Annotated in this window: 52 protein-coding genes and 1 riboswitch (1 of these 53 only partly in view); of the genes, 42 read left to right on the top strand and 10 right to left on the bottom strand. The window is 68.8% G+C overall.

All coding sequences use genetic code 11. From position 1 onward, the window contains the following. The 5 genes in view from ASC55_RS16945 to ASC55_RS16965 are tightly spaced (at most 53 nt apart) and all read left to right on the top strand, a layout consistent with a single transcriptional unit that may run on beyond the window. On the top strand, positions 1-276 hold the end of the coding sequence (locus tag ASC55_RS16945) for a type II secretion system F family protein (RefSeq protein WP_055877755.1). It extends 663 nt beyond the left edge of the window; 276 of the gene's 939 nt are visible here — the last part of the coding sequence; the start codon falls outside the window, past its left edge; the stop codon is at positions 274-276. Between the two features lie 21 nt (positions 277-297). Continuing rightward, a complete protein-coding gene (locus tag ASC55_RS16950) occupies positions 298-510 on the top strand; it encodes a hypothetical protein (RefSeq protein WP_055870983.1) in 213 nt (70 codons plus the stop codon). 1 nt (position 511) lies between these two features. Then, complete coding sequence (locus ASC55_RS16955; RefSeq protein ID WP_055877758.1) at positions 512-913, top strand: TadE/TadG family type IV pilus assembly protein; 402 nt, start codon at positions 512-514, stop codon at positions 911-913. Beyond that, positions 882-1,337 carry a hypothetical protein gene (locus tag ASC55_RS16960; protein ID WP_055877761.1) on the top strand — a complete coding sequence of 152 codons (456 nt, stop codon included), beginning with the start codon at positions 882-884 and terminating at the stop codon, positions 1,335-1,337. The genes ASC55_RS16955 and ASC55_RS16960 overlap by 32 nt, the downstream gene beginning before the upstream one ends. A 53-nt stretch (positions 1,338-1,390) precedes the next feature. Further along, positions 1,391-1,774, top strand: a complete 384-nt coding sequence (locus tag ASC55_RS16965; protein ID WP_235563400.1) for a hypothetical protein — start codon at positions 1,391-1,393, stop codon at positions 1,772-1,774. A 13-nt stretch (positions 1,775-1,787) separates the two neighbouring features. Here the strand turns inward: ASC55_RS16965 and ASC55_RS16970 are convergent, their stop codons facing one another. Both ASC55_RS16970 and ASC55_RS16975 read right to left on the bottom strand, forming a co-directional pair. Beyond that, positions 1,788-2,348, bottom strand: a complete 561-nt coding sequence (locus ASC55_RS16970) for an NUDIX hydrolase (RefSeq protein WP_055877764.1) — start codon at positions 2,346-2,348, stop codon at positions 1,788-1,790. Further along, on the bottom strand, positions 2,345-3,604 hold the full coding sequence (locus ASC55_RS16975) for an MFS transporter (protein WP_055877768.1): 1,260 nt from the start codon (positions 3,602-3,604) through the stop codon (positions 2,345-2,347). Before ASC55_RS16975 ends, ASC55_RS16970 begins: the two co-directional genes overlap by 4 nt. A 121-nt stretch (positions 3,605-3,725) precedes the next feature. Here ASC55_RS16975 and prfB point away from each other — a divergent pair, with 121 nt between their 5' ends. Further along, a complete protein-coding gene (gene prfB, locus ASC55_RS16980) occupies positions 3,726-4,835 on the top strand; it encodes a peptide chain release factor 2 (protein ID WP_017828547.1) in 1,110 nt (369 codons plus the stop codon). A gap of 54 nt (positions 4,836-4,889) precedes the next feature. Here prfB and ASC55_RS17540 read toward each other — a convergent pair whose 3' ends face one another. Both ASC55_RS17540 and ASC55_RS16990 read right to left on the bottom strand, forming a co-directional pair. Continuing rightward, the gene (locus tag ASC55_RS17540) at positions 4,890-5,960 is read right to left on the bottom strand and encodes a DUF2510 domain-containing protein (RefSeq protein WP_162243064.1); all 1,071 of its coding nucleotides are present in this window, start codon (positions 5,958-5,960) and stop codon (positions 4,890-4,892) included. A 198-nt stretch (positions 5,961-6,158) separates the two neighbouring features. Next, positions 6,159-7,220, bottom strand: coding sequence for a DUF2510 domain-containing protein (locus ASC55_RS16990; protein WP_055871004.1), 1,062 nt, complete (start codon positions 7,218-7,220; stop codon positions 6,159-6,161). A gap of 183 nt (positions 7,221-7,403) precedes the next feature. Here ASC55_RS16990 and ftsE point away from each other — a divergent pair, with 183 nt between their 5' ends. From ftsE to smpB, 3 genes are all read left to right on the top strand, one after another. Next, positions 7,404-8,507 carry a cell division ATP-binding protein FtsE gene (gene ftsE, locus ASC55_RS16995; protein WP_055877773.1) on the top strand — a complete coding sequence of 368 codons (1,104 nt, stop codon included), beginning with the start codon at positions 7,404-7,406 and terminating at the stop codon, positions 8,505-8,507. Continuing rightward, positions 8,504-9,418 (top strand): permease-like cell division protein FtsX, encoded by a 915-nt coding sequence (gene ftsX, locus ASC55_RS17000; RefSeq protein WP_017828551.1) that lies wholly within the window; start codon positions 8,504-8,506, stop codon positions 9,416-9,418. The genes ftsE and ftsX overlap by 4 nt, the downstream gene beginning before the upstream one ends. Positions 9,419-9,481: 63 nt before the next feature. After that, the gene (smpB, locus tag ASC55_RS17005; RefSeq protein ID WP_017828552.1) at positions 9,482-9,958 is read left to right on the top strand and encodes an SsrA-binding protein SmpB; all 477 of its coding nucleotides are present in this window, start codon (positions 9,482-9,484) and stop codon (positions 9,956-9,958) included. A gap of 10 nt (positions 9,959-9,968) precedes the next feature. On the opposite strand, the gene ASC55_RS17010 is transcribed toward smpB, so the two are convergent. Together ASC55_RS17010 and lexA are read right to left on the bottom strand one after the other, a co-directional pair. Beyond that, the gene (locus tag ASC55_RS17010; protein ID WP_055877777.1) at positions 9,969-11,849 is read right to left on the bottom strand and encodes a S9 family peptidase; all 1,881 of its coding nucleotides are present in this window, start codon (positions 11,847-11,849) and stop codon (positions 9,969-9,971) included. 128 nt (positions 11,850-11,977) lie between these two features. Beyond that, positions 11,978-12,664 (bottom strand): transcriptional repressor LexA, encoded by a 687-nt coding sequence (lexA, locus tag ASC55_RS17015; protein WP_017828554.1) that lies wholly within the window; start codon positions 12,662-12,664, stop codon positions 11,978-11,980. A 289-nt stretch (positions 12,665-12,953) separates the two neighbouring features. Here lexA and ASC55_RS17020 point away from each other — a divergent pair, with 289 nt between their 5' ends. From ASC55_RS17020 to ASC55_RS17050, 7 genes are all read left to right on the top strand, one after another. Further along, a complete protein-coding gene (locus ASC55_RS17020) occupies positions 12,954-13,322 on the top strand; it encodes a LysM peptidoglycan-binding domain-containing protein (RefSeq protein WP_055877780.1) in 369 nt (122 codons plus the stop codon). Between the two features lie 66 nt (positions 13,323-13,388). After that, positions 13,389-14,474 (top strand): histidinol-phosphate transaminase, encoded by a 1,086-nt coding sequence (locus ASC55_RS17025; protein WP_055871018.1) that lies wholly within the window; start codon positions 13,389-13,391, stop codon positions 14,472-14,474. After that, a complete protein-coding gene (gene hisB / locus ASC55_RS17030) occupies positions 14,471-15,088 on the top strand; it encodes an imidazoleglycerol-phosphate dehydratase HisB (RefSeq protein ID WP_055877783.1) in 618 nt (205 codons plus the stop codon). Before ASC55_RS17025 ends, hisB begins: the two co-directional genes overlap by 4 nt. After that, positions 15,085-15,720, top strand: coding sequence for an imidazole glycerol phosphate synthase subunit HisH (hisH, locus tag ASC55_RS17035; RefSeq protein WP_055877785.1), 636 nt, complete (start codon positions 15,085-15,087; stop codon positions 15,718-15,720). The genes hisB and hisH overlap by 4 nt, the downstream gene beginning before the upstream one ends. 103 nt (positions 15,721-15,823) lie before the next feature. After that, positions 15,824-16,570: a bifunctional 1-(5-phosphoribosyl)-5-((5-phosphoribosylamino)methylideneamino)imidazole-4-carboxamide isomerase/phosphoribosylanthranilate isomerase PriA gene (gene priA, locus ASC55_RS17040; protein ID WP_017828559.1), complete on the top strand. Its 747-nt coding sequence runs from the start codon at positions 15,824-15,826 to the stop codon at positions 16,568-16,570. Then, entirely contained in the window at positions 16,554-17,351 is a 798-nt protein-coding gene (locus ASC55_RS17045) for an SseB family protein (RefSeq protein WP_055871027.1), read from the top strand. Before priA ends, ASC55_RS17045 begins: the two co-directional genes overlap by 17 nt. Positions 17,352-17,373: 22 nt before the next feature. Next, entirely contained in the window at positions 17,374-17,787 is a 414-nt protein-coding gene (locus ASC55_RS17050) for a hypothetical protein (protein ID WP_055871030.1), read from the top strand. Here ASC55_RS17050 and ASC55_RS17055 read toward each other — a convergent pair whose 3' ends face one another. Further along, positions 17,788-18,186 carry a DUF1844 domain-containing protein gene (locus ASC55_RS17055; protein WP_017828562.1) on the bottom strand — a complete coding sequence of 133 codons (399 nt, stop codon included), beginning with the start codon at positions 18,184-18,186 and terminating at the stop codon, positions 17,788-17,790. A gap of 255 nt (positions 18,187-18,441) precedes the next feature. Here ASC55_RS17055 and infC point away from each other — a divergent pair, with 255 nt between their 5' ends. From infC to rplT, 3 genes are all read left to right on the top strand, one after another. Beyond that, entirely contained in the window at positions 18,442-19,071 is a 630-nt protein-coding gene (infC, locus tag ASC55_RS17060) for a translation initiation factor IF-3 (protein ID WP_157559480.1), read from the top strand. 73 nt (positions 19,072-19,144) lie between these two features. Further along, positions 19,145-19,339 carry a 50S ribosomal protein L35 gene (gene rpmI, locus ASC55_RS17065; RefSeq protein WP_017828564.1) on the top strand — a complete coding sequence of 65 codons (195 nt, stop codon included), beginning with the start codon at positions 19,145-19,147 and terminating at the stop codon, positions 19,337-19,339. Positions 19,340-19,373: 34 nt separating this feature from the next. After that, on the top strand, positions 19,374-19,760 hold the full coding sequence (gene rplT / locus ASC55_RS17070; protein WP_017202428.1) for a 50S ribosomal protein L20: 387 nt from the start codon (positions 19,374-19,376) through the stop codon (positions 19,758-19,760). An 8-nt stretch (positions 19,761-19,768) separates the two neighbouring features. On the opposite strand, the gene ASC55_RS17075 is transcribed toward rplT, so the two are convergent. Beyond that, complete coding sequence (locus ASC55_RS17075) at positions 19,769-20,221, bottom strand: ribosomal maturation YjgA family protein (RefSeq protein ID WP_082524396.1); 453 nt, start codon at positions 20,219-20,221, stop codon at positions 19,769-19,771. Between the two features lie 57 nt (positions 20,222-20,278). Between ASC55_RS17075 and ASC55_RS17080 the strand changes: the two genes are divergently transcribed. From ASC55_RS17080 to argH, 19 genes are all read left to right on the top strand, one after another. After that, positions 20,279-21,091, top strand: a complete 813-nt coding sequence (locus tag ASC55_RS17080) for a TrmH family RNA methyltransferase (protein WP_055877958.1) — start codon at positions 20,279-20,281, stop codon at positions 21,089-21,091. 35 nt (positions 21,092-21,126) lie between these two features. Next, entirely contained in the window at positions 21,127-21,798 is a 672-nt protein-coding gene (locus tag ASC55_RS17085; RefSeq protein WP_055877792.1) for a response regulator transcription factor, read from the top strand. A 3-nt stretch (positions 21,799-21,801) separates the two neighbouring features. Beyond that, positions 21,802-23,178, top strand: coding sequence for a sensor histidine kinase (locus ASC55_RS17090; RefSeq protein ID WP_055877794.1), 1,377 nt, complete (start codon positions 21,802-21,804; stop codon positions 23,176-23,178). Further along, a complete protein-coding gene (locus tag ASC55_RS17095; RefSeq protein ID WP_055877796.1) occupies positions 23,175-24,137 on the top strand; it encodes a TAXI family TRAP transporter solute-binding subunit in 963 nt (320 codons plus the stop codon). The genes ASC55_RS17090 and ASC55_RS17095 overlap by 4 nt, the downstream gene beginning before the upstream one ends. 251 nt (positions 24,138-24,388) lie before the next feature. Further along, positions 24,389-25,138, top strand: coding sequence for an amino acid ABC transporter ATP-binding protein (locus ASC55_RS17100; RefSeq protein ID WP_017828570.1), 750 nt, complete (start codon positions 24,389-24,391; stop codon positions 25,136-25,138). 55 nt (positions 25,139-25,193) lie between these two features. Further along, on the top strand, positions 25,194-26,111 hold the full coding sequence (locus ASC55_RS17105; RefSeq protein WP_055871044.1) for a glutamate ABC transporter substrate-binding protein: 918 nt from the start codon (positions 25,194-25,196) through the stop codon (positions 26,109-26,111). A gap of 80 nt (positions 26,112-26,191) precedes the next feature. Beyond that, positions 26,192-26,839 (top strand): amino acid ABC transporter permease, encoded by a 648-nt coding sequence (locus tag ASC55_RS17110; RefSeq protein WP_055871047.1) that lies wholly within the window; start codon positions 26,192-26,194, stop codon positions 26,837-26,839. Then, positions 26,836-27,738, top strand: coding sequence for an amino acid ABC transporter permease (locus ASC55_RS17115; protein WP_055877961.1), 903 nt, complete (start codon positions 26,836-26,838; stop codon positions 27,736-27,738). Before ASC55_RS17110 ends, ASC55_RS17115 begins: the two co-directional genes overlap by 4 nt. 42 nt (positions 27,739-27,780) lie before the next feature. Then, the gene (pheS, locus tag ASC55_RS17120) at positions 27,781-28,821 is read left to right on the top strand and encodes a phenylalanine--tRNA ligase subunit alpha (protein WP_055877798.1); all 1,041 of its coding nucleotides are present in this window, start codon (positions 27,781-27,783) and stop codon (positions 28,819-28,821) included. Next, positions 28,821-31,331 carry a phenylalanine--tRNA ligase subunit beta gene (pheT, locus tag ASC55_RS17125; protein ID WP_055877801.1) on the top strand — a complete coding sequence of 837 codons (2,511 nt, stop codon included), beginning with the start codon at positions 28,821-28,823 and terminating at the stop codon, positions 31,329-31,331. Before pheS ends, pheT begins: the two co-directional genes overlap by 1 nt. A gap of 82 nt (positions 31,332-31,413) precedes the next feature. After that, positions 31,414-32,376, top strand: coding sequence for an NAD-dependent epimerase/dehydratase family protein (locus ASC55_RS17130; protein ID WP_055877803.1), 963 nt, complete (start codon positions 31,414-31,416; stop codon positions 32,374-32,376). A 6-nt stretch (positions 32,377-32,382) separates the two neighbouring features. Then, positions 32,383-32,477: riboswitch (TPP riboswitch) on the top strand. After that, positions 32,468-33,316, top strand: a complete 849-nt coding sequence (thiM, locus tag ASC55_RS17135; RefSeq protein WP_055877806.1) for a hydroxyethylthiazole kinase — start codon at positions 32,468-32,470, stop codon at positions 33,314-33,316. Its footprint overlaps the riboswitch before it by 10 nt. Further along, positions 33,313-35,463, top strand: a complete 2,151-nt coding sequence (locus ASC55_RS17140) for a bifunctional hydroxymethylpyrimidine kinase/phosphomethylpyrimidine kinase (RefSeq protein WP_055877809.1) — start codon at positions 33,313-33,315, stop codon at positions 35,461-35,463. The genes thiM and ASC55_RS17140 overlap by 4 nt, the downstream gene beginning before the upstream one ends. A 239-nt stretch (positions 35,464-35,702) precedes the next feature. Further along, a complete protein-coding gene (argC, locus tag ASC55_RS17145) occupies positions 35,703-36,755 on the top strand; it encodes an N-acetyl-gamma-glutamyl-phosphate reductase (protein WP_055877814.1) in 1,053 nt (350 codons plus the stop codon). Further along, positions 36,752-37,909 carry a bifunctional glutamate N-acetyltransferase/amino-acid acetyltransferase ArgJ gene (gene argJ / locus ASC55_RS17150; RefSeq protein ID WP_055877816.1) on the top strand — a complete coding sequence of 386 codons (1,158 nt, stop codon included), beginning with the start codon at positions 36,752-36,754 and terminating at the stop codon, positions 37,907-37,909. Before argC ends, argJ begins: the two co-directional genes overlap by 4 nt. Beyond that, a complete protein-coding gene (argB, locus tag ASC55_RS17155) occupies positions 37,906-38,823 on the top strand; it encodes an acetylglutamate kinase (protein WP_017828581.1) in 918 nt (305 codons plus the stop codon). Before argJ ends, argB begins: the two co-directional genes overlap by 4 nt. Beyond that, on the top strand, positions 38,820-40,025 hold the full coding sequence (locus ASC55_RS17160) for an acetylornithine transaminase (protein ID WP_055877819.1): 1,206 nt from the start codon (positions 38,820-38,822) through the stop codon (positions 40,023-40,025). Before argB ends, ASC55_RS17160 begins: the two co-directional genes overlap by 4 nt. Next, entirely contained in the window at positions 40,022-40,951 is a 930-nt protein-coding gene (gene argF / locus ASC55_RS17165; RefSeq protein WP_017828583.1) for an ornithine carbamoyltransferase, read from the top strand. Before ASC55_RS17160 ends, argF begins: the two co-directional genes overlap by 4 nt. Then, the gene (argH, locus tag ASC55_RS17170) at positions 40,951-42,381 is read left to right on the top strand and encodes an argininosuccinate lyase (RefSeq protein ID WP_055877822.1); all 1,431 of its coding nucleotides are present in this window, start codon (positions 40,951-40,953) and stop codon (positions 42,379-42,381) included. Before argF ends, argH begins: the two co-directional genes overlap by 1 nt. Positions 42,382-42,408: 27 nt before the next feature. Here the strand turns inward: argH and ASC55_RS17175 are convergent, their stop codons facing one another. Next, positions 42,409-43,005 (bottom strand): DUF1349 domain-containing protein, encoded by a 597-nt coding sequence (locus ASC55_RS17175; RefSeq protein WP_055877825.1) that lies wholly within the window; start codon positions 43,003-43,005, stop codon positions 42,409-42,411. Positions 43,006-43,065: 60 nt separating this feature from the next. On the opposite strand from ASC55_RS17175, the gene ASC55_RS17180 reads away from it, so the two are divergent. From ASC55_RS17180 to ASC55_RS17195, 4 genes are read left to right on the top strand one after another with little or no spacing between them, the layout of a single operon-like run. Then, positions 43,066-43,710 carry a SatD family protein gene (locus tag ASC55_RS17180; protein ID WP_055877828.1) on the top strand — a complete coding sequence of 215 codons (645 nt, stop codon included), beginning with the start codon at positions 43,066-43,068 and terminating at the stop codon, positions 43,708-43,710. Beyond that, positions 43,707-44,558 carry a hypothetical protein gene (locus ASC55_RS17185; protein WP_055877831.1) on the top strand — a complete coding sequence of 284 codons (852 nt, stop codon included), beginning with the start codon at positions 43,707-43,709 and terminating at the stop codon, positions 44,556-44,558. Before ASC55_RS17180 ends, ASC55_RS17185 begins: the two co-directional genes overlap by 4 nt. Before the next feature lie 28 nt (positions 44,559-44,586). Then, positions 44,587-45,888, top strand: coding sequence for a tyrosine--tRNA ligase (tyrS, locus tag ASC55_RS17190; RefSeq protein ID WP_157559481.1), 1,302 nt, complete (start codon positions 44,587-44,589; stop codon positions 45,886-45,888). Between the two features lie 28 nt (positions 45,889-45,916). After that, a complete protein-coding gene (locus tag ASC55_RS17195) occupies positions 45,917-46,711 on the top strand; it encodes a DUF4184 family protein (protein ID WP_055877837.1) in 795 nt (264 codons plus the stop codon). Here ASC55_RS17195 and ASC55_RS17200 read toward each other — a convergent pair. After that, positions 46,696-48,087 carry a CoA transferase gene (locus ASC55_RS17200; protein WP_055877839.1) on the bottom strand — a complete coding sequence of 464 codons (1,392 nt, stop codon included), beginning with the start codon at positions 48,085-48,087 and terminating at the stop codon, positions 46,696-46,698. The two genes, ASC55_RS17195 and ASC55_RS17200, sit on opposite strands and share 16 nt — an antisense overlap. Positions 48,088-48,669: the final 582 nt, after the last annotated feature.

Here is a 48,669-nt window from a genome sequence, read left to right on the forward strand (position 1 = left end):
GATGCGCTGAACGAGATGGCGCGACGGCTGCAGCTTCCCGGACTGTCTCGCGTCGTCGACCAGGTGATCGCTGCGCTCGAGCACGGTGCCCCGCTCGCCGCCGTCCTGCATGCACAGGCGGGCGATGCACGCGAAGATGCGAAGCGCGTACTGATCGAGCAGGCGGGACGCAAAGAGATCCTGATGCTCCTCCCGCTCGTCTTCCTGATCCTTCCGCTCTCGGTGCTCTTCGCCGTGTATCCGGGACTCTTCATCCTCCGGCTCGGCATCGGCTGACCGCCCGACGAAAGGACCACCATGACCGCACGAACACAGGAGCACCGGCGACGCCGGTGGCATGACGTCAAGACCCGGTTCCGCGCCTTCATCGACGACGAAGCGGGTGACGTTCCCGGATGGGTGCTCGTCACGTTGATGACCGCGGGCTTGGTGGTGCTCATCTGGGCCGTCGCCGGTCCCGCTCTGACCTCGCTGTTCGAGCAGGCGATCCAGAGGGTCTCGGGGCTCTGACATGGACGACCGGAGTGGTTGCGCGGATGATCGCGGCTCCAGCCCGGTGGAGTTCGTGCTCGTCGGAACGCTCCTCACCGCCCTCACGCTCGCTGTGCTGCAGCTCGCGTTCGCGATGTACGTGCGCAACGTGGTGCACGACGCCGCCGTCGAAGGCGCTTACCACGCGGCTCTCGCCGATACGACCCCGGAGGAGGGCATCGAACGCACCAGGGACGTCATCTCCCGCGCGGTCGGCGCGGACTACGCCGAGGACATCCGAATCGGCGTCTCCGGCGCCCCGCCCTACGAGACGGTCGACGTCCGGGTCCGCACGACGTTTCCGCTGCTCGGGCTGATCGGCCTTCCCCTCGCGATGGAGGTGGAGGCTCATGCACCTGCCGAGACCTTCGGGGAAGAATGACGAGGGATCGGCCGCCCTGGAGTTCATCGCGGTGGGGGTGATCCTTCTGGTGCCGCTGATCTATCTCGTCATCGCGCTCGGAGCGATCCAGGAGCAGACCTTCGGGGCGGAAGCGGCAGCACGGCACATCGCCCGCGTGATCGCGCGAGCGCCAGACGCTGCGACCGCGGCGGACCGCAGCGACGCGGTTCTCGCAGGGATCGTGGACGAGTACGGCCTCGATGAGGACGCGGTCGATGTGATGCTCTCCTGCGCGCCGCCCGCAGCGGAGTGCCCGTCGGCCGGCACGACGATCGTCGTCACCGTCACCACGCGGGTGCGGCTGCCGCTGGTGCCGGAGGTGCTCGGACTCGACCGTTCGACGGCCGTCCCTGTGCAGGCCGAAGCGGTGCAGAAGGTGTCACGGCTGTGGGGGACGGGATGAGGGGGCAGGCCCGAACAGCTCACGCCGCGGTCGGCGACCAGGAGGAGGGGAGCGTGCTGCTGCTCACTCTCGGCTACGTACTGCTCGCTCTGGCCGTGATCTTCGTGTGCGTCTGCGCCACCGATCTCTACATCGCCCAGAAGCGGTTGGACGCACTCGCCGACTCCGCCGCGCTCGCCGGAGCGGACGGTTTCACCCTGGCGGTGTACGACGACAGCGTGCGGGCCGAGCTGACCGATGCCGGCGTCGAGGAACAGGCCGACGCTCTCATGAGCACGCTGCCGGGCGAGGCGTCGCTCACCGCCGCGGGCACGCCCGACGGCGTCACCGCCCGGGTGACCGTCGCCGCGGAATGGCATCCTCCGCTGGTGTCCGTGTTCGTGCCCGACGGCGTCCCGTTGGAATCGACCGCCACCAGCCGCACGGCCCTGCGGTGACAGATGCCTCGGCTCAGCGAGGGTTGCGCAGCTGCGTGAGCAGTCCGTCGAGCCGGGGAACGAGTTGCGGCGGCACCTCGGCGGGCAGGGCGTCGACCGGCCACCAGCGCACGTCCTCCGACTCCTCGCTCACGGTCAGCGCGGACTCACGGTCGACGACGACCGCGATGCCGATGTCGAGGTGCGAGGCGCAGGCGCCGAAGCGCGAGGAAAGCCCATGGTGGTCGAGGTCGTAGGCGAGAGGGGCGGGCGTCGGCTCCACCACGATGCCCGTCTCCTCGCGCAGTTCGCGTAGAGCTCCCGCCACGACCGAATCATCGCCGTGCTCGACGTGGCCTCCCGGCTGCACCCAGAACTGCCCCTTGCGATGGAAGACGAGCAGCGTGTGCTGCAGTGATGCGTCGAACACCACGCACGACGCGGTGAGGTGATCGGGTCCTGCCTCCCGATGCACCGGGCCACCCTCTGCCGCGAAGAACGACGCGAAGTCGGCCTGCGCTGCACGGTCTCGTTCCGATCGGGGCACGAAGGTCGAGACCAGTCGGTGGGCATCCGCCTCCAGAGCCTGGGTCATTCCTGTTCCCCCTCGGAGGAGTCGTCGCCGGATTCCGGGCGCTCCCGCGGGACGAACTGCGGGATCCACCGCAGGAAGCCCAGAGCGCCGACGAGGCCGACCACGCCCATCGCGGCCGCCGCGAACGGCAGGGCGGCGACAGCCGTGATGGCCGAGACGAGCAGCGGAGCGATCGCCCCGCCCGCATCGGTGAGCGTGCGCCAGGATCCGAGGAACGCCGCGGGTTCCCGCTTCGGGGCGACGTCGGCGCCCAGGGTCAGCAGGATGCCGCTCGAGAGGCCGTTGCCGACACCGAGGACGGCGGCGAACATGCCGAACCACAGAACCGCCGCATCCACGTCGTGCGTGAACGACAGGGCGAGGAACCCGGCGCCCATGAGAACCATCGCCGGCATCGCCGCCCACAGTCTGCCGAAGCGGTCCATCACCTGGCCGCTCGCATAGAAGAGCGCGAAGTCGATGGCGCCGGAGACGCCGACCACGAGGGCGATGGTCGAGGCATCCAATCCCAGCGACAGTCCCCACAGCGGCAGCACCACCTGTCGCGCCGAGCGGACCGCCGAGAGCGACGCGGCGGCGAGCCCGAGCCGGCCGAGCACCGCGCGCTGACGCCACATGGTCTGGAATATGCCCAGGCGCTCGATCGTCGGGATCGATCCGCTCACCGCCTCGCCGGAGTCCTCCAGATAGCGCTCGTGAGTGGTCGACGGTACCGGCGGGACCATCTTCTCGGGGTCGGGCCCGAAGAGCACCAGCACGACCATGACCACCAGGCAGCCCAGGAAGAACCAGATCGCCGCACTCTCGCTCCCGAACAGCTGCAGGAGCCCCGCGGCCACGAAGGGGCCGATGAAGATGCCGAGTCGGAAGCTGCCGCCGAGCAGCGAGAGCGAACGCGCACGGAAGGCGACCGGCACGCGAGTGGTCATGAACGCGTGGCGGGCGAGACCGAAGGCCGCCGCGCAGATCCCGAGGAGGAAGACCGAGGCCGCCAACACGCCGAGCGAGGGCGCGAACACCATTCCGAGTCCGGCGACGATGGCGATCACGCCGGCGATGACCATCGTGTACCTCTCGCCGATCTTGCCCACGGCCCAGCCGGCAGGAAGGTTGCCGCACAACTGACCGATAACGAGGGCGGAGGCCACGAGGGCGGCGAACGCCACGTCGGCGCCCATGGATGCGGCGAGCACCGGGATGAGCGGAATCACGGCGCCTTCGCCGAGGGCGAAGAGGATCGTCGGCAGATACACCATGGGCCCGAACTGTCGAAGGACCGTCGAAGCACTGCTCACAGCTTCACGCTACTCCCGTTGCGGAAAGGTCTCCGACGACGGGGTCCCCGCGCGGGCAGGCGGCACGTTAGGCTGAGGTGTCATGCTCGAACTAGATCTCTCCGCCGAAATCCAGGCGCTCAGGCACACCTTCGGCGACATCAGCGAGGTCGTCGATGTCTCCCGTCTCCGCGACGACATCGCGCGTCTCAGCGAGGAGGCCGGTGCCCCCGACCTCTGGGACGACACCGAGAACGCGCAGAAGGTGACCAGCGCACTCAGCCACCGCCAGTCCGAGCTCGCCCGCATCACCGGCATCGCTCAGCGTCTCGATGACCTCGAGGTCCTGATCGGGCTCGCCAACGAGATGGGCGATGAGGACTCCGCGCAGGAAGCCCGCGCCGAGCTCGCCGCTCTCACCGACCTCATCAACCAGCTCGAGGTGCAGACGCTCCTCGATGGCGAGTACGACGAGCGCGCCGCGATCATCACGATCCGCTCCGGCGCCGGCGGCGACGACGCCACCGACTTCGCCGAGATGCTGATGCGCATGTACCTGCGCTGGGCCGAGCGTCACAAGTACCCCGTCAAGGTCATGGACACGTCCTACGCGGAGGGCGCGGGCATCAAGTCGGCCACTTTCGAGATCGATGCGCCCTACGCCTTCGGAACCATCTCGGTCGAGGCCGGAACCCACCGCCTCGCCCGCATCAGCCCGTTCGGCTCCGCCGACAAGCGCCAGACGTCGTTCGCCGCTGTCGAGGTCATCCCGCTGATGGAAGAGGCCACCGAGGTCGACATCCCGGAGAACGACATCCGCGTCGACGTCTTCCGCTCCTCCGGCCCCGGTGGGCAGTCGGTCAACACGACCGACTCGGCCGTGCGCCTCACCCACCTCCCGACCGGCATCGTCGTGTCGATGCAGAACGAGAAGTCGCAGATCCAGAACCGCGCCGCCGCGATGCGCGTGCTGCAGACGCGACTCCTGCTCCTGCAGAAGGAGCAGGAAGCGGCGAAGAAGAAGGAGCTCGCGGGCAACATCACCGCGAGCTGGGGCGACCAGATGCGCTCGTACTTCCTCTACGGCCAGCAGCTGGTCAAAGACCTCCGCACCGGACAGGAGTCCGGCAACCCGGCGGCGGTGTTCGACGGCGACCTCGACGACTTCATCTCGGCGGGCATCCGCTGGCGCAAGCGCAAGATCGAGGACTGAGTCAACGAAGAAGGCCCCGGAGAGATCCGGGGCCTTCTTCGTGTGCGTCGTCGGTCAGTAGTTCGCGCCCTTGAGGGTTCCGGTCACTTCCTCGTAGCTGAAGAGGATGCACTGCACGGTGCGATCCGATGCGTGGTTCCAGGATGACTTCGTCGGCTGGTAGTAGTAGTAATCGAGCTCGGAGACGTCGTAGGAGACGCCGACGTACGACTCGAACGCCGCGAGGCAGCCGTCCGACGCCGTGACGCCCAGGGCGTCGTCGCCGGGGAACTCGCCGTCTTCGACGTCGAAGATGAGGTAGATCTCGTCGGTGTGGGGCTGCTCGCACGGCACGACGGGTAGATCGAAGATCACGTCGTCGTCGGTGTATTCGACCAGCGGGAGGCAGTCGCCGACCTCGAGCTCCTCGAAGGGGACCATCTCCGCACCCTCGATGGTGGAGGGATCCTCGCGTCCGGTGGAGGAATCGCCCTCGGACGACGGGCGATCGCCGGGAGCGGCGAACGGACTGTCGCCGTTCTCCGCGATCGACGACGTCGCCAGCACGAGGAAGGAGACCGCGGCGGCGAGCACCGCGCCGACGACGGCTACGACCAGTCCGGTGATGCCAGGCCACTTCCGTCCGCGCAGGAAGAGCGAGATCAGCGACATCACGAAGCCCACGGCGAGCAGCGCCCAACCGGCGATCGCGATCACCGGGAAGCAGGCGCAGACGACGCCGATGACCACGGCGACAAGTCCGATGATCCCCACCACCGGCACTCCGGTCGCAGGCTGCGGAGACGGTGCGACCGGCCACGACGCCGCCGGGTATCCGCCGTATGCCGGATACGTCATACCGGCAGGGGACGTGGTCGCAGCGGGCGCGGGCATCTGGCCCGCGAGCGTGTACGGCGGGACGAAGGGTGCCGGTTCGGCGTCGGCGGGCGGGGTGATGGGTACGGCCGGCACAGGAGCCTCCGGCGCCGGTTCGGAAGCCGTCGGCTCCTGCACTGTCGGTTCAGACGCTGTCGACTCGCCGCCAGGCGCCGGCCTCCCCGTGACGACATGCTCGGTCCACTGCAGACCGTCCCACCACCGTCGGTTCCCGGAGCCGTCGTCGTACCAGCCGGCAGGTGTTGTCATCAGGCTTCCCCGTGTGTCTTTCTCGGTCGGCGAATGCGTGGTGAGGTCATTCTCGCTACGCCGGCCGATCCTCAGCGGTGTGGCCGTCATGACGACGGTAGCGGCGCTGGGCGCCCTGTGTCGAATGACAGGACGACCGCGCGAAGAAGGCCTCAGGAGCGCGACGCTCCTGAGGCCTTCGACGTCACTCTGCGGTGGTCAGGGCGTGAAGCACGCGGCGACCGCGTCCGTGTCCCCGAGCACCTCGGCGAAGCCGTAGAGGGCATCGGTGTCGGTCAGCGCGCCATCGCTCTCGGCGATCGTGCGCAGCGTCGCGTTGTCGAGGTCGGAGGCGACGAACAGGTCCGCGAGGCAGGAGATCTGAGGCTCGGTGTATCCCTCGGCTCCGGTGGAAGCGAGGATCGCCGTGAGTCCCTGAGCCACTTCAGGAGCGGTCGGGCGAACGCCGGCATCGGTTCCCTCGGTGCCGTCGGTTCCTTCGGTCTCGCTCGGCGCGGTCGCCTCGATCGACGGAGAAGAGGTGGGCATCCTGTCGATCTCTTCGCTCACTCCCTGCGCGAAGGCGAAGAGGTAGACGAACGACATCACGATGCCGATGATCGTCCCGACGACCGCGAGGATGAGCCCCGTGATGCCCGGCCACTTCTTGCCCTTGAGGAAGACCGAGACGAGGGAGACGATGAACCCGGCGGCGAGCAGGAAGAAGCCGATGAAGCCGATCACCGGGATGAAGACCAGGATCGTGCCGAGCGCCGCGAGCCCGAGTCCGACGAGTCCGAGGACCGACACCTTCTTCGGCTCCTCGGGACCGGGCTGCCCATACCCGGCGGCGGCGGGGTAGCCCGTCGTGCTGCCGGGGTAGGCCGGCGCGGCGCCCGGGTAGGAATCCGACGACGGCGCGGCTGCGCCGACCGGGTAGGCGGGAGCCGCCGGGGCGGAGTATGCGCCGAGGTCGTCGCTGAGCGGGGTCGTCGCCGCCGTCGCCCCGGGAGCATCATTCACATCCTGAGCGGTGAGACCTGCGGAAGCCGTCTGCGACGGATCCGACGACTCGGGGGAGATCGGCGTCTCGTCGGACGGACGGACGACGGTGTCATCGATCGATGGGGTCTCGGCGACCTGCTCCTCGACGACGAGCTGCTCCTCGGAGACGGCCGGGGCATCGGTGGTCTCCGGGGCGAAGTGCTCGGTCCACTGCTGGCCGTCCCACCAGCGCTGTCGACCGGATCCGTCGTCGTACCATCCTGCGGGCGTAGTCATGGGTCCCCCTTGAAAGAATTCGGCGGCCACTTCCTGCAGCCGACATCTTCATGTATAGCAGTGGCAGGCGACGTGGAAGTGGGTCGTGGATGGGGAGCAATCCCCATCCGGTCGGAGGACGGAAGCGTCGTGCGGGGTGTCGCTCGCGGCCAGGGGAGAGCCCGCGCTTAGGCTCGTAGCGCCATGATTCGGTTCGAGAACGTCACGAAACGCTACCGCGGGACGTCGAAGCCCGCCCTCTCCGGTGTCGACTTCGAAGTGCAGCGCGGGGAGTTCGTCTTCCTCGTCGGCGCCTCGGGCTCCGGCAAATCCTCCTGTCTGCGCCTGATCCTGCGCGAAGACGTCCCGACGACGGGGCGGGTCGCGGTGCTGGGCAGGGACCTGCGGGCGCTTGCCAACCGCAAGGTGCCGTACTTCCGCCGCCACATCGGATCGGTCTTCCAGGACTTCCGACTTCTGCCTTCGAAGACCGTCTACCAGAACGTCGCCTTCACGCTTCAGGTGACGGGTTCGTCGCGCGGCTTCATCCAGCAGGCTGTTCCGGAGGCCCTGGCACTCGTGGGTCTCGACGGCAAGCAGAAGCGGATGCCGCACGAGCTCTCCGGCGGTGAGCAGCAGCGCGTCGCGATCGCGCGCGCTCTGGTCAATCGTCCTCAGGTGCTGCTCGCCGACGAGCCGACCGGAAACCTCGACCCCGCCACCTCGGTCGACATCATGCAGCTGCTCGCCCGCATCAATGCCGGCGGCACCACCGTGCTGATGGCCACCCACGAAGCCGGATTCGTCGACCAGATGCAGCGCCGCGTGATCGAGCTGCGCGACGGCGAGATGGTTCGCGATGAGGTGCACGGCGGGTACGGCGACACCTCCAACATCCCGCGCCTCGTTCCGGAGGAGGTGCGTGGGGCCGCGGCAGCGGCCGCGCTCACCGCCGTGCAGGAAGTACAGCGTCAGACCGCAGACCTGTCCATGGTGCGTGCCGCCCTGGCGGAGGAACTCAGCACGCAGCGCAAGGCCGCGGCCGCGGTCGACCGGGACGGGGAGACCGTGGTTCCCCCGGCCCCGCGCACGGTCGAGCCCCCGGAGCCCCCAGAGCCCGCACGTTCGCAGGCCGCTGATTCTGCCGTGAACGTCGTGGAGCCTCCCGCCGCCGTCGAACCTCCGGCGGTCATCCGCCCGCGAACACACCCCATCACGCTGCCGACGGTCGACGTCGCCGAGCTCGGAGTCGCCGATCGCCTCGGCCTCTCCGATGAAGACGACGAGGAAGTGGGCCCGACCTCATGAGAATCGGACTCATCCTGACCGAAGCCCTGGGCGGGCTCCGGCGGAACATCTCGATGGTGATCTCCGTCGTGCTCGTCACCTTCGTCTCCCTGACGTTCGTGGGTGCGGCGATCCTGATGCAGGGACAGATCGGCGTCATGCGCGGCTACTGGGCCGAGCGCGCCCAGGTCGCGGTGTACATGTGCTCCGCGGTCTCGGAATCCGAGACCTGCCTCGACGGTGCGGCGAGCGAGGAGCAGGTCGCCGCCGTCCGTGCACAGCTCGAGGGCGATGCGCTCAAGCCGCTCATCAGCTCGATGACGTTCGACACCAAGGAAGAGACCTACGCCAAGCTCGTCGATCAGCTCGGCGCCGACCAGGCGAGCGTGCTCACGCCCGACCAGGCCTTCGAGGTGTTCTTCGTCACCATGAAAGACCCGGGCCAGTCGCAGGTGCTCGCCGAGGCGTTCAGCGGACAGGCCGGTGTGGAGCAGGTCAAGGATCAGCTCCAATACCTCGAGCCGTTGTTCTCCGCGTTGACCGTCGCGACATACATCGCGGTGGGCATCGCGGTGCTCATGCTCATCGCCGCCACCCTGCTGATCGGAACCACCATCCGGCTGTCGGCGTATGCCCGACGCAAGGAGATCGGCATCATGCGCCTGGTCGGAGCGTCCAACCGCTTCATCCAGACGCCGTTCGTCCTCGAGGGCGTGTTCGCCGCCTTCCTCGGCTCCGCCCTGGCCAGCGCCGCCGTCGTGGCCGGCGTGCACTTCGGAGTCAACGGCTACCTTCGGGGCCGGGTTCCGTTCATCACGACATGGGTGACGATGCAGGATGCCGCGCTCGTGGTTCCCGTGCTGATCGGCATCGGCGTCATCCTCGCCGCGCTCTCGGCCGGCTTCGCGATCCGACGCTGGCTGCGTACCTGATAGCCTGAAAGGCTGCTCGGTCGGATCGATCGATCGAGCTCATCACGGCAACAGGAGAGCATCATGCCCAGGGAACGCGGAGAGAAGGTCATCGCGACCAATCGTCGCGCACGTCACGACTACACCATCGAGAAGTCGTACGAAGCGGGGATGGTGCTCACCGGCACCGAGGTCAAGTCACTGCGTCAGGGACGCGCCAACCTCAGCGACGGCTACGCGTTCGTCAAGGGGAACGAGGTCTTCCTCGACTCCGTGCACATCCCCGAGTACTCGCAGGGGCACTGGACCAACCACTCGGCCAAGCGCATCCGCAAGCTCCTGCTGCACCGCGAGGAGATCGCCAAGATCGCGCACGCGGTGTCAGCAGGCGGATACACCCTGATCCCGTTGAAGCTCTACTTCTCGGACGGTCGCGCCAAGGTCGAGATCGCTCTCGCGAAGGGCAAGCGCGAATACGACAAGCGTCAGACCCTGCGCGAGCGTCAGGACACCCGCGAGGCCGACCGCGCCATGCGGCTGCGCAACCGCGTAGGGGAGTAGTCCCCGGCCCTCACAGGCGCGGCTCGAACCCGAAGACGCGGCCGAGGAACCTCAGCTCCCGTTCGAGGGCGTCGACGATCGTCTCCGCGCTGCGGAAGCCGTGCCCCTCGGCGGGGTACAGGACGTACTCGTGGTCGATGCCGCGGGTTGTGAGCGCGTCGCGGATCGCCTCGGACTGCGACGGCGGAACCACGCGGTCCTCCCCACCCTGCAGGAGCAGCACGGGCACATCGATGCGATCGGTGTGGGTGAGCGGCGAACGCTCGATGTACAGATGCTCGTACTCGGGGAGCGGTCCGACCAGGCCGTCGATGTACGACGCCTCGAAGTCATGCGTCTCCGCCACCAGCATGCGCAGGTCGGCCACGCCGTAGCGGCTGATCCCGGCGGCGAAGGCACCACCGCGGACCAGCGCCGACAGCACCGTCCAGCCACCTGCCGAACCGCCGCGGATCGCGATGCGGGCGGGGTCGGCGAGTCCGGCGTCGCCGAGTCCGCGGGCGGCCGCGATCACGTCGTCGACGTCGACCACCCCCCACTGGCCGTCGAGACGCTCGCGGTAGGCGCGGCCGTAGCCGGTGGATCCGCCGTAGTTCACGTCGAGCACGCCGATGCCCCGGCTCGTGTAGAAGGCGATCGCCGCGGACGCCGCGCCGGTGACGTGCGCCGTCGGTCCGCCGTGCACCAGCACGACGTAGGGTGCGCGCTCATCGTCGGGCGCCGACGTGTCGGGGTTGGCCGGAGGATAGGCGAATGCGTGCACCGCGCCGCGGGGACCCTCGATCTCGATCGGGATGGACGCGGGCATCCACTCCGGATCGACCGGCTCGCCGCCGCGCACGGCGATGAACTCGCCGGATTCGATGTCGACGCACCACAGGCCCGCCGTCGCCCGAGAGCCGTTGCCCGAGAGGAGCACCCTGGCGCCGTCGACGGCATCGATGCTCACGTGGCCGTCACCGGGGAAGTCGATCACGCTCACGCCGCCGTCGGCATCGATCACGACGACCTCGTCGCGGCCGTTCGTGCGGACGGCGACGATGCGGCCGTCGTCGAGCGGCTGGTACCAGCGGTTGCCGAGCACCCACAGCCCGTAGCCGGTATCCGCATCGACAGGAGCGCCAGCAGGGGCGAACGGTCGCGCCGGCCCGGTGGGAGTCACCCCATCGAGCGTGACACGCTGCAGAGCCCAGCGACCGTCTGGATCGTCGGCGAAGATCAGTTCCGCGTCGCTGAGCCACTCCGGCTGCAGCGCCGCCCGCGAGGGGATCGTGTGTGGCGTCCCGCCGGGGACCTCTGCGACCTGAACGTGCGCGTCCTCCCAGGGCATCCGTCCTCGCTCCCAGCCGACCCATGCCGCGCGGGTCCCGTCGGGAGAGAGGGCGGGGTGGGCGAAGAAGCCGTCTCCCTGCACGATCACCCTGATCGCGGACGGGTCTTCGGCGGCGGATCCATCGAGCGGGATCTCGACGATCGAGCGGAGGTGCGGCGTGGCCGAGAGGTCTTCGCGCACGGCCAGCAGGCGGCCGTTCTGCACGCGCAGGCCGCCGTGCGAGGGACCGGGGGCGGTGAGGGCGACGGGTTCGGCTCCGACGCTCAGACGGCGCACCCGCTGGTCTCCTGCGTCGACGAAGAACAGCGTGCCGTGCTCATCGGCCGTCCAGGCGCCTCCGCCGTACTCGTGCACGCGAGAGCGCGCGCTCCAGGGGGCGGGGAGGATCTCGGAGCCGGAGGAGCTCCGCACCGTCACGCGTCCCTTCTCGGCGGGTACCGACTCACCCCACCAGATCTCCGCACCGACGAAGCGGGCTCCGTCGATGCGCGGAGAGGAGGCCGCGACGGAGGCCGCGGAGAAGGGCGAGGGCCAGGAACCGTAGGGGGACGACGACATGCTTCGAGCCTAGGCGTCGAAGGTGGACGCCCGTTCGTCAGGACGGGAGCATCGCGGTCTTGATCCGTCGCCCGACGACACGAACCCCCTCCCGGCACCCGGGAGGGGCTTCATCGTGCCGTCTCGTCTCAGACCGCGCGCAGTACTGCCACGATCTTCCCGAGGATCACGGACTCATCACCGAGGATGGGCTCGAACGCGGAGTTGCGGGGGAGCAGCCAGGTGTGGCCGTCGCGGCGACGCAGCACCTTGACGGTGGCCTCGCCGTCGAGCATCGCTGCCACGATCTCGCCGTTCTCGGCGCTGTTCTGGGAGCGGACGACGACCCAGTCGCCGTCGCAGATGGCGGCATCGATCATCGACTCGCCGGAGACCTTGAGCATGAAGAGGTCGCCCTTGCCCACCAGCTGGCGGGGGAGGGGGAAGATCTCCTCGACCTGCTGGTCGGCGGTGATCGGCACGCCGGCTGCGATGCGTCCGACGAGGGGGACGAGCGCGGCGTCTCCGACCGGGGTCGCCACGTCTGCGGGGCTCTCGGTGCTGGTGCCAGGCAGATCGATGAGCACTTCCATGGCTCTCGTCTTCCCGGGGTCGCGGCGCAGATAGCCGCTGAGCTCGAGCTGTCCGAGCTGGTGGGTGACGCTGGAGAGGGACTTGAGGCCGACGGCGTCGCCGATCTCGCGCATGCTCGGCGGGTAGCCGTGGTGCGCGATCGAGTTCTGGATGACCTCGAGGATCGCCATCTGCTTCGGGCTGAGGCTCTTCCGGCGGCGCGTGCGCGGTGCCTCCGACTCGGGGGCAGAGTTCTCGCTCATGGTGCTCCTTCAGTGCGTGATCCGACGTCCCTCTTCGAATGTCGGAGGCCCGTGGTGGGGTGTCCTTATCGAAACCGTATCCGAGAATCGGGCCGATCTGGAAGATCTGTTCGAGCGTGTCGGCCTAATCGTCGGTGGGGTTTCGAAGAATACTTGACAGATGTTCGAACTCGAAGATATCTTCGGTACGTAGCTTCGCATTCACGGCTCCCGGCCGAGGCGGGAATGCGAACGCTACGCCAACTTCCCCGGTGGCCTCACGGCTCCGGGACAGGCTAAGGAGCACCACATGAGCAGCATCAGCTTCAGCACCGCAGCAGTCATTCCGGCGTCGACCCGTCCTTCGACGCGACTCCGACTGACGACGCGTGGCCGCGCCGTGCTGCTGGCCTTCGCCTCCGTGCCGCTCGCGGCCGGCATCGCGTTCGCCGCACTCAGCGGTGGCAGTGCGATCGCCTCGGGTGCAGACACCGCGGCCGTCAGCGTCGAGACCGTCACGGTCATGCCCGGCGACACACTCTGGTCGATCGCCACCGGCGTCGCCCCCGACGCCGACCCGCGCGACGTGATCGGTGAGATCAGCCGGATGAACCTGCTGCGTGGTGGCGAGCTCCAGATCGGTCAGACACTGGCCATCCCGGCCCAGTACGTGAACTGATCCTGCCGCAGCGTCGCTGCAGCAACTTTGCGTCATCGACTCGGGGCGCCGCTTAACATGGGAAGGGTGACCCTCTCCCTCAACGATCTCCCGCTACGTGATGATCTTCGCGGACTGACGCCGTACGGCGCTCCGCAGGCGCCCCTTCCGATCGCGCTCAACGTGAACGAGAACACGCATCCGATCCCGGATGAAGTGGCCAGCGACATCCTCGACGACATCGCCGTCGCGATCCGCGACGTCAACCGCTACCCCGACCGGGAGTTCAGCACCCTTCGTGAGTCGTTCGCCGAGTATCTGGGGCACGGGCTCACACCCGAACAGATCTGGGCGGGTAACGGGTCCAACGAAGTGCTCCAGCACATCCTGCAGGCGTTCGGCGGGCCGGGGCGCACGGCGTTCGGCTTCGCGCCCACGTACTCGATGTACCCGTTGATCGCCCAGGGGACCGGGGCGCGGTGGATCGCCGGCACCAGGCAGCCCGACTACACGATCACGCCGGAGGAGGCCGCCGAGCAGGTGCGGGCCGCCGACCCGGACGTGGTGATTCTCTGCTCGCCCAACAACCCCACCGGCACGCCGCTGGGGCTCGACGTCGTCGAAGCCGTCTACGACGCGGCTCGGGGCATCGTTATCGTCGACGAGGCCTACCAGGAGTTCGCTCCCCGCGACGCCGTGTCCGCATTGACGCTGCTCGAAGGGCGTCCGCGGCTCGCCGTCTCGCGCACGATGAGCAAGGCGTTCGCGTTCGCGGGCGCTCGCGTCGGCTATCTCGCGGCGGATCCGGCCTTCATCGACGCGCTGCGGCTGGTGCGTCTGCCCTATCACCTGAGCGCCCTCACCCAGGCAGCGGCCATCGCGGCACTGCGCAACGCCGACGTCATGCTCGGGATGGTCGAGGAGATCGTCGAACAGCGCGACAGGATCACGGCGACCCTCGAGGCGCTCGGCTATCAGCCGCACGAGACGTGGTCGAACTTCGTGCTGTTCGGCGGAGTCGCCGACCCGAAGGCGACGTGGCAGCAGCTCTACGACCGCGGTGTGCTCGTGCGCGACGTCGGCATCCCCGGCCACCTGAGGGTGAGTGCCGGAACCGAGGCCGAGACCACCGCGTTCCTCGACGCCCTGGCCTCGATAGGATCGGCTTCATGAGCACCCCCGCACTGACCCCGCGCACAGCGAGCCGCGTGCGCAGCACGTCGGAGTCCACCGTCGAGCTCGAGCTGAATCTCGACGGCACCGGTGCGAGTCGCATCGACACCTCGGTACCGTTCTTCGACCACATGCTCACCGCGTTCGCCAAGCACTCGCTCACCGACCTGACCGTGCGCGCGTCCGGCGACACGCACATCGACGCGCACCACACCGTCGAAGACGTCTCGATCGTGCTCGGCCAGGCGATTCTCGAGGCCCTCGGCGACAAGTCCGGCATCTCCCGCTACGGTGACGCGCTCGTTCCGCTCGACGAGGCGCTCGCTCAGGCCGTCGTCGATATCTCCGGTCGCCCCTACCTCGTGCACACGGGTGAGCCCGCCGGGTTCGAGCACCATCTCATCGGCGGGCACTTCACGGGCTCGCTCGTGCGTCACTCGTTCGAGGCCATCACGTTCAACGCGGCTCTGACGGTGCACGTGCGCGTGCTCGGCGGACGCGACCCTCATCACATCGCCGAGGCGGAGTTCAAGGCGTTCGCCCGTGCGTTCCGTCAGGCCAAGGCGCTGGACCCTCTCGTCGACGGCGTCCCCTCCACCAAGGGCGCGCTGTGAGCGCAGCACCTCGCATCGCGGTCTTCGACTACGAGTCGGGCAACGTCCATTCGGCGGTCAAGGCGCTCGTGGCCGCCGGCGCGGATGCCGTGCTGACACGCGACCGCACCACCGCTCTCGAGGCCGACGGTCTCGTCGTGCCCGGTGTCGGTGCGTTCCAGGCTGTGCGTGATGCCCTGCGCGCCCATGGCGGAGACGAGATCATCGATCGTCGTCTGGCCGGCGGTCGCCCCGTGCTCGGGATCTGCGTCGGGATGCAGGTGCTGTTCGAGCACGGCGTCGAGCGCGGCCACGATACCGAGGGCCTCGGCGAATGGCCGGGGGCCGTCACCCAGCTCAACGCACCGGTGCTTCCGCACATGGGCTGGAACACGGTCGAGCCGGGTGCCGACAGCGTGCTGTTCCGAGGCATCGAGCAGGAGCGCTTCTACTTCGTGCACTCCTATGCCGCGCAGTCCTGGGAGCTCGACGTCATCCCGCCGTTCCCCGAACCCGTCCTCACCTGGACGACTTACGGGGATCCTTTCCTCGCGGCGGTCGAGAACGGCCCGCTCTCAGCGACGCAGTTCCACCCGGAGAAGTCCGGCGAGGCCGGCATCCAGCTGCTGCGCAACTGGGTCCAGAGCCTCTGACGACGCCGGCAGGCGTCATCCGTTTTGTTCCCCGCCGTCCGGCGGACTACCCTCGGTTCTCGTGCCCGCACCGGGCCGAAGAGCTTCCCGATCCAAGGACCCCATGAACGACTTCGCGCAGTCCCCCTCGCTCACGCTCCTTCCCGCGGTCGATGTCGCCGGGGGCAAGGCCGTCCGCCTGACCCAGGGCGAGGCCGGTACCGAGACCAGCTACGGCGACCCGTTGGATGCTGCGGGGGAGTGGGCCGCGCAGGGTGCGAAGTGGATCCACCTCGTCGACCTCGACGCCGCGTTCGGTCGCGGCAGCAATGCGCCGATCCTGCGCAAGGTCATCAAGCAGTTCAAGGGCGTGAACATCGAGCTCTCGGGCGGTATCCGCGACGACGCGACGCTGGAGGCGGCTCTGGAGAGCGGCGCCACCCGGATCAATCTGGGCACCGCGGCGCTGGAGAACCCGGAGTGGGCTGCCGACGTGATCGGTCGTTACGGCGAGGCGATCGCGGTCGGCCTCGATGTGCGAGGCACGACTCTCGCCGCCCGCGGATGGACCAAGGAGGGCGGTGACCTCTGGGAGGTTCTCGAGCGCCTCGAGGACGCCGGCTGCAGCCGGTACGTCGTCACCGACGTCACGAAGGACGGCACGCTCCGCGGCCCGAACCTCGAACTGCTGCGTGAGGTCACCTCGCGCACCCCGAAGCCGGTCGTCGCATCCGGTGGGATCTCGAGCCTCGACGACATCGCCGCGCTCCGTGAGCTCGTGCCGCTGGGCGTCGAGGGAGCGATCGTCGGCAAGGCACTCTACGCCGGCGCGTTCACGCTGGCTGAGGCACTGGATGTCGCAGGAGACTGACGCGCACGCCTGCGGGCCCGAGTCGCACAACCACGGCGATTCGGCCGGCGTCCCCTGGGAGGGGCGCAGCTTCGAGTCGAACCCGCACGCGGGGGACGACGGCTCCGCAGACCCCGCTCTCCTGGCCGCGATCCTTCGCTTCCGTGCGGGACAGGGCAGCCAGGCTGAGGTGGTCGACGCCTTCCGGGGTGCGCGGGTGCTGGTGCCGCTCATCGCGGAGAAGGGCGACGAGGGCGTCGCGCCGAACGGACTCACCGTCGACAAGACGCAGGAGCTGTCCATCGTGACGGTGGCGGCTCCCGACGGACGCCGCGTGCAGCCGGTCTTCTCCTCCGTCCAGGCCATGCAGGCCTGGGATCCGACCGCGCGACCGATTCCGGTCGAGGCGGTCCGCGCCGCGTTGGCGGCCTCCGCAGAAGACACCGACCTGATCGTGCTCGACCCGACCTCCGAGACCGAGTTCGTCATCCGGCGCCCCGCGGTGTGGGCGATCGCTCAGGAGCACCGCTGGGAGCCGAGCTTCCTCTCCACCGAGGTATTCACCGCGCTCCAGGAGAGCGTGGCGCACGAACTGGCCGTGATCGACGTGGCGGTGGCCGCGGGCGATCCCGACGCACGGCTCCGGGGCCCCGAGCTGATCGTGATCCTCGAGCTCGTCGACGGTCTGGAGCGTGAGGTGCTCGACGCCGTGCTCTCTCGCCTCGCTCAGCGCTGGGCGTCCGACGACCGCATCGCCGTGCTCGCGGATTCGCTCACGGTGAAGCTCCGCCGCAGCGCCTGACCGCTTTCGCTACGATCGGGGCATGTCCCGCGGTCTGATGCGAGTCCTCGCCGTGGTCGTGCTCCTGTGTGGTGCCGCGACCGGCACCACGGGCTGCTTCACCGCGTGCCCGGCAATCGGCTACGTCAACGGGGCGGTCGTCGACGTGAGCGCATTCCCCGCGGTCGCGGCCGTCCAGTTCTGCGTGGACGCGGAGTGCTCACCGGCGCCGGGGGAGGACGAGACCTCCTCGACCAACATGTTCTCCACGTCCCGTCAGGACGACGGGACGTGGAGCCTCATGTTCGACATGTCCACGCCGGAAGACGTCGACATCCGTCTCTTCGACGCGCAGGGAACCCTCATCCACGAGGCTGAAGAGGCGATTGCCTGGACCCACACCGGAGGCGCCTGCCCCGGCCCCTCCACCGCGGAACCCCTGATCCTGCAGCCCTGACTAGTTGACCGGACCGGTCCACTTCTCGCCCGGTCCCTTGCCGATCGGGTCGGGAATCGTCGATGCCTCGCGGAAGGCGAGCTGCAGCGAACGAAGACCGTCACGCAGCGAGCGGGCGTGCATGTCACTGATCTCGGGAGCGCCGGCGGTGATGAGGCCGGCGAGAGCGTTGATGAGCTTGCGCGCCTCGTCGAGGTCGATCTGCGCCGCGGCGTCGGGATCGTCGGCGAGTCCGAGCTTGACGGCTGCGGCGCTCATGAGGTGCACGGCGGCGGTGGTGATCACCTCGACAGCGGGTACATCGGCGATGTCTCGGGTGGCCGACGATGCGGCCTCCTCCTGACGTGCCCAGCGCTCTTCGCGCTCACGTGCAGCCTCGTCCGGTGCCTGGTTCGTCACTTCGCCTTGCTTTCTGTTAGACTTTGGCGGGCTCCGGAGCGTCATGCTCCGGATCGAAAGAGGATTCACTTCCCACCCGCGCTTGCCGTTCAAGGCTACCGGGTCTTGCACTCCACCGGCTCCGTTCGCAAGACGGACCCGGCAGGAAGGGTGCGGAGCCGGCGTCTGAATGCCGGTGGGCGGGGACGATTCCGATTTCGCCCGTGATGCAGACAGCATCGCGGTGGCCGAATCACATCGTCTAAGGAGTTCCGCATCAGCGATCCCCGTACCAATGAGCGCATCCGCGTCCCCGAGGTCCGCCTCGTCGGCCCCGCGGGTGAGCAGATCGGCGTTGTCCGCATCGAGGCCGCGCTGCGCCTCGCGCAGGAAGCCGATCTCGACCTCGTCGAGGTCGCCCCCAACTCGAAGCCGCCCGTCGTCAAGATCATGGACTACGGCAAGTTCAAGTACGAGGCCGCCCAGAAGGAAAAGGAAGCTCGCCGCAACCAGGCGAACACGATCCTCAAGGAAGTCCGTTTCCGTCTGAAGATCGAGGCGCACGACTACACGACCAAGCTCAAGCGCGCCGAGGGCTTCCTCAAGGCCGGCGACAAGGTCAAGGCCATGATCCTGTTCCGCGGTCGCGAGCAGTCGCGTCCCGAGCAGGGCGTCCGCCTGCTGCGCAAGTTCGCCGAAGACGTCGCCGAGTTCGGCACCGTCGAGTCGAACCCGACCATCGACGGTCGCAACATGGTGATGGTCGTGGCTCCGCTCAAGAGCAAGTCCGAGGCGAAGCAGGAGCAGAACGCCGTGCGCGATGCTCAGCGTGCCGACAAGAAGCAGGCGGCGCGCGACGCGAAGAGCGATTCGCCCGCAGCCGCAGCTGCAGCTCCGGCGGAGTGATCCCCGCCCCCAGAACTCCCGCACCGCGGGTTGACACCGTCGCCTGAGAAGGCGCCATACGAAGGAAGAGAAGATGCCGAAGCAGAAGACCCACTCGGGTGCTAAGAAGCGCTTCAAGATCACCGGCAGCGGAAAGCTGAAGAAGCAGCAGGCCGGGATGCGCCACAACCTCGAGCACAAGTCGAGCCGTCGCACCCGTCGTCTGAACCAGGACCAGGTGCTGTCGAAGGCTGACACCAAGGTCGCGAAGAAGCTTCTCGGTCGCTGACGCGCACCGAACGCACGAATAGGAACACAGGAAAATGGCAAGAGTCAAGCGGGCAGTAAACGCCCACAAGAAGCGCCGGGTCATCCTCGAGCGCGCCTCCGGTTACCGCGGACAGCGTTCGCGCCTGTACCGGAAGGCCAAAGAGCAGGTCATCCACTCGCTGGTCTACTCGTACCGTGACCGTCGCAAGCGCAAGGGCGACTTCCGTCGTCTGTGGATCCAGCGCATCAACGCTGCGGCTCGCCAGAACGGCATGACGTACAACCGCTTCATCCAGGGCCTCGGCCTCGCGGGTGTCACCGTCGACCGTCGCATGCTCGCCGACCTCGCGGTCAACGACGCGGCGACCTTCACGACGCTGGTCGAGACGGCGAAGAAGGCTCTGCCCTCCGACGTCAACGCACCGAAGTCGGCTGCGTAAGCATCTCTTCACACAGGGCGCTCTCCTTCGGGAGGGCGCCCTGTGGCGTTCGTCGGCTCGGAACCGGCGGATGCGCGGGTGACGACCACGTCGACGAGGGCCGCCACGGCGACCGCGCCGGCGTACACCGCGAGGTCGCGGACATCGAAGCCCGAGCCGAGGACGAGACGGATCGGCGGGAACAGGGCTGCCCACTCGCGGGGAAGCCCGGTGAGCTGAAGCAGTTCGACGGCGGCGCAGAACACGAATGCCACGACCGCGATCGCGGGACGAGGGCGGCGTGGGGCGAGGAACGCGACGAGCACGTAGATGAGCACGGCGTACAGGGCATCGCCCACGATGTCGCCGATCATCCCGCTCACACCGAGGTGAACGACGAGGCCGCTCCCTACCGTGACGGCGGCGACGACGGCGAGGGTGATCCGTCGGCGGGTGCTGTTCACCGTGGGGCTGTCGCTCATCCCGGCACCCTATCCCGATGGTGCGGGAACCAGCCGCGCGTTCTCTAGACTGTGATCGTGCTGGAGAACCCCCGTTCGCCCCGAGTCCGAGCCGTCGCGAAGCTGACCAAGCGCAGCGCGAGAACCGAGACGGGCCTGTTCCTTCTGGAAGGTCCGCAGTCCGTCCGCGAGGCGCTCACCTACCGTCCCGAGGCGATCGTCGAGCTGTTCGCGACGCCGAACGGCTGGGAGAGGCACCCCGACATCCGTGCGAAGGCCGCCGAGGCCGAGATCGATGTCGAATACGTGACCGAGTACGTCCTCAACGCGATGGCCGACACCGTCACCCCGCAGGGGCTGGTCGCGGTGGTGCAGCAGACACCGACTTCCGTGCGCGACATCTTCGACTCCTCGCCACGGCTGGTGGCCATCTGCGAGGAGGTGCGGGACCCCGGGAACCTCGGCACGATCATCCGGGCTGCCGACGCCGCCGGTGCGGATGCCGTCGTGCTCACCGGCCGCACGGTCGATCCGTACAACCCGAAGGTCGTGCGCGCCACGACAGGGTCGCTCTTCCACCTGCCGGTGTCGGTCGGGGGAGACCTGGCCGATGTCGTCACGCGCGCCCATGCCGCAGGCCTGCGCATCCTCGCGGCCGATGTGAAGGGCGACGATCTGCTGAAAGCACGCGCCGAGGGCGTGCTCGAAGAGCCCACCGCCTGGCTCTTCGGCAACGAGGCGCGCGGGCTCGAAGACGAGGCGCTCGCGCTCGCGGACCAGGTGCTCAAGCTGCCCATCTTCGGCCGTGCCGAATCCCTCAACCTGGCGACGGCCGCCAGCGTGTGCCTCTACGAGAGCGCCTTCGCACAGCGGGCGACGTCCGCCGGCTGAGTTCTCGGCCCCGAAGGAAGCAGGAGACGGAGTCGATGAGGATTCTGATCGTCGAGGATGACGACCGCGTCGCCGGCGCGCTCGAGGCGTTCCTCGCTCGATCGGGATACGCGACCGTGCGCGCGGCGGACGGAGCGGCAGCTCTGGACCTGCTGGGTGCGGACACCGAGGTCGTCCTGCTCGATCTCGGGCTTCCCGACATCGACGGTGTCGACCTATGCCGCCGCATCCGTGGCCGCTCGGAGGTTCCGATCGTGATCGTGACCGCGCGCAATCAGGTCGCCGAGCGCATCAAAGGGCTGCGGGCCGGAGCCGACGATTTCGTGGTCAAGCCCTATGACGTGCACGAGCTCCTGGCCCGGATCGAGGCCGTGACCAGAAGAACACGACCGATGCGACCCGAGGCCGATGCCCGTGTGCTGCTGCATGACGGTGGTGTGGAGATCGACCTCGTCGCACGGCAGGTCCTCGTCGACGGCACACCGATCGACCTCACGCGCAAGGAGTTCGACATCGTCGCGGTCCTCGCCCGATACCCGGGGGTGGCTGTGCCGAAGGAGCGTCTGATCCGCGAGGTGTGGAACACCGACTGGCGAGGGTTCGGGCACTCCCTCGAGGTGCACGTCGGCGCGATCAGGAAGAAGACCGGAGTCCGTGGGGTCATCGAGACCGTGCGTGGTGTCGGATATCGGCTTGCGGGGTCGTGACGCATGCGGCGCCGTCTGATCATCGTCTTCCTCGTACCGCTCGTCGCCATCCTGGCCGCGCTCGGCGGGGCTGCGGGATGGAGCGCCGCCCACGGCGTGCAGCAGGCGTTCTACACGCAGCAGCTCGGCGACCTCGGGTACTTCGCCACGAGCGCGCGTCAGGCTCTGCGATCCGGCAGCGCGGCGGTGATCGACGCCGAGGTGATGCGCTTCCGTGAGGTCTACGGAATCGAGGTCACCGTCTTCGATCTCGGCGGCAGCGTGTGGGCCGCAGGCGAGCAGGATCCGGCGGTCCTTCCTGAGGAAGACGCCGAGAGGGTCAGGCTGGCCCTCTCCGGGCGGCGGGCCGAGCAGCCAACGGTCGTGTTCCCCTGGACCGTCACGGATGCGGCGCTGGCCGAGCCGGTGTTCGACGACGGGGACGTGATCGGCGCCGTGCTGGTCACCGGTGACGTCGAAGCGCCGCGTGCCGCGATCCTGCAGCAGTTCCTCCTCATCTCCGCGATCGCGCTGGTGCTCATCGCGCTCGGAGTGCTCCTCGTGTTCCGCCTCGCTCGATGGGTGCTGTCGCCGGTGCGCCGGCTCGATGAGGCGATGGTCGCGATCGAGCGGGGTGAGATGGACGCGCGAGTCGCGGCGGATGACGGTCCGCCGGAGCTGCGCCGCATGGCGCAGGTGTTCAACGGGATGGCCGACGAGATCGAACGGGTGATGACACGCCAGCAGGAGTTCGCACTCAACGCCTCTCATGAGCTGCGCAACCCCTTGAACGCTCTCCTCCTGCGCGTGGAGCATCTGGCCACCGGACTCGGGACGCAGTGGCAGCACGACGTCGAGGAGACACGGGAGGAGGGGCGACGGATGACCCGTATCCTCGAGACGCTGCTGGGCCTCGCGCGCGGCGGACGCGGGGATTCGGCCATCTCCGCTGTCGACCTCGCGACCCTCGCCGCCCGGCGCCTCGACGCGTGGCGCGACGTCGCCGCACAGCGCGGAGTCGGCTTGCGCGCCACGGGGGATTCGTCGGTGATGAGCGTGACCGATCGGACGATCGTGGAGAGTGCGCTGGATGCCGTGATCGACAACGCGGTGAAGTTCTCCCCCGAGGGGGCGCAGATCGAGATCGGTGCGCGACGCGATGGCCGGCTCTGCCGGATCACCGTCCGCGATCACGGTCCCGGTCTGACCGCGGAGGAGGCGGCAGCGGCGACAGACCGGTTCTGGCGCAGCGCCGAGAGCGGAGACACTCCCGGATCCGGGCTCGGCCTCGCCATCGCGAGCGACCTGCTCGCGACGGTCGGCGGGGAACTCTCCGTGGCCTCGGCGGAGGGCGGCGGCCTCGCCGTCGCGCTCGTGCTCCACGACGGGACGACGCCGTGAGGGCCCTCGCGCGGCGGCTCGTCGCCGGAGCGCTCGCGATCACGCTCCTGGTGGTGCTGACCGCGTGCAATCCTCGCGCGAGCGAGTGGACGGATGCGGAGTACGCGATCGCCAGCGGCGGGTCGACCGGCGTCTACTACGACTACGGGAGTCACCTCGCCGAAGAGCTGTCCGCATCGCTGGATATCCGGATGGGGGCGCAGGAGACAGCGGGATCCGTCGACAATCTGCTGCGGGTCAGCTCGGGGGAGGCCCTGATCGGGTTCGCGCAGGGTGATGCGGCCGCCGATGCGGTGGCCGGCACCGGGGCCTTCGACGCGCCGCTGGAGGTGCAGGCCCTCGCTCGGCTCTACGACGAATACGTGCAGGTCGTGGTGCGGGGAGACTCCGAGATCGACGACGTCGGCGATCTCGCCGGCCGCACGATCTCGCTCGGCGCGGAGAACTCCGGGGTGAACGTGATCGCCGCCCGCGTGCTGGATGCGGCCGGCGTCGATCTCGGGTCTGTCCGCAACCCTCAGCTCGACCTCAGCGAGTCGATCGGCGCGATGGAGCGCGGGGAGATCGACGGGTTCTTCTGGGTGGGCGGATTGCCGACCCCTGGAGTGGCGGAGCTCTCCGAGAGGTCGCCGGTTCGCCTGCTCCCGATCGAGCAGGAGTGGGTCAACGAGGTGAACGAGCGGTACTCGCACGCCTACCGTCCGGCAGATGTCCCGGCCGGGACCTACGGCCTCGTGGATTCCGCGCCGACGATGGCGGTGCCCAACTATCTCGTCACGGCAGCCGCGACCCCTGACGCCGTCGTGCGCGACGTGCTCGCCGGGCTGTTCGACGCGCGTCTGCGCATCGCGGGGGAGGTGCCCACCGCGGCGTTGCTGGACCGTCGTTCGGCGATCTTCACCGGTCCCGTCCCTCTGCACCCCGGGGCCGTGGACTACTACCGGGACCTGCGCGGCTGACTGCTCAAGAAATCCTCAAGAAGTCTGACACCGGGGTCCACCCTCTGTCATTGTGAGGTCGATCGTGAACGATCGTCGCCTGCTGCTCAACTGTCTTTGGGGTGCTGCAGCAGGACGATTCCGCGGCCCGTGGGGGCGGGCCGCGGGGTACCCATGCACAGCTGCATTGGTGCCGCGATCAGGTGATTACGAACGTGTAAATCTCACCGAGGTGCCTGGAGACCCGCGTCCGACGTGGCTAGTTTGGAGAAATGATGACCTCTGATACACCGCTCGTCGTGGTCGAGAACGTCCAGAAGCACTACGGCGATTTCCAGGCGCTCACCGACATCGACCTGACCGTCAACTCGGGGGAGGTCGTGGTCGTGATCGGCCCGTCCGGCTCCGGCAAGTCGACGCTCTGCCGCACGATCAATCGTCTCGAGACGATCACGAGCGGCAGCATCAGCATCGACGGCAAGGAGCTCCCGGCCGAGGGCAAGGGCCTGGCGCATCTGCGGGCGGACGTCGGCATGGTCTTCCAGTCCTTCAACCTCTTCGCCCACCTCACGATCCTCGAGAACGTGACACTCGGCCCGATCAAGGTCCGCGGCATCAAGAAGGCCGACGCCGAGAAGGAGGCGATGATGCTGCTCGAGCGCGTCGGCGTCGCCCAGCAGGCGAACAAGCTCCCCGCCCAGCTCTCCGGCGGCCAGCAGCAGCGCGTGGCGATCGCCCGCGCTCTCGCGATGCAGCCCAAGGTGATGCTGTTCGACGAGCCCACCAGCGCCCTCGACCCCGAGATGATCAACGAGGTCCTCGACGTCATGGTCGAGCTGGCGCACGACGGAATGACGATGATCGTCGTCACCCACGAGATGGGCTTCGCCCGCAAGGCCGCCGACCGCGTGGTCTTCATGGCCGACGGACGGATCGTGGAGGAGGCGACTCCCGAGGAGTTCTTCACGCATCCGAAGAGCGATCGCGCCAAGGACTTCCTCTCGAAGCTCCTCACGCACTGACGTCCACGCACCGACCACACAGACCCTGCACACACAGCACACGAAGGAGACGCACATGCGACGCACACGGACACTGGCAGGTATCGGAATCGCAGCGGCCGCGCTGCTGGCGCTCACCGCCTGCAACAGCGGTACGCCGTCCAGCACAGGAGCACCGGAGGGCGGCGACGAGGGCGAGGCCTCCAGCAGCACCCCGTGGACCGTCCTGACCGACGTCAGCATCGACGGCAGCCCGACGTTCGACCGGATCGAGTCTTCCGGCACGATCAAGGTCGGCGTCAAGGAGGACCAGCCGGGCCTCGGCTACCTCGACCCGGTGACGGGCGACCGCACCGGATTCGACGTCGACATCGCCCGCTGGATGGCGGCATCGCTCGGTGTCGACCCGGAGAAGATCGAGTTCCAGGCGATCGCCTCCGCGAACCGCGAGCAGGCCATCGTGAACGGCGACATCGACTACTACGTCGGCACCTACTCGATCACCGACAAGCGCAAGGAGCAGATCTCCTTCGCCGGTCCCTACTTCGTCACCGGTCAGGGCCTCCTCGTCGGCGCCGACAGCGACATCAAGAGCGTCGACGACCTGAGTGCCGAGACGACGGTCTGCTCGGCGACCGGATCGACGCCGATCCAGAACATCAAGACGAACTACCCCGACGTGCCGACCAAGGAGTACGACACGTACTCGAAGTGCGTCGAGGACCTGAAGAACGGTCAGGTGGATGCCGTCACGACCGACGAGGCGATCCTCATCGGCTACGCGGCCCAGGACCCGGACAAGCTGAAGGTCGTCGGGGAGCCGTTCAGCGAGGAGCGCTACGGCATCGGACTCGCCAAGGGCGATGACGCGCTGGTCGAGTACTTCAACACGCAGCTCACCGACGGCGCGAAGATCTGGCAGCAGATCTTCGACAACAACCTGGGTGCCTCCGGCGTCAAGGCGACGCAGCCCGAGGTCGACCCGATCGGCTGATTCCTGCGGGGCGGTCGACAGGTTCGACCGCCCCGCTCATCGGCAGGAACATCCGAGAACTCGAATCGACAGGAGCAGCTGTGGGAGTCATCACCGACCACCTCGACCTCTGGGGAGAGGCACTGTGGGGAACCATCGTGCTGTTCCTGGGCGGTGGCATCATCGCGCTGGTTCTCGGACTCATCGTCGGGGCCGCGAGAGTATCGCCGGTTCCGATCGCACGGGCCGTCGGCGGCATCTATGTGAACTGGATCCGCAACACGCCGCTCACCCTCGTCATGTTCTTCTTCGCGTTCTGCCTCCCCATCCTGCTGGGGGAGCGGGTGAACTCCCTCCTGCTGGCCGTGATCGCCCTCGGGCTCTACACCGCGACCTACGTCGCCGAGGCGCTGCGCGCCGGCATCAACACGGTGCCGGTCGGACAGGCCGAGGCCGCGCGTGCGATCGGCCTGAACTTCGGACAGGTCATGCGCTACGTGGTGCTGCCGCAGGCGACGCGCTCGGTCGTCCCGCCCATGATGAGCGTGCTCATCGCACTCATGAAGAACACCACGGTGGCGGCGGGGTTCTCCGTCGTCAACCTCGGCACCATCCGCGCGGCGCTCAGCGAGCGCGGGGAGAACGCCCTCGTCGTCCTGCTGTGGGTCATGGTCCTGTTCGTGGTGCTGGTGCTGCTGCTCGCCTGGGTGCAGCGCGTTCTCGAGAACAAGTGGAGGATCGCGCGATGAGTTCCGTCCTTTTCGACGTCCCCGGCCCTCGTGCCGTCGTCCGCAACCGGCTCATCGGAGCCGCAACGGTCCTCGTCGTCCTCGCCGTGCTCGGCTGGGTCGTGTGGAGACTCTTCGCCACGGGACAGTTCTCTGCGGAGAAGTGGAACATCTTCACCTTCTCCGCGGTCTGGGTCCGGTTCGGCGAGGGATTGGTGGCCACGCTGGCCGCATTCGCGGTCGCCGGTGTCGGATCCATCGCCCTCGGCTTCCTGCTCGGCATCGGGCGCCTGTCGGAGCACGCCTGGGTGCGTGAGCCCGTCCGGTGGATCATCGAGGTGCTGCGAGCGGTGCCCGTGCTCATCCTGATGATGCTGCTGTACTACGGCCTCCCCGTGATCGGTGTGAAGATGCCGCCGTACTGGGCCGTCGTGATCGCCCTGATCGTCTACAACGGCTCCGTGCTCGCCGAGGTGCTGCGTGCCGGCATCGAGTCGTTGCCCCGTGGGCAGAAGGAAGCCGGCTACGCGATCGGACTGCGAAAGACCGGGGTGATGTACTTCATCCTGATCCCGCAGGCCGTGCGGGCCATGATGCCGGTGATCATCGCGCAGCTCGTCGTCGCGCTGAAGGACACCGCGCTCGGGTTCATCATCACGTACCAGGAGCTCCTCTACGTCATCAACCAGATCGGCAACCAGGCGCCCTACGGGTCGCCGCTGATCCCCGCGGCGATCGTCGGCGGATCGATGTACGTGGCCGTGTGTCTGCTGCTGTCCTACATCGCCTATCGCCTGCAGCGTCGGGCCAAGCGCTCGCCGAAGGCCGGGCCGGCGGTGCCGGATCCCCGTCAGCACGGCGGCGAGACGAACACCTCGCTCATCGTCCTGCAGGGAGACGGGTCCGAGAAGACGCGTTGATCCGCGAAAGGGACCCACGTGCCCCCGGTAGACTCGATTCTCGTGTCAGAGTCTCCTGAAATCACCCCGGAAGCGGTCGAAGCCGCTGTCGCCGACGCCCTCACGGCGATCGCCGCAGCCGCCGACACCGCCGAGCTGAAAGCGGCTCGCGCCGCACACGTCGCCGACGGATCGCCGCTCGCGGTCCTGAACGCCTCGATGCGCCAGGTCGCCCCCGAGAACAAGGCCGCGTTCGGCAAGCTCGTGGGTCAGGGGAGAGGGCAGGTGACCCAGGCGCTGGCCGCGAAGGAGGCCGAGCTCGCCGAGGCCGAGGTCGCCGCGCGACTCGAGGCCGAGCGTGTCGACATCACCGCCGTGCCCTCGCGCACGCGGGTCGGCGCGCGCCACCCGCTCACCCTCCTGCAGGACCAGGTCTGCGACATCTTCGTCGGCATGGGTTGGGAGATCGCGGAGGGGCCGGAGCTCGAGCACGAGTGGTTCAACTTCGATGCCCTGAACTTCGACGTCGACCACCCTGCCCGTCAGGAGCAGGACACGTTCTACGTCGACCCGACCTCGCGCCACCTCGTGATGCGCACTCACACGAGCCCCGTGCAGGTGCGCTCGATGCTCGACCGCGAGGTGCCTATCTACGTGCTGTGCCCAGGACGGGTGTACCGCACCGACGAGTTCGACGCCACGCACCTTCCGGTGTTCACCCAGTTCGAGGGCCTCGTGATCGACAAGGGCATCACGATGGCACACCTCAAGGGCACGCTCGACCACTTCGCCAAGCAGCTCTTCGGCCCCGAGGCCGAGACGCGCTTCCGCACCAACTACTTCCCCTTCACCGAGCCCTCCGCCGAGCTCGACCTGTGGCACCCGACCTTCAAGGGCGGCGCGCGCTGGATCGAGTGGGGTGGCTGCGGCATGGTCAACCCGAACGTGCTGCGCGCCGCCGGGATCGACCCCGAGGTGTACAGCGGCTTCGCGTTCGGCATGGGCATCGAGCGAGGACTCATGTTCCGCAGCGACGTCCAGGACATGCGCGACATGGCCGAGGGCGATGTCCGATTCAGCGAGCAGTACGGGATGGTGGTGTGATGCGCGTCCCGCTTTCGTGGTTGCGTGAGTACGTCGATCTGGCAGCGGATGCCACGCCCGAGGATGTCCTCGCGGCACTGGTGACCGTCGGCTTCGAGGAAGAGGACGTGCACCGCTTCGACATCACGGGTCCCGTGGTCGTCGGGCAGGTCGTCTCGCTCGAAGCCGAACCGCAGTCCAACGGCAAGACCATCAACTGGTGCCAGGTCGATGTCGGCGAAGAGCACGGTGGCATCCGCGGCATCGTCTGCGGCGCGCACAACTTCGTCGCCGGCGACAAGGTCGTTGTGACGCTTCCCGGCGCCGTGCTGCCCGGTCCGTTCCCGATCGCCGCGCGCAAGACCTACGGTCACGTGTCCGACGGCATGATCGCCTCGGCCCGCGAGCTCGGCCTCGGGGATGAGCACAACGGCATCGTCGTGCTCTCGGACCTCGGCATCGATGCGCCTGTCGGCACCGACGCGATCGCGCTGCTCGGTCTCGACGACGTCGCGGTGGAGATCAACGTCACACCCGACCGCGGCTACGCCTTCTCCCTGCGCGGCGTCGCCCGTGAGTACTCGCACGCCACCGGAGCGACCTTCCGCGACCCTGCTGAGCGTGATTTCGCCGAGCTGCAGCCCGGCAGCGGACACACCACCGTCGTCGAGGACGTCGCCCCCGTGCGCGGGAACATCGGCGCGAGCGAGTTCGTGACGCGCGTCGTCCGCGGCGTCGACCCCTCGCGACCGACGCCGCCGTGGATGGTCGCGCGGCTCAGCCTCGCGGGCATGCGCTCGTTGGGCGTGCTGATCGACATCACCAACTACGTGATGCTCGAGTTGGGTCAGCCGCTGCACGGCTACGACCTCGACAAGCTCGCCGGCGGCATCACCGTTCGTCGCGCGAACCCCGGCGAGAAGATGACCACCCTCGACGGTGTCGAGCGCACGCTGCACGTCGAAGACCTCCTCATCACCGACGAGTCCGGCCCGATCGGCCTCGCCGGCGTCATGGGTGGTGGCACGACCGAGATGAGCGACACCACGCGGAACGTGCTGATCGAGGCCGCGAACTTCGACCCGACGACCATCGCCCGGTCGGCGCGCCGGCACAAGCTGCCCAGCGAGGCGTCCAAGCGCTTCGAGCGCGGAGTCGACCCGCTGATCCCCTTCGTCGCCGCCCGCCGTGCCGCCGACCTCATGGTCGAGCTCGCCGGAGGCACGCTCACCGAAGAGGGTGGCGCACTGTTCGCCGAGGTCTTCGTCAGCGAGATCGAGCTTCCCGCCGGCTTCGTGCAGGGGCTCATCGGCGTCGACTACACCGACGACGAGATCACCGGCGCACTGACCACCATCGGCGCCGATGTCACCGCGTCGGAGGAGGGTTCCGGCTGGACCGTGATCCCGCCGACCTGGCGCCCCGACCTCACCGACAAGTGGACGCTGGCCGAGGAGGTCGCCCGCATCCACGGGCTCGACCGCATCCCCTCGGTGCTGCCGACGCCTCCGTCCGGCCGCGGACTCACGGCGCACCAGCAGGGTCGCCGCCGGGTGGCCGATGCGCTGGCCGCAGCAGGGCTCGTCGAGACGCCGTCGTTCCCGTTCACCACCGATGTGCAGAACGACCTGCACGGATCAGCCTCGGGCGCGCACCTGCCCAGCATCCGTCTGGCGAACCCGCTCGACGGGCAGGCTCCGTACCTGCGTCGATCGCTCATCCCGGGCCTGCTGCAGACCGCGCACCGCAACATCTCGCGGGGTCTCACCGACCTCGCGATCTTCGAGACGGGTGTCGTCTTCCTGCCGGAGCCCGGAGTGGAGTACGGCACGGAAGACGTGCCGCCGCTGGGCGAGCGTCCGTCCGACGAGACCCTCGCGCAGTTGAACGCCTCCATCCCGCCGCAGCACCGGTTCATCTCGGCGCTGCTGACCGGTAACGTCGCCCCGCGCCAGCCCGGCCGCCCCGCCGAGGCCGCCGGTCTCGTCGAGGCGCTGGATGCCGTCCGCGTGATCGCGGCAGCGGCCGGCGTCGAGATCGACGTCGTGCAGGCCGAGCGTGCGGCACTCCACCCCGGACGCACAGGATCGCTCCTGGTCGCGGGCGAAGAGGTCGGCTACGTCGGCGAGCTGCACCCCGCCGTGGCCGAAGGGGCCGACCTCCCCGGGCGTGCGACCGTGTTCGAGCTCGATCTCGACCGCATCCTGTCGCTCGCCGGTGGTCGCGTCGTCGCCGCATCGCTGTCGACGTTCCCCGCCGCCACGCAGGACGTCTCGCTCACACTGCCCGCCGAAGTTCCGGCCGCAGATGTGCAGGCCGCCCTCGCCGAGGGAGCCGGTGCGCTGTTGGAATCGGTGCGTCTCGTGGACGACTATCGCGGAGACGGCGTGCCGGAGGGGTCCAAGAGCCTCACCTTCGCTCTGCGATTCCGCGCCGACGATCGCACCCTCACGGCGGCCGAGGCCACCGCGGCCAAGCTCGCGGGTGTCGACGTCGCCGCGCAGCGATTCGGAGCAGCGCTCCGCGACTGAGCGATGTGCTGTCCCGGAGGGGGCCCTCTGCCCTGAGCGGAGAGGGCTTCCCTCCCGCAGCGGTTGCTGGTGGCATGGAGCCATGACGAATGTTCTGATCCTCGGCGGGACGGGGTGGCTTTCCGGGCGGATCGCCCGGAGATGGCTCGAGTCCGGAGCGGCCGTGACATGTCTGGCCCGGGGCGAGCGCCTCGCGCCGGCAGGAGCGGTGCTCGTGACCGGCGACCGTGACGACCCTGGGATCTACGCCGCGCTCGCGCGGAAGGACTGGGATCACGTCGTCGACATCTCCTCTCAGGCCGCGCACGTCGTGGCAGCGGTCGAGGCTCTCGGAGACCGCACGGCGCGATGGACGTACGTGTCCTCCCTTTCGGTGTACGCCGATGACGCCACGGTCGGCGCCGATGAATCGGCGCCGCGGCATCCTGCCGCCCGCCCCGGCGACGAGTACGAGTACGGCCCGCAGAAGGCGGCGGCCGAAGACGCCGTCACGATGCTGGGGGATCGCGCGTTCATCGTGCGACCCGGACTCATCGTCGGGGACGGCGACCCCAGCGACCGCTTCGGGTACTGGGCTGCGGCATTCTCCCGAGCCGGGGAGGAGCCCGTGCTGCTGCCTCCGCTCGAGAGGCGCAGTGCGCAGGTGATCGACGTCGACGACGTGGCCGCCTACATCGTCGCCGCCACGCGGAGCGGGGTGGTCAACGCGATCGGGGACGAGCATCCCCTCGCCGGACTGCTGCAGACCGTGCGCGAGGAGGCAGGGCACACCGGGGAGACGGTGGTCGCCGACGAGGAGTGGCTGCGAGCACACGGCGTCGCGCACTGGGCCGGTCCGCTCTCGCTTCCGCTGTGGCTTCCTCCCGAGATGTCCGGCTTCATGACCCGCTCGAACAGCGCATTCCACGACAGCGGGGGACACCTGCGCCCCCTCGCCGACACCGCTCGACGCGTCGTCGCCGACGAACGGGTGCGCGGCGTGGACAGGGAGCGCCGGGCCGGACTCACGCGGGCGCAGGAGAAGGCGCTGCTGGCCGATCGCTAGACTGCGAGCAGTGACACGGGGTGCCGCAATCCGCGGCTGAGAACAGACCCGTCGAACCTGATCTAGTTCGTACTAGCGAAGGGATGTCGCGATGAGCGATCTTCTGCGTCCTGAAACCACCCACGACCTCGCCGGCGATGCCGCGACCCTGCTGGCGGTGCTGCGAGAAGCGCCCCCGTTGACGCACTGCATCACCAACGCGGTCGTCACCGGGTTCACCGCCAACGTCCTGCTGGCTCTCGGTGCCGCTCCCGCCATGGTCGACATCGTCGATGAGGCGGGGATGTTCGCTGGCGTCGCCTCCGGGGTGCTGATCAACCTGGGGACACCCACGCCCGAACAGCGCGCGGCCACTCTGGAGGCCGTCGCCGGTGCCGTCGCGTCCGGCACACCCTGGGTGCTCGACCCGGTCGCGATCGGCGCGCTCCCGGTTCGCACCGCACTCGCCCATCAGCTCGTCGGGCACCGCCCCACCGCGATCCGCGGCAACGCCTCCGAGATCCTGGCCCTCGCGGGGCTGAGCGCGGGCGGTCGCGGGGTGGATGCCACCGACAGCACGGACTCCGCGGCCGATGCAGCCCTCTCGCTGGCTCGGAGCACGGGCGGCGTCGTCGCCGTCTCGGGGCCGGTCGACCTCATCACCGACGGGGAGCGGGTGCTGCGCGTATCCAACGGTCACGAACTGCTGACCCGAGTGACCGGCGGAGGCTGCGCTCTCGGTGCGGTGATGGCCGCCTTCCTCGGAGCGGCCAGCGCGACGACGCATGACGTGCTCAGCGCCGTGGCCTCGGCGAGCCTGGTCTACACGATCGCGGCGGAACGAGCGGCGGCGGTATCGGCAGGGCCCGGCAGCTTCGCCGTCGCCCTGCTGGATGCGCTCGCCGCGGTGGGCGCCGACGACATCCGAGCCGCTGCACGCGTCGAAGGCGGTGCCCTGTGAACGCCGATCTCTCGCTCTACCTCGTCACGGACGCGGCGCTCTGCGGAGACCGTGGCGTCGTCGAGACCGTCCGCCGCGCGGTCGACGGCGGCGTGCGCATCGTGCAGCTTCGTGACAAGGACGCGACCGACGCCGAGACGGTCGATCAGCTGCTGGCACTGTCGCAGGCGATCGACGGCCGCGCTCTTCTGGTTGTGAACGATCGGTTGGATGCCGCCGTGGCCGCTCGCGAGCGCGGCGCACGGGTCGACGGCGTGCATCTCGGACAGGGTGATGCCTCGGTGCTGCGCGCGCGCGAGGTACTCGGACCGGAGGCTCTGATCGGCCTCACCGCGAACAGCCCGGCGCACCTCGACGCGGTCGATGCTCTGCCCTCCGGCACGGTCGACTACCTGGGCGTCGGGGTGATCCGTCCGACCACCACCAAACCGGATCACCTTGCCCCTCTCGGCGTGGAGGGCTTTCGCGGCCTCGTGTCGCGAAGCGCGCTGCCGTGCGTGGCGATCGGCGGGGTCGGTATGGATGACACCGAGGCCCTTCGTGAGGCCGGTGCGGCGGGGCTCGCCGTGGTCTCGGCGCTGTGTGCCGCCGACGATCCCGCCACCACCGCCCGGCAGTTCCGGCGACGCTGGCTCAGCGGCTCCGTCCCGAGGGTGCTCAGCATCGCCGGAAGCGACCCCTCGGGAGGCGCGGGCGTCCAGGCCGACCTCAAGTCCATCGCCGCCAACGGCGGATACGGCATGGCCGTGCTCACGGCGCTGACCGCGCAGAACACGCGGGGAGTGCGAGCGGTGCACGTTCCGCCCGTGGAGTTCCTCCGCGCGCAGCTCGACGCGGTCTCGGACGACATCGTGATCGATGCCGTGAAGATCGGGATGCTGGCCGACGCCGACGTCATCCGCGCGGTGGGAGCCTGGCTCGCGACCGTGCGCCCGCCCGTCGTCGTGCTCGATCCCGTGATGGTGGCGACCTCGGGGGACCGACTGCTGGATCCGGACGCCGAACGGGCGCTGCGCGATCTCCTCGCACTGTCGACGCTCGTGACCCCGAACCTCGCCGAGCTGGCGGTGCTCGCCGGGCGCGACCTCGCCGACTGGAACGACGCGATCTCCGCGGCCGAGCAGCTCTCCGCCGAGGTGGGAACAGCCGTGCTCGTCAAGGGTGGCCACCTTCCCGGCGACGAGGCCCCCGATGCGCTGGTCGATGCGCGGCGAGGGCTGCGCCAGGAGTTCACCGCCCCCCGGATCCCGACCCGGAACACGCACGGCACCGGCTGCTCGCTGTCGTCCGCGCTCGCGACCCTGCTCGCTCGTGGCGAAGAGCCCGGAGATGCCGTCAGCGCCGCGCGCGACTGGCTCCGCGAGTCCCTGCGCGCAGGAGACGCACTGCGCGTGGGTCGTGGACACGGGCCGATCAACCACTTCGCCGGACTCTGGGAACGTGGGGGAGCCGAGACCCGACCCGCGGCGGGCGAGGTCGCCACGGAATGGTGGCCGGGCATCGCCGCGATCCGTACGGGGATCGAGGACCTGCCGTTCATCCGTGCGCTCGCCGACGGGACGCTGGAGCGCGCGCCGTTCCTGTTCTACCTCGCGCAGGACGCGCTGTATCTGCGGGAGTACGCGCGTGTGCTCGCCGAGGCGGCCCGGCTGGCACCGACATCCGACGAGCAGGCCTTCTGGGCGGACTCCGCCCGCGGCTCCATCGTGGGCGAACTCGAGCTGCACGCCTCATGGCTCACCCCCTCGCACGGCGTGAGCGCGGCCACCTTCGCCGCAGAGCCGGCGCCCGCGACGACCGCATACCTCGACCATCTGCGCTCCGTGGCGTTCGGCGGCGACTATGCGGAGATCATCGCCGCTGTCCTCCCGTGCTTCTGGCTCTACACCGATCTCGGGCGGCGCTTGCACGCGGGGGAGTTCGGGGAGTACGCGCGAGCTGCGGGGCATCCGTACGCCTCGTGGCTCGCGACGTACGCGGATCCGGCATTCGAGGAGGCCACACGGACGGCGATCGCCTACGTCGCCGACGCCGCGGCACAGGCGGATCCCGGAACACGGGCACGCATGCGCCGGGCGTTCGAGGCGTCGAGCGCCCACGAGCTGGCGTTCTTCGCCGCGCCGATGGGGCCGCAGCGTCTCAGATGACGGAGCCGATTTGCAGTGGCCGCCGGGGCCGCGCTACTGTCGCGACATGCCTTCGGCCGCCACCGCTTCTTCGACGCTCGCTCCGAGCGTCATCGCTGTGCGCCGACGCCGCGGCCGCCGACTGTAGGCGACCCCGCCCTCCTGCCTGTGCCCGCACGGCGGTCGAGTGCCGGTGTCGCCGCCTCCGGCCCCGTCCCCGGCCCCGATTTCCTCGCGGGCCCGACCGTTAAGGTAGAAGCATGACGTATTCCGTCGCCGTCTCCGGCGCATCCGGCTACGCAGGCGGCGAGATTCTGCGCCTCCTGGCCGATCATCCCGACATGGAGATCCGCACCGTCACGGCGCATTCGAACGCCGGACAGCCTCTCGTCGACCACCAGCCGCACCTGCGCTCCCTCGCGCACCTGACCCTGCAGGACACGACGCCGGAGATCCTCTCCGGCCACGACATCGTGTTCCTCGCGCTCCCGCATGGGCAGTCGGGGCAGTACACCGACGCTCTGGGCGATGCCCCGCTCGTGATCGATGCCGGGGCCGATCATCGGCTCACCTCGGCTTCGGCATGGGATGCGTTCTACGGCGGCGCCTTCCACGATCCGTGGACCTATGGCGTGCCGGAACTCGTCGTCGGCGGGGTCAAGCAGCGCGAGCACCTCCGGGGAGCGACGCGCATCGCCGCGCCCGGCTGCAACGCCTCGACCGTGAGCCTCAGCCTCGCTCCCGGCGTCGCCGCCGGAGTGATCGACCCCTCCGACATCGTGTCGGTGCTCGCCGTCGGCCCGTCGGGAGCGGGGAAGAGCCTCAAGACGAACCTCCTCGGCAGCGAGATCCTCGGCACCGCCAACCCCTACGCGGTCGGCGGGACGCACCGGCATATCCCGGAGATCCGTCAGGCGCTCGCCGCGGCTTCCGGCGCGGACGCCGACGGGATCCGGATCTCGTTCACCCCCGTGCTGGTGCCGATGTCCCGGGGGATCCTCGCCACCTCGACCGCGCCGATCGTCGATGGCGCGACCGACGCGCAGATCCGCGACGCCTGGGAGAGCACCTACGCCGGCGAGACCTTCGTGCACCTGCTCCCGGAGGGACGCTTCCCGCGCACGGCCGACGTGCTCGGCGCCAACACCGCGTTGATCGGCCTCGCCATCGATCGTGCCGCGAACCGGGTGACCGTGGTCACCGCCGTCGACAACCTCGTCAAGGGCACAGCGGGAGCAGCCATCCAATCCATGAACATCGCGCTGGGGCTTCCCGAAGCCCGCGCCCTCTCAGTGAACGGAGTCGCGCCGTGAGCGTCACCGCCCCCGCAGGATTCGAAGCGGCCGGAGTCGCCGCAGGGCTCAAGTCGACCGGCAAGCCGGACGTCGCCGTGGTCGTCAACCGTGGACCGCGCAAGGTCGGCGCCGCCGTCTTCACGAGCAACCGGGCCAAGGCCAACCCGATCATCTGGTCGCAGCAGGCCGTCGCCGACCGCGTGGTGGAGGCCGTGGTGCTCAACTCCGGAGGGGCGAACTGCTTCACCGGATCCTTCGGGTTCCAGACCACGCATCAGACCGCCGAGAAGGCGGCCGAGCTCCTCGGCGTGAGCGCCGGCGACGTGCTGATCTGCTCGACCGGTCTCATCGGCACCGGGGATGAGACGTTCCGGGCCAGGGTGCTCGCCGGAACCGCGCAGGCGATCGCGGAGCTCAGCGCCGATGGTGGCGAGAGCGCAGCGCACGCCATCATGACCACCGACACGGTCGCGAAGACCGCGGTCATCAGCCGCGACGGCTGGACGATCGGCGGCATGGCGAAGGGCGCGGGCATGCTCGCGCCCGGCCTCGCCACGATGCTGGTGGTGCTCACCACCGATGCGGTCCTCGAGCCGCTTCAGGCCGACGAGGCGCTGCGCCGCGCGACGGGCCGGACGTTCGACCGCCTCGACTCCGACGGCTGCATGTCGACGAACGATCAGGTGACCCTCCTCGCCAACGGCGCATCCGACGTCGTGCCGGACCTCGACGACTTCGCCGCAGCGCTCACCGAGCTGTGCCAGGAGCTCGCGGTCAAGCTGCAGGGCGATGCTGAGGGCGCGAGCCACGACATCACGATCGAGGTGCAGCACGCGGTGTCGGAGCAGGACGCCGTCGAGGTCGGCCGCTCCGTCGCGCGCAACAACCTCTTCAAGGCCGCGATCTTCGGCAACGACCCCAACTGGGGACGCGTGCTCGCGGCGATCGGCACCACGAGCGCGCAGTTCGACCCCTACGACGTGGACGTCTGGATGAACGGCGTCCGGGTGTGCACCGAGGGGGGTCCCGACCGTCCTCGCGAAGAGGTCGACCTCACCCCGCGCGCGACGCACCTCGTGATCGACCTCAAGGTAGGCGAGGCGACGGCCACCGTCCTCACCAACGACCTCACCCATGACTACGTGCACGAGAACAGCGCGTACGCCTCATGACCGACATCCAGGACACCCCGGCCGAGGTCGCCGCGCAGAAGGCCACCACCCTCATCGAGTCGCTGCCGTGGCTGAAGAAGTTCCGCGACCAGATCGTCGTCATCAAGTACGGCGGGAACGCGATGGTGTCGGAGGAGCTGCAAGACGCCTTCGCGCAGGACATCGCCTACCTCCGCTATGTCGGAGTGATGCCGGTGGTCGTGCACGGCGGTGGTCCGCAGATCTCGAACATGCTGCAGCGTCTCGAGATCCCCAGTGAGTTCAAGGGCGGCTACCGCGTCACGAACACCGAGGCGATCAGCGTCGTGCGCATGGTGCTCACCGGCCAGGTCAACCCGCAGCTCGTCTCCAAGATCAATTCGCACGGTCCGATCGCGACAGGTCTCAGCGGTGAGGATGCCGGCCTCTTCGGCGGACGCCGCCGCGGTGTCGTGATCGACGGGGAAGAGGTCGACCTCGGACGCGTCGGCGATGTCGTCGAGGTCGATCCGACCCCCGTGCTCGACCACCTCGCAGCCGGGCGCATCCCGGTGGTGTCGAGCATCGCGCCCGACCTCGACCACCCCGGTCAGTCGCTCAACGTCAACGCGGATGCCGCGGCCGCCGCCCTCGCGGTGTCGTTGCACGCGCGCAAGCTCGTGATCCTCACGGATGTGCCGGGGCTCTACGCCGACTGGCCCCACCGTGACTCGCTCGTCTCGCATCTGACATCGGAAGCGCTCATCGAGATGCTGCCGAAGCTCGAGTCGGGGATGATCCCGAAGATGCGGGCGTGCCTCGACGCGGTCGAGGGCGGCGTCGACGCGGCAGCGATCATCGATGGACGGGTGCCGCATTCGGTGCTCGTCGAACTTTTCACCAGCAAGGGAATCGGGACCGAAGTGGTCCTGGGGAAGTCGGAGGTGACGGGATGACCGTCTGGCAGGAGGATGCGGCACGCGATCTCGTGCTCAACGCAGGGGAGCGGCTCGCACTGCTGGTCCGCGGTGAGGGCTCTTACCTGTGGGATGCCGACGGCCGACGCCACCTCGACTTCCTGGCGGGTATCGCCGTGACCTCTCTCGGACACGCGCACCCGGCCTTCGTGAAGGCGGTCTCGACCCAGGCGGCCACGCTCGCCCATGTGTCCAACTACTTCGCCACCCCGCCCCAGCTCGCCCTGGCCGCACGGCTCAAGCGTCTCGCGGGGGCCGGTATCGACGGCAGGGTGTTCTTCTCGAACTCGGGCGCCGAGGCCAACGAAGCCGCTTTCAAGCTCGCCCGGCTGCACGGCGGCACCGAGCGGCCGCGCATCCTCGCGCTCGACAACGGCTTCCACGGTCGCACCATGGGGTCGCTCGCGCTCACTGCGAAGGCGTCGATGCGTGCGCCGTTCGAGCCGATGCCGGCCGGTGTCGAGCACATCCCGGCGACCATCGAGGCGCTGCACGAGGCGATGGACGACCGCGTCGCGGCCCTCATCGTCGAACCCATCCAGGGCGAGGCCGGAGTCGTCGAGCTGCCGGAGGGGTACCTCGCCGCCGCGCGCTCGCTGTCCCTCGCTCACGGTGCACTGCTGATCGTGGACGAGATCCAGACCGGCGCCGGTCGCACGGGCGCGTGGTTCGGGTTCAGCCACGAGGGCATCACTCCCGACGCGATCACTCTCGCGAAGGGCATCGGCGGCGGCTTCCCGATCGGCGCGCTGGTCACGTTCGGCGCCGCCAGTGCCCTCTTCACGCCCGGATCGCACGGCTCCACCTTCGGGGGGAATCCGCTCGCGACCGCTGTCGCCGACGCGGTGCTCGCCGAGATCGAGAGTGCCGGACTGGTCGAGAACGCCGCGAAGCGCGGCGTCGAGCTGCGCGACATGATCCTCGGCATCGACTCGCCTCTGATCGAGGGTGTGCGCGGACGCGGTCTGCTGGTCGGTGTGGCTCTGACCGCCCCGGTCGCCGGTGCGGTCGTCGCGGCCGCCCAGGAGCGCGGCCTCATCGTCAACGCCGCCAACCCCGAGACGGTCCGCATCGCGCCGGCCCTCACGATCGGCGACACCGAGCTCGCCGAGTTCCGCGAGCTGTTCACGGCCGCTCTCGCCGACGTCCAGGCCTCTGTTGCCGGAAAGGTATCCGCATGACCCGCCACCTGCTGCGTGACGACGATCTGACCCCCGCCGAGCAGGCCGAGATCCTCGATCTCGCCATCGAGCTGAAGAAGGATCGGTGGGCCGACAAGAGCCTCGCCGGTCCCCAGACGGTCGCGGTCATCTTCGACAAGTCCTCCACGCGTACCCGCGTCTCGTTCGCGGTGGGGATCGCCGATCTCGGCGGTTCGCCCCTGATCATCTCGACCGCGAGCAGCCAGCTCGGCGGCAAGGAGACGCCGTCCGACACCGCACGCGTGCTCGAGCGCCAGGTCGCCGCCATCGTGTGGCGCACCTACGCGCAGTCCGGGCTCGAGGAGATGGCCGAAGGCACTCGGGTGCCGGTCATCAACGCGCTCTCCGACGACTTCCACCCCTGCCAGCTGCTCGCCGACCTGCTCACCATCCGTGAGCACAAGGGCGACCTGAAGGGGCTCACGCTCACCTTCCTCGGTGATGGGCAGAGCAACATGGCGCACTCGTACGCCCTCGCCGGGGTCACGGCGGGAATGCACGTGCGGATCGCCTCACCGGAGGACTACGCCCCTCGCGCCGATGTCATCGAGGCGGCCGATCGCCGTGCCGCCGAGACCGGTGGTTCGATCACCCTCTACACCGACCCGGTCGAGGCTGCGGCCGGTGCCGACGTCGTCGTGACCGACACCTGGGTCTCGATGGGCAAGGAAGAGGAGAAGATCGCGCGCATCCGCGATCTGGGCGGCTACAAGGTCACCCCCGAGACGATGGCCCTGGCGGACCCCGAGGCGATCTTCATCCACTGCCTCCCCGCCGACCGCGGCTACGAAGTCGACTCCAGCGTGATCGACGGTCCGCAGAGCGTGGTGTGGGACGAGGCGGAGAACCGGCTGCACGCGCAGAAGGCGCTCCTGGTCTGGCTTCTCGGCAAGAAGGACGCGTGATGAGCGATTCGACGCACGAAGGAACCAACGAGGGCGCGCTCTGGGGCGCCCGCTTCGCCACGGGCCCCTCGCCCGAGCTGGTGGAGCTGAGCCGCTCCACGCATTTCGACTGGATCCTCGCGCCGTACGACATCGCCGGTTCGCATGCTCACGCCACCGCGCTCGCCGCAGCCGGGTACCTCGAACCCGATGAGGCGCAGCGGATGCACGAGGGACTGGATGCCGTGGCGCGCAAGGTCGCCGACGGCACCCTGCGCCCTGTGCCGACGGATGAGGACGTGCACGGCGCACTCGAGCAGGCGCTGATCGCCGAGCTGGGACCGGAGCTGGGCGGGCGCCTGCGTGCCGGTCGCAGCCGCAACGACCAGATCGCCACTCTCGTGCGCATGTATCTGATCGACCACGCGCGCGTGATCGCCCGCGACATCCTGCGGGTGATCGATGCGCTGGTCGCCCAGGCCGAGGCGCACCCGGGAGCGATCCTCCCCGGACGCACTCACCTGCAGCATGCGCAGCCGGTGCTGCTCGCCCACCACCTCCAGGCACACGGTTGGCCGCTGGTGCGCGAACTCGAGAGGCTCGTGGACTGGCGTCGCCGCGCCGGTGTCTCGCCCTACGGCGGGGGAGCGCTGGCGGGTTCCACGCTCGGCCTCGATCCCGCACTCGTGGCGACCGAGCTGGGCCTCGACCGCCCCGCCGAGAACTCGCTCGACGGCACCGCCGCCCGCGATGTGGTGGCGGAGTTCGCCTTCATCACGGCGATGACCGGCGTCGACATCTCGCGCCTGTCCGAGGAGATCATCCTCTGGAACACCCGCGAGTTCGGCTTCGTCACTCTCGACGACGGCTACTCGACCGGGTCGAGCATCATGCCGCAGAAGAAGAACCCCGATATCGCGGAGCTCGCGCGGGGCAAGTCCGGGCGCCTCATCGGCAACCTCTCGGGGCTGCTGGCCACCCTCAAGGGCCTCCCGCTCGCGTACAACCGCGATCTGCAGGAGGACAAGGAGCCGGTGTTCGATTCGGTGCAGACGCTCGAGGTCGTGCTCCCCGCTTTCGCAGGCATGATCGCGACGCTGCGTTTCGACACCGAGCGCATGGCGGCGCTGGCACCGCAGGGCTTCTCCCTCGCGACCGACGTCGCGGAGTGGCTGGTGAAGCGTCGGGTGCCGTTCCGCGACGCCCATGAGATCTCGGGCGCGCTCGTGCGTGCATGCGAGGAGCAGGGGATCGGTCTGGAGGACGCCTCCGACGAACTGCTGCTCTCGGTGTCTCCGCATCTCGTGCCCGAGGTGCGTGAAGTCCTCACGATCGAGGGATCGGTCGCGTCCCGGACCGGCGTCGGCGGTACCGCCCCGGTCCGGGTCGCGGAGCAGCGGGCAGAGCTCGTCGCGCGCGCACAGGCCGCCGCCCACGCTCTCGGGCTCTAGCCGCGCGAGTCGGCGGCCGCCCGCAGCTCAGTGCAGCTCGGTGTCGGCCGCCGACCGCTCCCATCGGGTGAACCGCACCGTGAGTCCGGCGCGGGTCGGCGCCGCGAGGAAGGGCCCGGCCGAAGCCGTGGCCTGTCCGTCGAACGGTGCCACCCTGACGAGACGCCAGGGGTCGTCGTCGGCGCGAGCGCGCACGATCAGCGAGTCCGCCCAGCGACTGACGCGCACCGTGATCTCGCTCTCGAGCCACTCGTCGACGTGACCGACCGACCAGTCGGAGCCGCCGGCGGTGACCACGGCACCGAGCCCGAGATGGTCGTCGGCGTATTCGAGACCGGTCTTCATCCAGTGCTCGTCGTCGATGCGCACGAACACCCCTGCCTGGTCGAACTGGCCGTCCCACGGCGCGCGGAACGAGACCTCCATCGCCTCTCCGACGGCGAGCGGGGCGAGCAGCGCGTGTTCGGTGTCGTGCACGAAGCCGTAGGCGGTGTGCCGCCAGGCGTCGCTGCCCTCTACAGCCGTGACGTCGAGGTGTTCGGACCCGGCCGGCAGTTCGGAGGGGGAGGCGGGAGCGTTCGTCCAGGTTCCGTCGGACCAGGGGATGATGTGCGATTCAGGCATGTTCTCAACATATAGCCGGATAGAGCATAAGTCGAGAGTTATTCGTGTTACGGTTATCCCATGGTCATCGCGGTACTCGCTGACATCGTGGGCTCTCGGCGGCTCGACGATCGCACTGCCGCGCAACGCGTCCTCGACGACACCATCGCCGGAGTCGAAGCCGATCTCCCGCTGGCGACGCAGCCGCTCACGCCCACCGTAGGAGACGAGCAGCAGGGTGTCTACCTCGACCTGGGTGACGCGCTGGTGTCGCTCCTGATGATCCAGCTGAGGCTGCCCGACGGCATCGCCTTCCGGTTCGGCATCGGAGTGGGCGAGGTGCGGCCGGTCGAATCCGTCCACGGCGAGCTCGCCGACGGACCGGGGTGGTACGCGGCTCGGGCCGCGATCGAGACCGTGCACGCGCGCGAGGGACGTGCCGTGCCACGCACGCGGACCTGGATTGTCGGAGCCCCCCGGCAGGATGAGGTCATGGAGAGCACGATCGCCGCCTCGAACGCCTACCTCCTCGTCCGCGACGAGCTGGTCGGTGCGATGAGCGAGCGCGAACGGCGCCTGACCTACGGCCGCCTGCTCGGACGATCGCAGCAGGAACTCGCGGCCGAAGAAGGCATCACGCAGCCCAGCGTCTCGAAGTCGCTGCGCACCGCCGGCGCGGCGGCGCTCATCGAGGGCGTCGCTGCACTCCGAGGGGAACGCGCATGATCGTCGCCGGATTCATCCTCCTGGCGGTCGGCGCGGCCGACCTGGTGCGTCAGTTCGCACCGCGTCGATGGATCGGCTACCTCTCCGTCGCCGTCATCCTCCTGCTGCTGGGCAGCGTCAGCGATGCCCTCCTGCCCATGGTCCTCGCGCTCGTCGTCGGAACGCTCTGGGTGTGGTGCATGCCCACCGAACGCACGGCGCCGCTGGGGTTCTGGCCCGCCGTGCTGCTCGCCGTCGTGAGCGTCGGCGCCGTCGTCTGGCTCGGTGCGCGCTCCGACGTCGGTCTGATCGGCGCGACCTGGCAACTCCGATCGCCGTTCGGAGAGGTCCCTTTCGATCTCGCGATGCTGGCATTGGGTGCCGGGGTGTTCCTCCTCGAGTCCTCGAACCTCGTGGTGCGTGCGGCGCTCGACGGCGAGCACACCTGGCGTCCCACCGACCCGATGTCGGCCCCGACTTCGGTGCCGACGACGGCGCCCACCACTGTGGGCGCCGAAGTCGCGGTGGCCTCCGATGCGGGCAGCGACGCCGCCACCGGGAGCGACACCGCCACCGGGGGAGACGCCGCCACCGACGTGGTGCCGGCGCCACGCGACCCGCGCAGCGGATTCAAGGGCGGGAGGCTGATCGGACCGCTGGAGCGCATCCTCGTCCTGATCCTGACGCTCGCTGCGGCCTATCCGATCCTTGCCGCGATGCTCGCGGCGAAGGGCATCGTCCGCTTCCCCGAGATCTCCCGCGACGGCGAGACCGGCGCCCGTGCCGAGTACTTCCTCGTCGGCAGCCTGGTGAGCTGGGTGATCGCGCTCAGCGCGGCGTTCCTCGTGTGGTGGGCCGCGCACAGCTGAGCTGCGGTGCGCTGATAGCCTGGAACGCGTGTCAACTCCCGCTCTGACGACCGCACCCCAGGCGATCGACCCCACGTTCGAGAACGTGTGGGACGAACTCGTGTGGCGTGGCCTGGTCCATGTGTCCACCGATCAGGAGGCGCTGCGCGCCCTGCTCGCGGGAGACCCCATCACGTATTACTGCGGGTTCGATCCGACGGCGCCGAGCCTGCACCTCGGCAACCTCGTGCAGCTGCTGACTCTTCGTCGCATCCAGCTCGCCGGCCACAAGCCGCTCGGTCTCGTCGGCGGATCGACCGGACTCATCGGCGACCCGCGTCCCACAGCCGAGCGCACGCTGAACACGCGGGAGACCGTCGAGGAGTGGGTCGGACGCCTGCGGGCGCAGGTCGAGCGTTACCTCAGCTTCGAGGGTGACAACGCCGCCCGCATCGTCAACAACCTCGACTGGACCGCACCGTTGAGTGCGATCGACTTCCTGCGTGAGATCGGCAAGTACTTCCGCGTCGGCACGATGCTCAAGAAGGATGCGGTCGCTGCGCGACTGAACTCCGACGAGGGCATCAGCTACACAGAGTTCAGCTACCAGATCCTCCAGGGCATGGACTTCCTCGAGCTGTACCGGCAGTACGACTGCGTACTGCAGACGGGCGGGTCGGATCAGTGGGGCAACCTCACCAGCGGCACCGACCTCATCCGTCGTTCCGAGGGAGTGTCGGTGCATGCCATCGGTACCCCGCTGATCACGAACAGCGACGGCACCAAGTTCGGCAAGAGCGAGGGCAATGCCATCTGGCTCGACGCCGAGATGTGCAGTCCGTACCGGATGTACCAGTTCTGGTTGAGCACGGCGGATAGCGACGTGATCGACCGCCTGAAGGTCTTCACATTCCTCAGCAGGGCCGAGATCGAGGAGTACGCGGAGCTCGTGGCCACGGAGCCGTTCCGTCGCGCTGCCCAGAAGCGCCTTGCGCTCGAGGTGGTCGCGACCGTGCACGGTGTCGAGGCGGCTGCGGCCGTGATCGCGGCATCCGAGGCGCTGTTCGGTCAGGGAGACCTGGCCGCACTGGATGCGGACACGCTCCGCACTGCGCTCGAAGAGCTCCCGCACGCCACGGTCGCCGCCGGTACTCCGGTGGTCGAGGCGCTGGTCGAGACCGGGCTCGTGGCGAGCCTCTCCGAGGCGAGGCGCGCGATCACCCAGGGCGGTGTCACGCTCGACGGCGAACGCGTCGAAGACGAGGCAGCCACGGTTCAGGGCACACTTCCCGGCGGCGTCTCCGTCCTCCGCCGCGGCAAGAAGACCCTCGCCGGCGTCTTCCTCGGCTGAGTCTCCGGCCAGCGGATAGCAGAGACGGATGCCGTTCACTCCCAGCCACGCACTGGTCGCGCTGCCGTTCATCCGTACGCCGCTGGTGCCGGCGGCGATCGCGATCGGCGCGATGACACCCGATCTCCCGTTGTTCGTGCGCGGCGTGGGGCTGAACTACTCGTTCACCCACACGTTCGGCAATGTCGTGTGGACCGCACTGCTCGCGTTCGTGTTGTTCCTGATCTGGCGCGTCGTCCTGCGTCCGGCGGTTCCCGAGCTGGTTCCGCTGTGGCTGGCGCGGCGCCTGCCCGACGACTGGGATGACAGGGGTTTCGCCGCGGTGCGGTCGGCGGTCGGCGTCGGGCAGAAGCGCGCGTATCCGTTCCTGCTCGCTGTGTCGTTCGTGCTCGGAGTGCTCTCGCACATCGTGTGGGACCTCTTCACGCATGAGGGACGCTGGGGTGTCCAGGCGATTCCCGGACTCGAGGAGATGTGGGGCCCGCTGCCCGGGTTCAAGTGGCTCCAGCACGGGTCGAGCCTGATCGGCCTTGCGATCATCGGCATCTGGGCATTGCTGTGGCTTCGTCGACAGGACCCGCGACCGACCGTCGTGCAGTCTTCGCCGACGTGGATGCGCGTGGCATGGTGGGCCTCGCTCCCCGTGATCCTGGTCGGCGCGTGGGTCGGCGGACTCGTCGTCTTCGGTCCGCTGGATGCGGAGTTCACCGTTCAGCACCTCGCCTACCGGGTTCTCCCGCCGGCGTGTGCGATCTGGGGCGCGATCACGTTCGTGCTCTGCCTCGTTCTCTCGATGCGCGGGCGCCGTCACCAGGTGGGCTGATCCGAACCCCACTTGTGCGGCGCCCGATACTCGAAGCCCGCCAGCGCAGGACGAGCGGTGACGAGAGCCGTTCCGTCGACATCGAATCGCGCCACATGCGGCCGTGTGTCGAACTCGACCTCGGCTGCGGGTTCTCCGCTGCGGGGCATCCCGAGCAGTTCCGCCGCGACGCGACGGAGTGAGGCGCGCACGATCCACGAACCTTCCTCCTGTGGGCGGCGGCGCAGCAAAGCGGACACCGCCGCAGCGAGCAGGTAGCCGGCGCTGTGGTCGAGAGCCTGGGCCGGAAGCGCACCGGGGCGGTCGCCGTCCGCCGACTCGATGAACGAGATTCCGCTCGCCGCCTGAACGAGGCTGTCGAACCCTGCCCGCTCGGGATTCTCCACGCCCCAAGCGCTGAGCTGCGCGACGACCAGACGCGGATATCGGCGCGCGAGCACTTCCGGCTGCAGCCCGAGCCTGTCGAGAGCAGCGGGGCGGTAGCCGAGTACGACGGCATCGGCGTGCGCGAGCAACTCCTGCAGCCGAGACGTGCGCGCGTCCAGCACCGCGGATCGCTTGCCGTGTCCGGTGTCGAGGTGCTGCCACTCCGGCTCGGGCAGATGCGGGGGATCGATACGCAGCACGTCGGCACCGAGCATGGCGAGCGTGCGTGAGCAGACCGGACCAGCGATGACTCTCGTGAGATCGAGTACGCGCATGCCCTGGAGGGGAAGCGAAGCCGGCGGCGGCGGCGTCGCCGCCGTAGCCCGGGGCGCATGCGAAGCCGGTGTCGTGTCGATGCGAACCAGCTCGAGCAGCGGGTGCTCGCGGAGTGCGCGATCGACGGAGGGCTCCTCCGCGGCGACCGCGACCGCCAGACCGCCCGCGGTCGTGATGTCGACGACGGCGGCCGTGGTCGTCCGCTCTCCGAGCGCATCGCGAACAGCGTCGACTGCGGCATCGTCCCGAAGACGCAGCCCCGCGCGCAGGCCGGCCGCATGGTGCGGGTAGTTCCCGTGGGTGCGGATCCATCCGTCCGACGTTCGCCAGAAACCGGAGTACACGGACCAGACAGGGGGAGCCTCGCCGCTGATGGTGAGAACCCTGTCGCTCCGGTAGGCCGTGGCGATGCGCTCGGGATCGAGGGAAGCGGGGGAGCGCCCGGCAGCGAGCATCGCTGCGCTGACGCTCGCCCAGGCGAGATCAGCGGTGGCCAATCGGGACGGAAGAGGGACGGCACGGTGCGGGGGAGCGAACACCTCCGCGCCCGCGAGGCCGAGCTCACGCTGCACACGGGCGAGCAGGTCGACACCCGCGCGACGCTGTCCACCTTCGTCGGATTCCCCGTTCGCGGATGCACGAGGGGAGCGACGATCATCCGTGGACGCAGGCATGGCGCGATCGTACTCTGAGGCGAGCGCGGAGCAGAAACCTCGGCTGATCCGGCGGAAACCGAGTGCGGGGTCGGAGCGACACGCCCGGGTGGTGTGGCCCGATTTGCCAGAAGCCGCGGATCCACGTAACTTATTACTTGTTCGCCCCACAGGGAAGCGGAGGAGCCAAGAGCTTCACCCCCCTCAAGCGGAGAACCACTCCCGATCCACTCTCACTTGAGAGAACAGGCGCTTGCGTCTAGGATAGGGACTCCACCTCTTCTGTGGCTGTCATCAGCCGCGCTGCGGATCTTCGATTCGCACGGCGCGCCGATTTGACAAGCGGGTCGAGGTGGGTAAGATAGAGAAGTTGCCCTTCGGGCCTGGCTGTGATGGCTGGGTCGTGGGAGCATCCGATCCTTGAGAACTCAACAGCGTGCACTTGTCAAATGCCAAATTATCCTCGTCTAGCTTCGGCTAGTTGAGAATTCCTTTGGATCAAAGACCAACTCCTTCCGGGGGGTTGGCAATGGATGAAGTCAGCAATGAATTTGTCTCTTTGGTCAGCATCAAACTCGCTGCGTCACCGTTTTCCCGGTGGGG

Source organism: Microbacterium sp. Root322 (assembly GCF_001425645.1).
Classification (GTDB): Bacteria; Actinomycetota; Actinomycetes; order Actinomycetales; family Microbacteriaceae; genus Microbacterium; species Microbacterium maritypicum.

Excerpts from the sequence above, each read along its gene's own strand:
- ASC55_RS16950 (WP_055870983.1), top strand. The coding sequence starts at position 298 with ATGACCGCACGAACACAGGAGCACCGGCGACGCCGGTGGCATGACGTC.
- ASC55_RS16955 (WP_055877758.1), top strand. The coding sequence starts at position 512 with ATGGACGACCGGAGTGGTTGCGCGGATGATCGCGGCTCCAGCCCGGTG.
- ASC55_RS16960 (WP_055877761.1), top strand. The coding sequence starts at position 882 with ATGCACCTGCCGAGACCTTCGGGGAAGAATGACGAGGGATCGGCCGCC.
- ASC55_RS16970 (WP_055877764.1), bottom strand. The coding sequence starts at position 2,348 with ATGACCCAGGCTCTGGAGGCGGATGCCCACCGACTGGTCTCGACCTTC.
- ASC55_RS16975 (WP_055877768.1), bottom strand. The coding sequence starts at position 3,604 with ATGGTGTATCTGCCGACGATCCTCTTCGCCCTCGGCGAAGGCGCCGTG.
- prfB (WP_017828547.1), top strand. The coding sequence starts at position 3,726 with ATGCTCGAACTAGATCTCTCCGCCGAAATCCAGGCGCTCAGGCACACC.
- ASC55_RS17540 (WP_162243064.1), bottom strand. The coding sequence starts at position 5,960 with ATGACAACACCTGCCGGCTGGTACGACGACGGCTCCGGGAACCGACGG.
- ASC55_RS16990 (WP_055871004.1), bottom strand. The coding sequence starts at position 7,220 with ATGACTACGCCCGCAGGATGGTACGACGACGGATCCGGTCGACAGCGC.
- ftsE (WP_055877773.1), top strand. The coding sequence starts at position 7,404 with ATGATTCGGTTCGAGAACGTCACGAAACGCTACCGCGGGACGTCGAAG.
- ftsX (WP_017828551.1), top strand. The coding sequence starts at position 8,504 with ATGAGAATCGGACTCATCCTGACCGAAGCCCTGGGCGGGCTCCGGCGG.
- smpB (WP_017828552.1), top strand. The coding sequence starts at position 9,482 with ATGCCCAGGGAACGCGGAGAGAAGGTCATCGCGACCAATCGTCGCGCA.
- ASC55_RS17010 (WP_055877777.1), bottom strand. The coding sequence starts at position 11,849 with ATGTCGTCGTCCCCCTACGGTTCCTGGCCCTCGCCCTTCTCCGCGGCC.
- lexA (WP_017828554.1), bottom strand. The coding sequence starts at position 12,664 with ATGAGCGAGAACTCTGCCCCCGAGTCGGAGGCACCGCGCACGCGCCGC.
- ASC55_RS17020 (WP_055877780.1), top strand. The coding sequence starts at position 12,954 with ATGAGCAGCATCAGCTTCAGCACCGCAGCAGTCATTCCGGCGTCGACC.
- hisB (WP_055877783.1), top strand. The coding sequence starts at position 14,471 with ATGAGCACCCCCGCACTGACCCCGCGCACAGCGAGCCGCGTGCGCAGC.
- priA (WP_017828559.1), top strand. The coding sequence starts at position 15,824 with ATGAACGACTTCGCGCAGTCCCCCTCGCTCACGCTCCTTCCCGCGGTC.
- ASC55_RS17045 (WP_055871027.1), top strand. The coding sequence starts at position 16,554 with ATGTCGCAGGAGACTGACGCGCACGCCTGCGGGCCCGAGTCGCACAAC.
- ASC55_RS17050 (WP_055871030.1), top strand. The coding sequence starts at position 17,374 with ATGTCCCGCGGTCTGATGCGAGTCCTCGCCGTGGTCGTGCTCCTGTGT.
- rpmI (WP_017828564.1), top strand. The coding sequence starts at position 19,145 with ATGCCGAAGCAGAAGACCCACTCGGGTGCTAAGAAGCGCTTCAAGATC.
- rplT (WP_017202428.1), top strand. The coding sequence starts at position 19,374 with ATGGCAAGAGTCAAGCGGGCAGTAAACGCCCACAAGAAGCGCCGGGTC.
- ASC55_RS17075 (WP_082524396.1), bottom strand. The coding sequence starts at position 20,221 with ATGAGCGACAGCCCCACGGTGAACAGCACCCGCCGACGGATCACCCTC.
- ASC55_RS17085 (WP_055877792.1), top strand. The coding sequence starts at position 21,127 with ATGAGGATTCTGATCGTCGAGGATGACGACCGCGTCGCCGGCGCGCTC.
- ASC55_RS17090 (WP_055877794.1), top strand. The coding sequence starts at position 21,802 with ATGCGGCGCCGTCTGATCATCGTCTTCCTCGTACCGCTCGTCGCCATC.
- ASC55_RS17100 (WP_017828570.1), top strand. The coding sequence starts at position 24,389 with ATGATGACCTCTGATACACCGCTCGTCGTGGTCGAGAACGTCCAGAAG.
- ASC55_RS17105 (WP_055871044.1), top strand. The coding sequence starts at position 25,194 with ATGCGACGCACACGGACACTGGCAGGTATCGGAATCGCAGCGGCCGCG.
- ASC55_RS17115 (WP_055877961.1), top strand. The coding sequence starts at position 26,836 with ATGAGTTCCGTCCTTTTCGACGTCCCCGGCCCTCGTGCCGTCGTCCGC.
- pheT (WP_055877801.1), top strand. The coding sequence starts at position 28,821 with ATGCGCGTCCCGCTTTCGTGGTTGCGTGAGTACGTCGATCTGGCAGCG.
- ASC55_RS17130 (WP_055877803.1), top strand. The coding sequence starts at position 31,414 with ATGACGAATGTTCTGATCCTCGGCGGGACGGGGTGGCTTTCCGGGCGG.
- thiM (WP_055877806.1), top strand. The coding sequence starts at position 32,468 with ATGAGCGATCTTCTGCGTCCTGAAACCACCCACGACCTCGCCGGCGAT.
- argC (WP_055877814.1), top strand. The coding sequence starts at position 35,703 with ATGACGTATTCCGTCGCCGTCTCCGGCGCATCCGGCTACGCAGGCGGC.
- argB (WP_017828581.1), top strand. The coding sequence starts at position 37,906 with ATGACCGACATCCAGGACACCCCGGCCGAGGTCGCCGCGCAGAAGGCC.
- ASC55_RS17160 (WP_055877819.1), top strand. The coding sequence starts at position 38,820 with ATGACCGTCTGGCAGGAGGATGCGGCACGCGATCTCGTGCTCAACGCA.
- argF (WP_017828583.1), top strand. The coding sequence starts at position 40,022 with ATGACCCGCCACCTGCTGCGTGACGACGATCTGACCCCCGCCGAGCAG.
- argH (WP_055877822.1), top strand. The coding sequence starts at position 40,951 with ATGAGCGATTCGACGCACGAAGGAACCAACGAGGGCGCGCTCTGGGGC.
- ASC55_RS17175 (WP_055877825.1), bottom strand. The coding sequence starts at position 43,005 with ATGCCTGAATCGCACATCATCCCCTGGTCCGACGGAACCTGGACGAAC.
- ASC55_RS17180 (WP_055877828.1), top strand. The coding sequence starts at position 43,066 with ATGGTCATCGCGGTACTCGCTGACATCGTGGGCTCTCGGCGGCTCGAC.
- ASC55_RS17185 (WP_055877831.1), top strand. The coding sequence starts at position 43,707 with ATGATCGTCGCCGGATTCATCCTCCTGGCGGTCGGCGCGGCCGACCTG.
- ASC55_RS17195 (WP_055877837.1), top strand. The coding sequence starts at position 45,917 with ATGCCGTTCACTCCCAGCCACGCACTGGTCGCGCTGCCGTTCATCCGT.
- ASC55_RS17200 (WP_055877839.1), bottom strand. The coding sequence starts at position 48,087 with ATGCCTGCGTCCACGGATGATCGTCGCTCCCCTCGTGCATCCGCGAAC.